Here is a 55,589-nt window from a genome sequence, read left to right as displayed (position 1 = left end):
TGTCCGTGTCCTTTCTGTTTTTACGCAGGAGATCCGGCTTAGCCAGAAATCGGATCTGCGCAGCGGGAATCCGTCAAATGATATGATAATCAAACAAATCGCATAAAATAATACTGAATATGATATTAATCATTAATCATAAAATCATATCTGATATGATGTTTACTGAATCAATAGAAAATCATTCTAAGTGTGATTTTTTACCTGACCGGACATTATCAGACGGAGCGTGCAGGATGGATAACGAAGTGACGTTTTCACTCAGCTATGAGCTGCTGGCGCAAAAGACAGAAGAAGAAATCAGGAAATGCGACCTTCGCCAGGACGGTCCGTACTACGTCCAGGAGCTGAACAGGGCCTCAGACATTCTCCGGTTCTGGTTTATCCTCGCGATGAGCGGGTACCCGGACGTGCCGGACATGGACCGCATTGACGCTGACAGACTGCGCCTTGAGGGGCTGATACATGGTCTCAGGGAGACCAGGTCGTGACGGAGAAAACAAGCCGCCGCCCGTCCCCCCTGCAGCGGCGGGTGCTGATTGTGCTGGCCGCCCTCGGGGCGAAACGTCCGGGGCCGGTGGCGACAAAGGATATCGAGCGGGTGCTGGAGCAGGGCGGGGACGCCCCGGTGTACGGGCCGAACCTCCGCGCCTCCTGCCGCCGGATGGAGGCTGCGGGCTGGCTGCGCCGCCTTCGCGCGCCGAACCTGCGGCTGGCCGTCGAGCTGACGGACGCCGGCCGGGCGCTGGCCGCCCCGCTTCTCGCTGACGAACAGGCGCGGGTCCTGGCGGAGCAGCGTGCCAGCGAGGTGAAGGTGCTTCCCCTGGTTTCGGCCATTCCGGCAGGCAGTCCGGGGCCGACTGGTGATGATGTTCTGCTCATGATTGATGGCGTCGCACGTACCGCATACCGTGGGGATTTTGTGATACGCCTCGACGGGACCACTTGCCTGCAGTTGTGGGACACTGGTGGCAGGTTAACTCGCCTGGAAGGCGATCCCCTGCAGGTTGCCAGCTGGCTGGAGGCATGCCATGACGCTGGTATTGCCGTCGGGGTGCAGGTCAATGAGAGCACGGTACCGCGCGACACTGAGCACGCTGATGCTGTGCACAAACCTACCGGGGAGATACATCCGTGAAATTCAGCCGGACAGACCGTGTGCTTCACGCCTTTGCAGTGGTGGCCTTTGCCGCCCTGATCCTTATTATTCTTTTTGGCCAGACAGTCAAAGACAGTGGTCCGGCCGAGTGGCTCTCCGCCGTACTAAATCTGGTGATGGCCGGGGCTGCCGTCGCTGCCTATCTTACCGCGCGCAGCTGGTTGCCTCAGCTGACCACTCAGGAAGGCTACAAGGAGGCGATCGCCCTGGTTAACGAGCAGTACATCCATCTGGGTCCGTTTAATACTCTGACATCGGCCGCTGAAAAGGTCATGAAAGCCTTCCAGAAATATAACGAAACCTTGCAAGGTGACGATCTGGAAGCCTACACGGAAGCGGTAAATGAACTAACCCTGCTTCTGTACACAGCAGATTCAGTTCAGCAGTCAATCAGGGAAATACGGTTCCGGCTGAACACCTATGGTCTCAAGCCTGCGGAACCTTACGCTGCCAAGATTGAAGCCATGACAACCGCCTTTGAGCAGGTGCAAGGGGTGGGCGGTTGGTTGGTAACAAAGCTTGGAGAAAATGTAACCCGTCACTATCGGGCAAGGCAACCGCCGCTGCATTACTACGGCCTTAACTATGAAGCATTAATTCTTGGTATGAGGAAGGCAGAAACACAAGAGACCATAGAATCCCTGCATCAGCTTTTTACCGCTGTCCTGAAGGAAATGGTCGACTGCCATGATGCAATATTTGCGGGGAAGCCCCCGATCGGTGAACTGTTCACCGTCCGGAAATAACGACTGAACGCCCCCTGCAGGCCGAGCAGCTGATCCTGATCCGGGCACAGCCGAAAAGCGGGAAGGTGACGAAATGAAAACAGAAGTCAGCGACCACAGCCAGCGTAATCTCCGGCTGACCATCACTGAGGAGAAAAAGATGGGACTGTTTAGCTTTCTGCGGGGCAGAAAAAGTACATTCACCGGTACAGTTCAACGAACTGCGCATGTGATGACCGCCAGCGCGAACGGGAATGCCTTTTTTGGTGTCCTGCTTGGGGAAGAATGGCTGCGGGTGTATACAAACACTCTCTCACTGGCGGAATCCATCGCGTTTCTGCGGTCGGGTGATGTGGTGAGTATCGTGGTACAAGGGAGCTTTAAAGAAGACGGGCGGACCTGGTACCGACTTATCAGCGTCAAACCGGCCTGAACTGGGCTTCTCAGCAGCGATTAGCCGGTAGCCGATGAATGATGAACAGGCAGCCGGAAGCCTTAAGAAAAATGCTACTGATGAGAAAACAGAATGACGCGAGATCTAAAACGACGTATCCATGCCTTCCGTAATGCCCTGATGCTCGCGGCCGACACACGTTCAAATTAATGTTTTCATATGAACCGCTGGAATGAGCTGAACGAATTTCCCCACGGTTGCTGCGACCTGGCCAGCAACTTTCTGGCGCAGTACCTGAAAGACAGCAACCCTGCCCTAAAGCCGGTTGTCCTGCTGATGAAAACGACTAAAGACTTCCGTGATAACGAAAATTCAACTATCGAGGCACATGTAATTCTGGAACTGGATGGCTGGTATATCGATCTCACTCTGAACCAGTTTGCGGAGTACCAGCATCGGGTAGTGATTCAGAAGAAAAACGAAACACTGGGTAGTCTGCTGAGAAAAATCAAGGAATACGGAGGCTCCGTTACAAAGAAGAAAATTCATCTCGACAGCGGCCTAGATGAAGACGGCAGCGAACTTTATGAATGGCTGCACGATACTGCAGAAAGCCTCCTTAATGGAAAAACAGTATGACAGGGCAAGGTAACGTCCATCTCATCGTTACCTGCACGCGTCGAAAAACCGTGGCTGCAGGTGATGCGGTTTTTCCGGATGAGCGCGATGCCGGCAGGGCTTACGGGGTCTGGCTGGAAAGACTGGCGCAGGCCCGTCGCGGATCGCCCCCCATGACCGCCGGCGAGCTGTATACAGGCCAGCACTGGAGCAGGGCAGCTGCAGCTGCGGCGCGTAGTGGTGCTGAGATATGGATTTTATCCGCAGGCCTGGGGCTACTTCATATCTCTGATCCCGTGGTCCCGTATGAAGCGACTTTCTCCACGATGCCGTTCTGCCATCGCACTCACTGGGAACGGCTGACAAGGCGTCCACCTTCGGAACGACGGTGTACCTCCCTGAAGACGCTGATGCAGGCAAGGTCTGACGATCGGTTTGTGGTGGCGGCCTCCCCGCTTTATCTGCGTGCCGTTGAGTCAGACCTGCTCGCAGGCATGAAAGCCCTCTGCAATCCGGAACAACTGGCAGTGGTCACGTCAAAAGGCTATCAGGGAAGCCTGAAGGGCAATGTCAAGTATACGAGTGCAGACATGATGAAGGCCCTCAATACCAATATGACAGGCCTCAATATCAGTTATGCCCTGCAGCTGATTGGCTGAGTGGATCTGCACACCAGAAAAGCAGTTCAGGTAAGTATCTTTAAAAGCCGCTTTCGCGGCTCTGCCTGCAACTGAATAGTTCTACGGCGCGTCAATTGCCAGGCGGTACATTTCTTCCAGTGCAAGCGGACACCTGAGCGTCAGCGTCTGTTGGTCGAAAGCCTCCGTTCCCAGCAGTACATACCAGAATTCATAGAACATTCTGGATATCTCGGTACCATGACGGCGGTAGTCCGCTCTGGCCTGTTCTGTGGTGGTAACGAGTTCGTTCAGCGTCATCTGATAATTCATCATAGATACCTCTTGTGGCCCAGGGGTATCCTGAGCCTTGTGTATCCTAAGCTCATGTCACGACGGCAGGCAGGCAACAAAAAAATATGAAATCACTCAGTACAGGCATAGCCGGCCCTGACACTCTGGTATGTCTCTTCAAATGAATTAAAGTCCCATGACGGGACAAAAAATTTGAGATAGTCCTAAAATGGGACTATCATCATGACATGAAGATAATCGCTATCAAGACACTGAGGGATTTCTGGACGGCGAATCCCGATGCAGAGCAGCCGCTAAAAGCCTGGGTAGATGAGGCCAGTAAAGCTGAATGGAAAACCCCGGCAGAAATCAAAGAACAATATCGCAGTGCCAGTATTCTTAAAAACAGGCGAGTGGTTTTTAATATTAAGGGAAATGACTACCGGTTAATTGTTGCGATTGCATACCAGCGAGGATGGATGTTTATAAAATTCATCGGTACGCATAAAGAATATGACAAAATAGATGCTGAAACTGTCAGCCTGGAGTAAACCCTATGCAGATTAAACCAATTAAAACTGAACAGGACTATGAAGCCGCGTTACGCGCTGTGGAGCCTATGTTTGATAACGAACCTCCTGCCGATACCCCGGAGGGAGACTTTTTTGAAATCATGTGTGTGCTGATTAATGAATACGAAAACAAACACTTTCCTGTCGAAGCCCCAGACCCGATTGAAGCTATTAAATTCAGGATGGAACAGCAGGGGCTGACGGTAAAAGATCTTGAGCCGGCAATTGGAAAATCTAACCGGGTCTATGAAGTGCTTAACCGCAAACGTAATCTGACGCTGCCCATGATCAGGAAATTACATTCAATGTTTGGCATTCCTTTAAAAAGCCTCGTTGGAGGATAAGCCGGGTTGAAATTTACGAGCTTAATACCCGCAGGGTATGCAACCGGGGATAATAAATAATGAAACGGAAGTTCTGCACACTGGTCCTGTTCGTTGTGGCGTTTTCGGCCAGTGCAGATATCAGCGGCCGGATTGTGCGCGTGCTGGACGGGGATACCGTTGAGATACTTGATCCAGGAAACCGACTGACGCGCGTTCGCCTGGCTGGCATCGATGCGCCGGAAAAGAGCCAGCCCTTTGGCCAGCGTTCACGTCAGGAACTCTCATCGATGGTGGCTCAGCGGCCCGTAACCGTCACGGGAAGTGAAACGGATCGCTATGGACGCCTGCTGGGTACCATATGGCTTGGTATGACGGATGTAAATGCCGAACAGGTACGCAAAGGCCTGGCCTGGGCATACCGGTACCACGGAAACCCCGTCCGGCCAGACTACGCTGTTCTGGAGGCCGAAGCCCGCCGTCAGTCAGTTGGACTCTGGTCAGAACCGGGTCAGACAGAGCCGTGGCGCTGGCGTAGTCTGCATCAGGATGAGCAACAAACGAATAAAAATTAAGGTGATTATTGTATGACTTTCAAATTAACCGAAAGCAAACTGGAAATTCTTATCGATACGTTAAATGCCATTATATGCGGTGAAGTCAATATTACGCGTGAGCAGCGCGAAAATATGGTCAGGACGGTTGCAACTCTGGGTGGGTTAACAGAACGGCAGCGCCTCATCACAGCTGAAAAAGAAGCCAGAAAGCAGGTAAAAGAAGAAAAGGAAAAAAAACCACGCCTTCCGGATGAAGTTTTTCCGCGTTCCGGAAAACCGTGGGCACCGGAGGACCTGGACCTTATTCATTCGATTATTTCTGATATTCCGGATGACAGAATCGATGATCATATACTCTGGCTGTCGAAGAAACTGCAGCGCACCCCTTATGCCATCACCCTGAAAATTGTCAGTGAAGGCCGTATGAACGAGGAATGGGCTAAAGGGTGGAAGCCTGCCGCAAAATCTATTCGTGAAGATTTCGCTCTGGTCAAGGCAAAGGCATCTGCAAGCAATGCAAATAATTAATAAACCATTGTCAACCATTAAGTATGGTCAGTAATATGACTAAAATTGGGGGGGGTGGTAATATAAAACTTTTATTAGGAATTATCCTACTGCACTAAATATAATATTCACACGGCCGATAATAAGAGAGTAAGAAAGGGGGCGGTGTGAACGATTTTCATAATTTAAGTATTTGTATTCAGAATAAGGATGTGGCAGGCGCAATGCGCGTGCTGCGTGATAAATCAGAATTTGCAGTACGCAAGATTCTGGAGAAACTAAAGATCAGGGTCACAACGCAAACCGGCAGGGCATTCTGGCATTATGTTCAGTGCTGGCTGTTAACCGCGTGTCGCAAGGGGAATCTACAGCATGAATCATTCAGTACCCGACGTTCTTCCCGGTATCCGGAACGCCAGCCAGCTCAGTCCCGCAGCTCTCGATATGGTCAAACTTCTCGCACTTCTGGCCATGATTATCGACCACATCAATACGGTGTTTCTGTCGCCAGCCTTGCCGGTGATGTATGCGCTTGGCCGGATGGCCTTCCCCCTGTTCACGCTTATATGGGCGATGAACGTACAGCGCACCCCGGAACGACTTCAGAAGAGAGCCAATCGTCTGTGGATCTGGGCAGTCATCACGCAGCCGGTGTTCAGCCTGGCCTTCTGGCATCACCAGCCCTGGTGGGCCCTGAACATTCTGTTCGTGTTTGCCGGCGTCACGCAGCTGATTGCCCTGCAGTACCAGCACGGCCGGAAAGGAATGTTTGTGGGATATCTGCTCCTTGCCCTCATGATTTGGCCACTGCAGCCGGCAAGCTACGGGCTCGCAGGAATAACGCTGGCCATCAGTATGGCAACCGTTTCTGGCAACGATACACCCGAAGTGCAGCGGCTGGCGGCCATCACTGCCGTGCTGTCACTGATTTGTTTAAACGGGTTATCGCATCTCCCGGATCTGCCTACAGAAACATTATTACTGGCCACGCTGCCTACTCTGGCATTCCCCCTGGCAGTGGTTTCCTTCTGCAGTAAAATCTGTCCGGAGGGCCGCAAGCGTTTCATGCCGCGTAATTTCTTTTATTATGCTTACGCCGGTCACCTGGGGATTATTGGTCTGATACAGTATACTTTCGCCTGATTAGGGAGGACGAGATGGCTATCAGTGAGAAAGAGCTGCTTGAGGCAGGTTTCAGCAAGAGCGAAGTGGACAAATTACAGGGCCGGCTTGCAGCAGGCGGAGGTACCATGCAGCATCTCATCGATGCGCTCTCACGGCGGTTCCGTGTGTCGGTATGGATCACGGTCGCGCTGGTTCTGGTAATGCTGGTCACGCTTATTGCCGGCAGCCGGACACACATTCTTTCCGGGGGCATGAGCTCCCTTGTTGTCCTGATCATCGCCTGGGTGACCTTCCCACCTGCGCTGGGCTGGAAAGCATTCCGCCTGCAGAAGACTATTTCCCGGAAGGCTCAATAGTCAGTAAATCAAGCGCCACTTTGGCTTTAACCCCCCATCCCGCAATTTTAAGCGCCATTGCGGGACGTGGCGTACCGGATACTTTCCTGAAGAAATCTGGCCTGGTCCAGTACCACAGCCGTTGGGCTTCGGGTTTCAGCCGCAGACCATACGCGCCGTAGACCTCACTGAAGAGTGTGACTGCCTTATAGGTCCCCAGCCCCTGCTGCCGGCTGAAGCCCAGAAATTCAGCGATCTCCATCGAGCCGTCAGCGAAAATTCCCTCCGTCTGCTTATCGCCGAGGAAGTTGTGCGCGGCTTCCCGTGAAATCGTGTTGAATCCATTTACGACAATCACCGCGCCAGCCACCACGCCCACCGGCGTCATCGAAGACATCATGACGATCCCACCGAAGATGGCCGCACCGGCCACCACTACGTCGACCGCTGAAATGATGTAGCCCACAATTTTGTTCTCGTCCCGGACAACCTTCACCTCGGCATAGAGTTTTGCATAGCCAGTTTTGAGCGAACGAGACTGTTCAAGCAGACTGGTGTTCTCTGCGCGCAATGCCTGCAGGCAGGCCATACAGTCATCATCCGTTTTTGCCCGGCGTGCGGCCTCAAACTGGGCCATGATGAATGCCCTGATCTCATCAACAAACTGAATCCGGATAAAACCATCCTGGAGATGCATAGCCGCCACCGTGTTGGCCGTGTTAACCAGTTTCCTGGCCTCCAGGTTGATCATGGTTTCCGCCCAGGCACGGGGGTTCTGGCCGGGTAAAAGCAACGTGTCCATTTTATCGCCTCGCTTATCTGTTTCTGAAAGCATATTCCCGAAACGATTTTTGACAACAAAAAAAAGGTATGCCGTCGGTGATACAGCTGGACTCACTGATGCCGCATCGCGGCATGGAGGCGCCAGCTGAGGCCAGACAGGGAGATAATGCCGACGGGCGCCGTGACCGGCGTAAGCCGCTGCTGTTTGAAAGGTTCTGCCTGTCCCATCCCTTACCCTGCAAAGCCATATCCGTTAACCGCCACGCCGAATGATGATGTGCGCGGTCGGAGTGAGTCCGTCAAGGCCTTTGGCCGCTGACGGGCTGTATCTCCGCGTTAGCGCCGTCAGGCGCTTACGAGCGTGTACAGTGGGCTTGCCGCGACGCTAACTGCAGCTGCTTTGATTTCTAGTTACAACATCCATCTTAAAGCGAGGGTGTTCCGGCCCTTCGGGCCGGGGCGGCGTCGGTTTAGCAGGGGTCAGGTAAGTATGCAGTGTTGGGTTCTGGCCAGAATAGGGCCCGGCGCTTGCGACGGGAGGAACTTTTGATTTTGTTCTGAGCGCGCGGCCTTGAGGCCGCTGCATGCGAAGGCAATTTACGTTATCCACAAAGTGGCCGAAGACAAAGATCTGCTCTGGAATGTAATGAACAGAGGGATAAAAAAGGTGAAGTAAGACTGTTTTGCGGAATTTTTTTTATTCATTTCCGGGTTACTTCACTTATTCGTTTGCGGATTCCTGTGTAAAAAAAAGAGACACTGGCCATTGCGGGCCATAACGACCGCCAGAACGTCATGGTGACCGGAAGGAGAAAGGAATGAAGGATGAAAAATGAGCAGAATGGCCGAAAAAAACCAGCACGAAAAGCCCCGGTGAGGGGCCTGTAAACAGAAAAAACTGTTGTGTCGTCTGTAACTAGTCCGGTGGAGAAAGCGCCAGATCCAGCTGGTAAAGATGCTGGATGGCCAGATCCTTCAGGCGCTCAGATGTGCACCAGTACGCTTCGTCAGGCGGCAGGTTGCGGTAAATCCATTCAGACATTGCATGGAGTCGTTCATCTGCCGGCAGCTTAATAAGATTGTTGGCACGCTTACGTTCCGCGCCTTTTTTGCGGCGGTAAACGAGTGCCTCCCGACGCTTACGGCCAGACCAGCATTTCCGCGCGGAGTGGGGCTGAACATCATCATGTTCGCTCATCACCCCTTGCCGGATCAGCTGCTCACGCTCGGCGCTCTGGCGGAGCTTCTTTTCCTGCTCTTTAAACAGCTTGTCCATATCGACGCCCAGCATCTGGAATCCCACGGGGGTGATATAGACATACGTTGGCAGCCAGGAGCGGGATTCACGATCCCAGGTGCGTTCTTCCGCAAGGCCAAGAACGCCAAACCGTACCTGTTCCTCAATTAGCCGTGAAAGGCGTGATACAGTCACCTCCGTTTCAGGAATGACATTGCCTTTGGCGTCCTTTACACTGAGCTCTTTTGCCAGACGGGAGATACACATGCCGACAGTATGCTTGCCGGCATCACAGAAGCTGATGAGCACTGGCCAGAGCGCATCGAGCAGGCGCTGACGTTCCGGACGGAAGCCATATTTACGTCCCGCTTTTCGGCGGCCGGCGACATAGAGAGGGTGACGAGAAACATGCATGCGCAGGCTGACCTGCCCGGTTTCTTTGTCTTTTTTTACCAGGCGATTGTAGGCATGACCGAGCTGTCCGGAGAGCTTTTTATAATGCTCCGGGCGATACCAGGCCGGGTTCTCACATTTGGCTTTTGTGGAATGCTCACCGCGTTTGCGGCGGGTCAGTTTTTTGACCGGTGCAATGAGGAAATTACCCTGAGTGCCGGCATCGACATCCTGCCAGAAACGGGCTAGCTCATCTTTCGGTAGATCTGACCAGTGAACAGAAACCTGGTTGTCATTCACGGCGGCCTGTTCTTATGGCGGCCGGGTGTTGTGTTATGTGGTGCATGCGTTATAATCCTTCACAGGCAACGCGCCTGCTTTTGGACCCCCTGATACCTGTGTCTTCCGCCAAGTTGATGACAGATATCGGGGGGTTTGTGCATTCAGGCTCCGGGAAATCCCGTCACCTGCTCCTGAACGTTTTACTGGACACGTCCTGTCCCTGTTTGTTTCCGGAAGTCCGCATTTCTTCCGTAAAACCTTCTTCTGCCACCTGGCTGCCTCACCACAAAGCAGTCAAACCGTCAGTTTGAGTTTGGTCACAAAAGTAATCTGAATCAACAATCTGTCCCACCACAAGACGATCGCTGACGATCGGGATACTACCTTTTCGCAACAAAATTTTCCAGATGTATGACCAGATTACCGTCGATTGTATGCGTGCTAATTCTCCAGTTGTGACTTTTAATCGGCAGTGCTCGCCGCAATGTCAGGAAGTTGGGTTTGTTAAGTAAGCCAGGCAGTGAAGAAAAATTTAGAGGCAGGGCTTTGAATTCAGTAGTTATAAGCTGGATCTTTAGTATCCTAACGGCATTTAGATAAATTTGTGTAGCATTTGCTATACAGCTTCCTTATGATATGCTTGTAAAGCAATTGCTATACAAGGAGCGCACTCATGAAATCAGATGTTCAGCTCAACCTCAGAGCCAAGGAGTCTCAAAGAGCACTTATCGATGCTGCTGCAGAGATCCTCCATAAATCGCGTACGGATTTTATTCTTGAAATGGCCTGTCAGGCTGCGGAGAATGTGATCCTCGATCGTCGCGTATTCAATTTTAACGATGAGCAGTATGCTGAGTTTATCGATATGCTCGATGCGCCGGTTGAGGATGATGCATCCATCAAGAAACTCCTGGCAAGGAAACCTCAGTGGGACGTGTAACAGCACCGGTACCATTATCCAGCTCTCATCAGCTGGCTGAGTTCGTCAGCGGAGAGGTGGTGCTCGATGACTGGCTTAAGCAGAGAGGGTTAAAAAACCAGTCCCTTGGTGCCGCCAGAACGTTCGTTGTTTGTAAAACAAACACTGAGCAGGTAGTCGGTTTTTACTCTCTGGCCACCGGCAGCGTTAACCATGTGGAAGCTACGGGAAGTCTCAGGCGCAATATGCCTGATCCGATCCCCGTAATCATACTTGCACGCCTGGCTGTCGATGTGTCATTCAGAGGAAAAGGGCTTGGTGCTGATTTACTGCACGATGCAGTATTGCGCTGTTATCGGGTCGCAGAAAATATTGGTGTCCGTGCGATCATGGTTCATGCTCTGACTGAAGAGGCTAAAAGCTTTTATCTTCACCATGGCTTTAAAGCGTCGCAAACCCAGGAGCGGACTTTGTTCCTCAAACTCCCGCAATAGAATATTAGATTCTTGAGGAGTACTTAACATGCAAATAACTCATTGATTTAAAATAGTTAAATTATTATATTTAACATAATCTTTGTTATGCGAAGTCGTTGTGTAGTAGCTAAATTTAGATAAATAGACAGTGCGTAACTGATGACACAAACTGGATTATGGATCTCCCTCAAGTTACTGTCGACGCGTGAACGTCAGCTGTGTCAGCGTCGGATCTGTGCCTGATAGCTCATCCTGATTGATGGCTGTGAGCATCGCTGGAGTTTTCTATCAAATTTCTCATGATAAGATCAAATATGTGATGAATATTTGTATTGACGAGGTTTAAAACCAAGAAAATACTACGAATCCTTGATTACTTTGATTATGCTTAAAATTATTACGACTTGCGTGCTGTTCCGGCGTGGCTCAAGTCAGAGGGAAAACGCATGGCAACCGCGAATATAAACCATACAATGATAACGTGGGCGCGACAGCGCGCGGGTTATTCTTTGTCCGTATTTGCAGCCAAATGTTCCGTGACCGAGGAGCGCCTGAGCCTGTGGGAATCCGGTGAACAGCAGGTAACGTTTAACCAGGCAATGGTTATTGCTGAAAAATCTCATATTCCCTTCGGGTACCTGTTTTTACCGGATCCCCCTGTTGAGTCCCTACCTATTCCCGATTTACGGACTCAGGACAGCCGGCCAGTAGAACAGCCGAGTGCTGAACTTCTGGACCTGATTAAACTGATGCAGCAGCGACAGGAATGGTACAGTGATTACCTCCGGCAACAGCTGGAAAGCCCTAATCCTTATGTTGGCCGCTTATCTGTACGACACAGTGCTGATGCTATCGTAAAGGATATGCGGCAGGCACTCGACGTCAGGTTGTTTCCTGAACGCGGGCACAGCGATGAATATTACCGTGATTTAGTTAACCGTATTGAATCTCTCGGCATTTTAGTTATGCGCCAGGCCAGCCTGGGACATTTTACCCGCCCCTTAAGGGTTGAAGAATTTCGCGGCTTTGCTCTTACTGATGATTATGCCCCAGTCATATTCATCAATCATGCGGATGCTCCTGGAGCAAGACTGTTTACTCTCATCCACGAATTGAGTCATATATGGATCGGCCAGCCCGGTATTTCGGACGGGGATGCACGGACATCACGTAAGGAAGAAATCCTGTGCAATGCCGTGGCTGCTGAATTTCTTGTACCGGCAGATGAATTCGTCCGGTCCTGGCGAACAGACATAGATTACTGGGAAGAAAACCTGGGTCAACTTGAACAACAATTCAGAGTCAGCCGCTGGGTCATTTCCCGCCGGGCGCTGACAATGGGCTTTATAACCCATGAGGAATATGCCCGTTATATTGCGCGCCTTAAAGCAGAATGGCTGGAGAGAGAAAAAAAAGGCGGAGGTCCTGGATATTACCGGACCAAAAAGGCACAAATCAGCCAGCCGTTTTCTCGTGCTGTTGTCGGACAGGCCCTGAGTGGCCAGCTTCTTCTGCGGGAAGCCAGCGCTCTGCTTGATGGGATAAAACCCGCTAAAATCCCTGTATTTGCTAAGGAACTTGGTGTATGAGATATCTGCTGGATGCCAATACATATATTCAGGCAAAAAATCAGTATTATGGGATGGATATCTGCCCTGCTTACTGGCACTGGCTTGATCTTCAGTTTGAACTGGGAAACATCTGCAGTGTTGATATGATTGGACGCGAATTAAGAGATGGCAATGACGAACTGGCAGAGTGGGTCAAGTCGCGTCCTGAACATTTCATTAAAAATGATGACGATGAAACCCAGTCTGTTTATATTGAACTCGTCCAGTCAGTGATGGATGGAAATTATAATGCAGGCAACAGAGATAATTTTCTCGCAAAAGCGGATCCGTGGATAATTGCCAAAGCTAAAACTACAGGCGCAGTCGTCGTCACTCATGAAGCATTCCTGAGTGACGGAACGAAAAAAGTTAAAGTCCCTAATATATGCCGTCAGTTTGGCGTTCCCTGTATAAATACATTTCAGTTTTTGCGTCAACTGAATGCCCGCTTTGTTCTGGAAACTCCGGCCAATTAGAAACTAAATTATTATATTGACAGATGATCTGATAAAAGTAAATTGATATGCGACCGGTTTCGTTCAATAACCAGCCGCAGTTTTAATGAGCTTACTCTTATAAAGGAACATCCCATCTTTTTAAAGATGATGCTGCTACCGGTACACAGTAAGAAGCTTTTTTCTGAAGCTTCCGCCTTACATCGTTATCGAACTCCGCATTCCAGGGATTAAATTTCCAGCTCTCACGGTAGGCCTCCATGATTTCTTCAGGACAAAGGAGATTAAACTGATTGGTTGTAAACATGGACACAGCCCGGACTGAGTAATACTTATCCGGCTTAATTGAATTTTTTTTCCAGAGCGAGTTTCTGAAAAACTCCTCCGGATATTCATCAGATTTAATGATATAACTGTGAGCAGTGAAGTCACTTATTCCAGAAAGTTTGATGACTGCATGTGTAAAAATTACCGGAACCACAGTGATTTTTGTAGATATCAGTAATAAAACCATCAATGAAGCGATAAGGGAAGTGGTTATTTTCTTCTGGAGATTACTTTTTGCATCCATTCGAAGATATACGAGACCCGGTAACAGTGACACGAAATACAACATGTAGCAAATGAAGGCCACCCCTGTTAGTGTCCAGAAGTTAACTTTCTCATCAGGTGCACTGATATTTCTGAACACTATCTCAAGCGGGAAAACCTGTAAATGAGCAAGAAAGGCAATGCACACTGGGATTAACAGATAAATCTGCCCCCGACGAACCCACTTTATCGTGCTGTTTTTAAATGATAAATCCTGCTCAAGATGTTTTCTGGTCATCAGAGCGGAAATAATTATAGCCATCAGAACGATACTTATCATGGATATCCAGCCGGAATAAGCTTTAAAGGTCTGACTGACATCTAAAACGTAGTAAAAAATATAAATAAAAATTACAGGAAGGAAACCGGCAATCATCAGTACTGTTAAAAAATTATTTTGTATTTTTTCATAACCAGGCAAATTATTTATATCCTGTGGAATTACAAGAGGAATAAACAGCGAGATCACAAAAAAAATGAATAACAGAAACGCTAACGAGAGTGTGGCAGCGACGAAAACCAGAACAAAAATACTTTTTATACTCATGACCTCAAAGAAAACATCCAACCTGTCCAGGCGACTGAAATACCCCCAGAGAACTGTCAGTGCGATCCCTGATATGATGCCAGACGGTGTTAATACTGATATTAACATTGTCTTCCATTTTTGATTCATTATTAGCCTTCCTCTTTATTATAGCGGTTCTGATAAATTAGCAGCGTTACAGCGTACAGGCACCTACCCGAATCTGACCGATAACAGCTGTTCGCGCGGCAATGTCCGAAGAATGGTTCAGTTTCTTCTACTTGTTAAAATGTACCTTTGAAAAAGTAGACTATCTGCGGTACGCTCAGACCATATCCTTTACCTCGATTTTTCACGCAGCGCGCCGGTCCCTTTCCGGCCCGGACGGAGCCCGACATGATCCTGATGCCCGACGATGAACCGGAGCTGAGTCTGCCCTCAGCCGTCATGTCACCCGGTATGGAATTCCTGCCGGCGCTGTCCGGTGAGAATGCTCCGGTCAGCCCCGCCCGGGCCTACCTGCTTTCGCTGAACTCGCCCCGCAGCCGGCAGACCATGGCCTCGTTTCTCAATATTGTTGCCGGACTGCTCGGCGCCGGCTCCCTGGATGCCTGCAGCTGGGGCAGCCTGCGGCGCCATCACGTGATGGCCGTGACCGAACTGCTTCGCGACACCGGCCGGGCCACGGCCACCGTCAACACCTACCTTTCGGCGCTGAAAGGGGTGGCAAAGGAAGCTTGGATGCTCAGGCTGATGGACGTGGAAAGCTTCCAGCACATCCGGGCGGTGCGTAATCTGCGCGGCAGCCGTCTCCCGCGCGGCCGCGCCCTGCCGCCGGAAGAGATCCGGGCGCTGTTTGGTGCATGTGAGGCAGATAATTCCAGTATCGGCATTCGCGATGCGGCGATGCTGGCTGTTATCCTCGGCTGCGGCCTGCGTCGCTCTGAGGCCGTGGGGCTGGATTTGAGTGACGTTGTAACAGATGAGCAGGCACTACGTGTGCTGGGTAAGGGCAACAAGGAACGTCTGGCCTACATGCCGGCCGGCACCTGGCAGCGCCTGCAGATGTGGATCGATGAGGTTCGGGGGGAAAAAGTTGGGCCGCTGTTCACCCGCATTCGCCGATTTGACACCCTGACGAACGACCGCCTGACCGACCAGACGGTGTACCATGTCCTGCAGGTACGCCAGCGCCAGGCCGGGATAGCCAAATGCGCGCCGCACGATTTAAGGAGAACCTTTGCCACAGCCATGCTGGATAATGGTGAGGATTTAATTACGGTCAAAGACGCCATGGGCCACGCCAGCGTCACCACTACACAGCAGTATGATCTCCGTGCCCACGAGCGGTTGCGTGCTGCATGCGAAAAATTAAATTTAATTGATATGTTGCGTTAAAATCAATTTCCCTCACATTATATAATGTAACCACTTGAATTATAAGCTTATTAAGCAAAATGCAATGGGGCACATTTACCCTCAGTTACCGTATGTAAAAACCTTTCAATATCCGGGTTATCCACAAAGACATGAGTTTTCTGTAATAAAAAGCCGTTCATAGATTTTAGGTTAAAAAAGTTAGTGGTAATATATATGCGCTTATAGAATGGATTAGATAGAGATTTTCTGTCACCCTTTTTAATCACTGAATACGAAATTCGAAGGTTAAAAAAATCCTCTCTGCTAATAATCCCTTTGCTGCATACTGCATAGTTATAAATACCAAGCAGTGCCTCATGAATTTTCATTCTTATTTCTAACTTATTAGTTTGACCTTCTTTGAATTCAATAAAGTATAAAGTTTCATTTCTATAATGAAGACCATCTGGAGTTTTTTCTTTCTCCTTACCTTTAGGCTGTGGATTAACACCATACTCCATAGCGTTAAAACAATCAAAATTAAACATTTCAAAATCGCTAATGACAAAATCTTTATTATTATCCTCATTTCGACTCATTTCCGTCAGCGGTAGAAAACTTCTTACGTCACCTTTGAATTCTTCTACAAGCGAGTCATAAATGATTTTCTCATTAATAGTCATAATTACCAGAATCCAGCATGATTTGATCAAATGGTTTGGAAAGGCATTCCAAAATTTCGTGTATATCTCCATGACAGTCTTTATACTTGACATTACCGTCATTTTTATTCGAGTAATAAAATTTCACTCTTTTGCTTTCTGAAGAGTATACTTTGAAAGCCTCAATCATGTATGGGCTATGAGTTGTAATTAGGAATTTACAACCCTTATTAACCAAATTGCAAATGCATTTAGCATATTCAATTTGCCATTTTGGATGCAAGTTTGTCTCTGGTTCATCAATAATAATTATTGATTTATCATTAATATTCCCGCCTTCAAATAACATTTCAATAATAGAAATGGCTTTAACACCAGAGGCTACGTTATTTGATGGTATCAACTCATTGTTTTTTCTAAAGAAAAACTGAGTCAAATCATCATTTATTATCATTCCTCCATCGTATGAGTCAATGATTTTAAGGTTATAACCAGAGTCTGATTTAATTTTAGAGGTTTTGAGTTTAGACAAAACATCGATCGTATGATGTGGTATATTCATACTTGAAAGTTTGTCGTTTGGGAACGCGCTCATCAACTGATAATATTGCAATATTGCTGGTGAATCTATAAATGTCACGTCTTTAAAGTTAAAGTTATCGACACCTACCAAATTATGTTTTTCAACTTTAATGTCATTGAATGACATTTGGAAAGAACTTTTTCTTTCAGAACTTGAAATGAAATCTATAGTTATAGATGCCGTTTGTTCTTTGTTAGAAACGATCTTATTTACGAATTCACTTCTAAGAATATCATGAGATGATTTGCAGTAACGGTCTTCATCAAAATCACTATTCCTAGTTCTAGTATAATTGTGATAGAACTTATAAACCACATCTTTAAGAGTGTTTTTCTCTTCGTTCATTTTTTCGCTTTGAAAAATCTCCTGCCCTCCTTTCATAGGTAGGTCGATAATGTCATGCAGGTTTTTTATTTCAAGATCGATATCTTTATTAAATACAATAGACTGCTGAAGATTTAGTAGCGCTGAATGAACTTTATTCAGATGATGCTGTTCCAAATTAATAGAGAGGTATCTTGTTGCCTCAACTATCTCTTTAAAGTTCGACATCAATATTCTATTGTTGAGCCTATTTCTCTCAATATAATAAGTGTTATAAGATTTAATGATTGCATAAAGCACTTTCCCGAATGTGCTTTTACCAGTATCATTTTCTCCGGCAATAACCGTCAGGTCACCAATTTCTATTGAAGACCCTTTTATAGATCCTACATTGCTTAGTGAAATTTTCATAATAATCCACATTTAGTGAAATCCTAGTTAATGATAACTCAATGTAAGCTATTGAACATCTAAAAATGCCATACTTTTCAGAATTTTGATGTGCTGTGCATTGCTGAGTGTTACATGCGTCTAGATGTCCTTCTGGTACACCTAGGCAAGATTCACCGTCTTTCGTTGGTAGCCATGTTAGGGATTTCAAGGCTAAACAGACTACAGTAGCCAGCGTTCTACACCATCTCATTCTCAAATCCGTGGTACCGTGGTATCGAAATGCGCCCCTCACGACTCCTGTAGAACTTATTCTACTGTTGTTATGAAAATTCATGATAATCAATATGTTAAAATCGTTAATTTAACGAATTCTATAACTATTCATTAACCTAGCTGAAGACGCTTTATTGATGGCGGCTCGTAGTTTCTCCGCAGAAACGGCTTCCGGGAAAACCGTGATGGTGTCCGGCGTGGCTCCGCTAACGGGCATGACGATGATCCCCGGTGTTCCGGTGAGTCCCAGTGCCTCTGCCAAGTTACTGTTTTTCTCAAGGGATGCGGTATGGTCGCCAGGAGCTGGGGTGGTCAGTCCCGCCTTTGACGCTGCTCCGTGAATATCCTCCGCCGTCAGTTTGCCTTCATTATGACCGGTGGCGTAGATGGCATTGTGATAGGTGACATAGGCCTGCGGCCCTTTCTTTTGCCAGACCGTAAGCCCCTGCTGCGCTGCCTGAAGTGAAGCTTCCCAGCGACCTCCAAAAATTGGCCACTCCTTAAAGAGGTAGCGGACGTCCGGCTGCGCTTTCATGACCTTCTCCAGCTCCGGCGCGAAGCGGCTGCAGAACACGCACTGGTAATCAAAGAATTCAATCACCGCGACCTTTGCATTATCAGGTCCGTAAGCCGGTGTGTCCGGATCATGCAGAAGGTTCGCCTGATTCTCCATCACGCTGAGTGCAAACATCTTCTGCTTACGTGTCTCCTGCTGTTCCTGCAGCTTACGACTGACCGTCACCAGTATCTCCGGGTGCGACACCAGGTAGTCAGCAGCGATTTCGCCGATACGTGCCTCCTGCTCTGGGCTGAATAAGGGCTGAGGGGCCGAAGCGTGTGCCATTGAAATAAAGCCAATGTATGTTGTAACTATTAATGCTGCTAATTTTTTTGCTTTCATAGCCTGATTCTCATGATTAAAAGGGGGATTAACGTTCTTTCTGAATGGTTCGGGTGAGGGTCTGTTCTTCACGCTCCAGCGTGCGGCCGCGTTCAGTATTTTCTGCCGCCCTGAGCATGTCTCGTTCAGCGTTTGCCAGATCTGCAATCACACGCGATGCCCGCGACTGTTCACCAGCGGTCTTGTCAGCACCTTCCAGCTCGCTTCTGACGCCTGCAGCGGCTTTTATTTCCTGTCCATCGGTGTTTTCCTCACCTCTGACCCTGGCGATCACATCCGCATCCGGGTTGAGTGGTTCCGGTTTACGCGGGTTAATGTCTTCCGGTTTCAGTCTGATCACCTCTTCCTGTGGAACTTCCGCCAGCAACGACTCCGGCTGCCTGCTCCGTCCGGCTTCTTCATTGCGAACCTGGTCTGCCAGCATTTGCTCGCGCAGCTGCTGTACGTTCTGTTCGTCCGTCAGCGTGGAGACAATACCCGGCGACACATCCTGCTTTGTCCCACCGCTTACCTTAAGCAGCCATGCTGAAGGCGGTTCATCACCGGTCTGCCAGACCACGCCGTCCTTTGGATGATTTCGTACTGCATCGAGTGCAGCCGTTAGGTCGCTGGCCACAATCGTGTTTCCGGACTGACTCCGCTGCAGCACGGCGCCACGGGCACGCTCTGTCATGACCATTCGGGTCGCCCCCTGAGTCATCCGTCCTTCCGGGCTGGAAACCAGGGAAACCAGGGCCAGGCCCGCACTCCTGCCATTGTTGTCATAAACCGGCAGCGCCAGCGCCGGTTCAGGAAAGCGCCGGGTGGCCGGGATGATTTTTGCCGTCAGTGACGCATCCTGCATGCCCTGATGGCGCACCCAGGCGCGACCGATGGCCGTTTTATTCACCGGCTGCCCCATTGCCCAGATGGCTTTCGCCTGTTTGCGCTGCGTTTCCGGTGCCAGCGCATCGTGCGCAGTTTTGATATCACGCTCCGGTGTTTTTACCGCCTTAACCCAGTCCGCTTTCCCGTCGGTGTATATCTGGACGTGCTCTTTCACGCGTGAGGCTGAAATGTAGAAGGCACGACGGGAAGCCAGTGCCTTACGTCCGTCTTTCGTGCCCTCAAGCGCAATGACATAATCACTGCTGGCCCCCTGTGCGCCGTAGCCGGTGACGGCCCAGCCGTAGTCGATATGCTGCTGCGCCCGGACCTTCTCCGGATTGATGGTGACGCGACCGTTCTCCCCTTTCAGACGGATATTCCCCTCCTCGCTGACCGACTCCACCGTATAGCGCTGGTTGGCCATCTGCCCCTGTTCGCGATCGGTCGCCGTGAACTTAAGCAGATCGCCGGAACGGACTTCCATCTCGCTGCGGCGAAACAGCTGCACGTCACCGGTGATCAACTCCTTCGGTGAAATCAGAGCAATCTTCCCTTCCTCATCACGTACCGTCACCGTTCTGCCGTTACGGTCAACAGCCACCACATCCTGGTAGCGGTCACCGCGTTTAACCACCATCCCTGCTTCCCAGGCCTCTGTTTTGTTGAACTCATGGCGCGTATGGGTGATTTTATCGAGCACAGGCACCTTAATGGCCTTCTCCGCCAGTTCTCCCCGCGCTGCAAGCGCGGCATGAATGCCGGCATTTATCGCTTTACGGTCGGCGTTCAGTTGCGCAATGATGAGCGTACGGGACCGCGCCTCCGGCGTCCGGCCCGTCCAGTCCGCCACGATGTCGTTAACAGGCGTCTCCGTTTCCTGAATCGCACTTTCCGGGAGCGCGGCTGAAGCGCTACGCGCCACACGGTCAGCCGGCTGGGTTTCAATGCGCTGCAGGGCCGCATCGATCCGGTTATCGATGATGTCGTGAACGGCGCCGCGCAACTGCAGGTCTTTCTGACGGACGATTTCCTTCATGATGGCCACATCCATCGGGCTTCGCTCCTGCATCAGCTTAAACGGCGCGCCCACGTCGACCGCTTCAAACTGGTCGATATCCCCCATCGAGACTGCACGTCCGCCGCCGCTGGCAATGGCCTGGAACAATGCCGCCGTATCCTGGTTGCCTGCCATTGATGATTCATCGATAAGAAACACCTGTCCTTTATAGTCAGGTTTCCCGCCTGCGGCCGTCGCCTGGTCATGCTCAACGACAAAGGATTTGATGGTCTGCGCCCGGACACCGACGTCGCTCATTTCTTTCACCGCCTGGTGCGTAGGAGCAAGCCCCGTCATCACCGGACGAACGTCCGTCGGTAGGGTCTCCAGTGCAGATATCACCGCCTTCAGCTGCGTGGTTTTCCCCACGCCGGCATAGCCCTGAATCCCGATAAACTGATCCGTGGTACCCAGCACCAGGGTGGTCGACTTTTTCTGGCCATCGGTGAGTCCGTTCAGCACGGCCTCCGGTACCTGTTCCAGCAACGGCTGCTGCGTACCTTTCCCTTCCTCCACCACGCGCAGAATGGCTTTCTCCATCTCCCAGGTGGACCGGGACACCAGTACCGGCTCTCCCCCTGCGGATACGGACAACAGCTCGCCATTTTTAATCATCGCGCCAATTTCATTCCCGATGGCTTCGAGGTCGGGATGATATTTCTGCGCTTCCGTCGCCAGCTTAAGCTCGCTGATCACCACGGTGCGCTGGTCGTTAATGGCACGCCAGACGGCCAGGCCCGCGTCAGTCCTGACGCTGTCATGCAGTGAATCAACCGCCTGACTGACGTCCTGGTGACCGCTCAGATTTCTGACCAGCTGCACGGGAGAGGCATTGGTCTTCATACGCTGCAGCCGGGCTTCAGCCCGGTCCTGCACTTCGGCGGTGAACACTTCCGCCCGGTGGCCACTCTGTGCCAGCGAGTTCATGGTCTGGGTCGATATGTCGCGGCTGTTCAGCGCGGCCAGCACCACACCGGTGTCGTTATCCCGTCCGCCCGGCGCGGTCACGTAAGCATGTGACAGATAGAGCGGCTGGTCTTTTGGCAGAGTCAGGGTGTCTTCCCCCCGTTTAACCTCAATCCCCTTTTCACTTATCCCGGTCACCTCAAGACGATCTTTGGCCTTCAGGCTGTGCTCGCGGTCACCCGCCACGGACAGCAGTTTTTCGCCGGTGGCCACGCTGAGGGTTTCACGGCTGAAGAGACGCCAGTCAGCGCTGATATCCCCGATTTTCATCCGGGTCAGCACGCCGTCACCGTCGATTAGCGAGAGGACTCGCGTGTCCTCATGCACCCGGTCAATCACATAGGACTTACGCTCTTTTGCGTCCGTGCGATCTTCAAGCACCATGCCGGGACGGTACGAACCTGGCATGCGGCGCGTTTTGCTGTCGAGCCACACCGGCTGCCGGGCCTCTATCTCCACGCCGTCACGCCCCAGCTGCCCTGCGTTCTGCAGCGCCTCACGTACCAGACCCGTCAGCTGCGCCTGTTCACGTTTGCCGACCACGACGGCGGTGACGTTATCAGTTCCTCCGCTCAGCTCTGCAAACCGGTTGGCCAGCGCCTCGTAACGGTCGCGTTTGTTCGGAATACTGACCACTTCGGCCTCAAGCCCGGGCGCAGGCTCCGTGCGGCGGGAGCGAGCAACTCCCGCGGACTCCAGAACGGACATGGCGTTACCGTTCGCCTGCCGTCCGGCACTGTCGAGAAAGACGAGCTGTGCGTCCTGCGCGCGCGCTTCGCCCAGCAGAACCAACGTCTCCTTTAGCCCCAGACGCTCTGCCCCTTCGATAATCAGCGTGCTCTGGGGTTTAAGGTGGAAATCACCGCTCAGAACATGCTGCCGGCTGATAATCCGTTCACGCAAATCGTCGGATTTTGCCAGCGAAATGGCGCGCTCGGCAGAGCTGGCCAGCACCTGCACGTCACGACCGTTCGCGCCGGCAATACCAGCCAGCTGCGCGGTCAGGTCACGGATGCCCGCCACGCCTGACGGGGCATTCATCAGAACCAGGGCGTCCTTCTCCACAACTTCAAGCGCCGCCGGCGCGTACTGCGCCGGGCGGGTGAAACTGACGACTTTTGTGGATTTGAGATGCTCCTGACTCAGCGCCTGGATCGAGAGTTCATCCAGCAGGTGAATACGGGAGGTGAAAACCCCTTTTTCACTGTCCAGCGGCACAATCATGCCGTCCTTCAGCGCTGCATCGATGGCCACACGAATATCCTTAATCTCCGGCAGCCGTTCACTCAGCTCAGCGGTGGTCATCATCAGCTCGCCCAAGGTGAAGCGCGTTTTACTGTCGCTGAGCTGCGAGATGGCCAGCCGGACAGCCTCAGTCAGTTCCGGGCGGGGTATTTCAGTGTCCAGCTGCGCTGCAGGAAAGCTCCTGGTTACCGGCGTCTTTTCGGGACCGGTCTGTGCCGGCTGACTCAGCGTGTCAGTCTGTTGTGGTACTGGCTGACGGGAGAGACTCTCCCGTTCTGCGGGTTGAGCTGGTGTATCGACGCTCTTTTCTGCCCTGGACGACGTCTGCAAAGAAGCCTGTTCAGGCACGGCGGGAACCGCTTTAGCCTGGTGATCTCGCTCCGGCTGAGGCGCGGTCTCACGAAGACCTGCATCACGCGGCACCACGCTTTCCTGATACGCCTTCAGGTCAAATCCTTTCTCCTTCATCTGGCCCAGCCAGCGTTCCATCAGGCGCATCCTCGAAGGGTCGACTTTCGCCCTGCGGGTGTCTTTGGCGGCCACATCCCGGCTGCGCAGCGTGGCTTCAGCCCCCACGGCCCCCTGAATTTCCCGGCCCCGTGAGGAATACTCGTCCCTGACTTCTTCCGGAACGCCCTTGATTTCCCACATGCCATGCTTACCTACTTCTTCCACTTCATGACCGAGCGCTTCAACCCGCTCGCGCAGCGCGCTGCGATAGATTTTGCCGAGCGTGACCTGGTGCTTCATGACGGTTTCGATAAAGCCGGCGTTATGGATATAGTCCGTGGCCAGGGCTTTCCATTTGCCCGCATACTCCGTCATGTTGGCAATCAGGAGATGGGTGTGCAGCTGAGGATCAAGATTGCGCGAGGTATCATGCGTATAGGCGGCCGCCACCATCTTGCCGGTGTGTACAATGGACGTAACGCCGTCTTTCGTGTCGCGGGCCGAGATGAGCTTCTCCACATAGCCAGCCGCCACGCGGACGGCATGGTTATGTGCTTCCACCATTTCTTTATCATTCCCAATGAGCGCCAGAATGGACACGCTCTTGGGAGCGGAAAAGGTCAGGTCATGGCCCGGGCGGTGGACGTGCTGTCCGTTAACCTCCTTGCCCAGCCGTGAGCCGTCCGGCAGACGGCCCTCGAGCACGGCCGTCAGGTCATCGCCACGGACGTTGCCCTCAAGGCCCAGCTCTTTTGCACCTTCCCCCATCCAGAGGCTCTGCAGGCTGCCCAGAAAATAGTAGTTATCGGAATTGCTGTAGTAGCCTGCAGCCTCGCCGGCTGACGCTACTGGGGCGACTGACATCATAGGTCATGCTCTCTGTCGTAATAGTGATGGTCGTTTTCGTCGTAACCCGGATCGTCCGCGTGACGGTGAATTAAAATGTTCTCTTCTTCCTTCGCCAGTTGCCGGCTCGTCCGGTGTGCTTCATCCGGGGTCTGCGGTGTCACTGACTTCCCAGCCGTCGTCAGACTCAGGCCGCCGTCTGGCAGTGCTGTCACCTTCATATCCAGGTTCATTGATTCGCCCGCATTCTCGTTGGCCTGATCTTCTTCTTCGCCTGAGGTGGCTCCGGTATTGAGCCGCCGTTTCAGCATCCCCAGCGCGCCGACTGCAGCTGGCTCGGAGGGAGCATCCAGCTGGGTTCTGCTGCGGATTTTTTGCAGTGCTGCAGGTATTTCCGGTTTGAGGGGCGCAGTCTCTTTTTGACGAGTTACTGAAGGAGGAGAAGACCGAAGTGAAACGACGTTGTCTTTTTTGTCTTCGGTGACAGGGTCTGTCACCGTGCTGTGATTTTCAGTTACGACTTCCGGTACCACTGGCGCTGCTCGCGATGTGACGGGCTCCCTGGCAGGTACCGACTTCTGTTCAGGTGCAACGCTGCGTGATGGTTTCGGCTCCTCCATTCGGGCATGAGCCACTTTTTCGACGGGCGATGTCGCCGGAGAGCCGGATGCGCCTGCAGACGAAACCGGAGCAGGAGCGCCAGCTACAGATGATGTGTCGCTACCCTTCTCCAGCACTTCGTCACCGGTCGGGAACGTCAGACCTGCCGCTGTCGCTGCGCGCTCATTCTCCTTAATAACGTTCTCCAGCTCCGGACTCAGTGCATCGCGGATATTGCGCTCGAGAAGGCCAGCGTGACGTTTTTTGAATGGACGGTATTTCAGCTTCAGGCGAACGACCGGATACTCGCCTGGAAGACGCACATAAAAGTTAAGGTTTGGCAGCCGCATGATCTGCTCGTAGTCGACAATCGGGTTATTGACCTCGTCCTTGCCGAGGGACACACCGTCACGCACCTGATCCATACCGTAGCTGTTTGATTCACGGATTTTGCGCGTACGCTGCTTACCGAGTTCTTCTTCGACCACTTTGGCCATCTCCGCACTCGGCGAACGACCGTACATACGGGTATTCATCAGGTCGAAAATGCTTTTAGCCAGCTCGCGGCCGTAGACGTGAACCAGCTGCGCCATGTTCTGCATCCCCAGCACGAAACAGCCGCCAAACTTACGCGCTTCCGCCAGCGTTTCAGCCAGTTCCGGGATGCGCTGAAGGCTCGGGGCTTCATCAAGAATGAACCATACGCGCCGCTCGCTGTTTTCCCCCATGCTCTGCAGTAACAATGTGGCCAGTGACACCCAGAGTGAAATCAGTGGTCGCACACTCTTACGGTGTCGGGCCTGAGTGGAAATAAACAGCCAGCTGTTGTCATAACGCTCCTGCGTCATCCATTCCCGAATGGTGAAAGGTGGTTTGGTGCCGTCATCCAGCCCCTGAAGAAACCGCAGCGCTTTGGCGTAGTTGGTCACCACCGAGCGAATGGAGATTGCTGTTTTCTCGATCTTCTCCTCAACCAGGTTGGCTGAAGGCGTATTGACAAGATATTCACGTAAACTTTTCATGCTGAGTGACAGCAGGGTTTTGAGAAACTTCTCTATACTCCTGTCCGGGTCAACCGACATACGTATCGCGAGGTCAGCGCAGATGGTCCGTGAACTTGAAACCCAGAATGGATCGGACTCCCCTTCCACCGGAATGAGGCTGGCAGCCAGGTTGTCATAATCGACTGCATCAATACACTCACCCCACATCTGCCAGTTGGCACAGCGTTCGTCGTGGGCATTCAGGATGAAATCGGTGGACGGGTTGTAATGGGTTTCGGTAAAGGTACAGCCGGAGTCGTAGATGATGGCCCGATCACCACGTTTGCGTATGTAGTCCAGGAGCCAGCGGATGATGGTTGATTTACCCACGTTAATGGTGCCATGCATGAGGAAGTTCATTACCTCAGCCCGTTTAACCATGTGTAAATCAGCCACCCGCAGATCGGACAATTCACCGTTTTTACGCAGCAGCTTATTCACTTCAGCAGGTTTGTCGGTCAGCTGCATACCGGAAATGTATTCGTCTTCACTTTCCTTACGACCGATATTGGCGATAAACCATGTCACGGCGATAAACACCACCATACTGAACAACCCACTGGCGCCGGCCGCCCATTGCAGCTCAGTCAGGCACTGGTCACCCATAGCCTGCATGTATGGGTCCGCATAGATCTGCGGCAGGGTCATTTTGAGCACCATCATCGTCGCCGTTGGCGCATACCAGTAGTGGACGTCGTAAATTTTTGGCGTCCCCGTTGCCGGCATCAGATCGATAAAACTGCTGTTGATACTGGCGAACCACCACAGGGAGCCGTTATCAAGGGCTTCCTGTGGAATTCGCCAGAGAAAAATGGCGGTAGTCAGCACGGCGAACAGGATGAAGATCCAGAATCCTATCCAGTTGTTCACCTGAATGAACATGCGCCAGCGGTAGGCGGTCATCTGCCCGCCCTGGGTGAGGTTTTTTCCTGCGAAGCTCATAGAGTGTTGTCCGGCCGTTATCGCATCACCTGCGCGGTGATGTGTGTTATCAGAGAAGAAAAGTTGAAAAGGTTGCTGTAAAACGTGGTATCGCGAGGGTAAAGCGCCGGTTTATTACATCAGGCTCAGCTCATATCTGGCCTGCTGGCACCCGTCCTCCCAGTCCTGTTCATTAATACATGCGGCCAGAGAACGGACTGAAGAGGCCACATCCTTATAAACCGCTGAATGCCATTCCTGAGGTTTCAGATCATAAAGGGTGAATTCATAGCCAGCCCAGCCAGCAATGATGGTCATACCCTGCCCCTCCGGAAGTGAAGCAAATACATTCAGATAGGCTTTCGCCACCATCAGCTCGCTTTCCAGATGGATAAGCGACCAGAATTCAGCTGAGTAATCTGCACGTTCATATATCTGATGCATCATGATGGACGAACTCCTTTGAAATTAAGGACGCAACGCTCGCCGCAGACAGGGCTGCGCCAGGCGCAGTCATGCGAGGAAGCGTAATTACTGGTAACTGACAGAAAGCACTGACGCACCCTGCCCGGAATGAGCACGGTTAAAAATCAGCTGTGCGGGAGAACGGCTGCGACGATCGCCGCAGCCGCAGGTATTACATGATGCCGGCGATGGACTTGGCCAGCTGCGCTTCCAGGACAGGTTTCGCCTCTTCAAACTTGAGATTCACCTTGTTGGCGTTGGATACCACGCGAGTCTGGTATTTAGCACGGTTGCCCTGCTCCGTGCTGGTCTGCAGCTTAATACCTGACGTGCCCTGTTTCAGGGCGGCGATATTGTCGGTAGTGACGGCCGCTTTGCTGCGCTCGGAGATTTGCAGATCGGTCACCATCGTGTAGTTCACGTCTTCAACCATTGCATCTGCAGCCATACCAATCAGCCCGGTGGCCAGCCCTACACCCAGCGTTGCGCCAGCTGACGACGAGTTATACGCCGTAATACCCGCGCCCAGTGCCGCACCCATTGCCGCACCTTCATACCCGGTCTTAAGGAACCCCTGTGCATCGCGCAGATCCATTTTTTCAGCTTTCAGTACGTTTGCCTGAATCCAGTAGTAGGCCGTGTCCGGAGAGCTGGAGACGCGGTAGCCTTTCGCGGCCAGTTCATTTGTAATTTGTGCCTGCAGACCAGACATGTCCTTGTCAGAGGTATTACGGATCTGCAAATAAACAGTCTTCTCTGATGATGGTTCCAGCCAGATGGTTTCACTCATCTGGGTTTTGACATCAAGATTACGTTTCTTCACCGCAGTGGACATGGCGCCACAGCCTGACAGAGCGAGAGTAGAAGCGATCAGACCTACAACGGCTAATTGTTTTAATTTCATGAATTCATCCTGTGCATAGAAAAACGTCCCCGTTAGCGAGATATAGCTAACAGAGACGTTATCGGCTGATTTGAAAGGGAATTTAGGTTAAATAGATGATTGGCTTAGATTACTACAAAAATTAAGGGGGCCATTGCCCCCTTACTCTCAGTATCCCCGGTTAGGGTCATACGTATTTGAAGGTTCGTTAAAGTTTGTTCCCCAACTGTTTCCGTGTATATCCAGGCCAGAGATGCCACCAACCATTGGCATTCCTGATGCTGGGTTCACCGTTATTCCATTACTGAACGAATCGTTGAAGGAAGTATTTAAAGGAACAGGGGTTATACCGGCATCCTGGATACTCATTTGGCTGCTTGAAAAGCTGATAATTTTGTTGTCACTAGCGTTAAGACGTTGAGCCTCATTATCTGGTAACACATGAGCTATCCCGTTCCGGATAAGGTATATCCGCCCATTATCTTCATCCTTAAGAAGGGTATTATCCTTGTAAGTAATAGGCCGCAATACTGCTCCCACTAGGATAAAAGCTATTAACGAGTGAACAGCTATGCCTGCTATTAAAGCACTTTCTGTATCATTACCTACAAATGCCATCAGGAAGGTTAGCAAGACTGCAAGCACTCCGTTACTCAGGATAGTTGCTTTTAAACCCATCCCTCTTTTGCTGCTTCGTAACTTCCAAAAGCAGAGCAGATAGATAGCGCTGGGGATAATTGATAAGAGCATGCTCTTAGCCATAAATGGCACGTCAAAAAGTACCTGCATGCTTAAAGAATAAGCTGCATAAATGCCGATTGGAATGAAACAACAATAAGCACTTACTTTTTTGTTCATTTTACCCTCCAGTTTTCTTCCTTAATTCTGCCACTCTCTGTTGCAGTTCATCTGGTTGGAGATCATTAAACGGATTGAGTTTACTTGATTGATCCAGTTCAGCTTCGGCACGACCAAGCTTGAATCGCCCTTGACCGATTAAGTTTTCTCCTTTCAGGATATCACTGGATGCCTGAACAGTGGATTGTTTTTTATCAATTTCTCCAGCAGATTCGTTGATTTTATGCTCATTTTCAGATCTTTGTTCCGCCACTCGGCGCTGTAATTCATTCTTGTGACCAAAACCCTGCGTGGAATGTTCATGCAACTTAGCCTGATTTTCTTTGAAGGACTCCTGCATAGCATCACCACGTATTTTTTCGCCGCCAACATTAATTCCTGAACGGCTATGAGTAACTTCACTCTCCTGGCCATACGTGTTTCCTTTCTCCCTAATGGCTCCTGAATGATGGAACTCCGGGTGCGATTCTGCAATGTGGCCGGTTCTTTCATCCGCAGTGGTGCGTCCACCGGCAACAACCATGCCTGCCGAAGAGGTGATATTACCCGAGCTGCTTCTCTGTCCGGCTGCTTGTCCCTGATGAACAGTTGACTGCTCCATACCCGGCGAAACAGAATCGTCTGTTCTGGCAGAATAATTCCCACCCTGCGGGCCTCCATATTCAGCGCCCTGAGTCGTTCCGTAAGCCTGGGCACTGCCAACACCTCCCGATCTATGAGCACCGCCATCCTGAGAGCTGTAACTGACTCCAGCATCATGACCAGATGAACCTGATACCTCTTGACTGCCACGCGCTGGCTGAACGATATGCTCCCCACTGAATGCTGCATGTTCCTGACCGCTGGTAAGATCTGAACGCCCCTGCTGATAATCCCCCATGATTTCTGGTTTGAGCCGTTCATTTACGAACTCCATCGCCGCTTCGCGCGCCGACGGCGCACTTGTCAGCATGGACTGTGCCTTATCGCCGTATTTATTGGCCGCCCAGTCCACAAACTCCTGTGTATAGTTCGTATCGAGGCTTGCACTCTGGTTCTGAGCAACGGTGGCCATCCTGCTGAACTCGCTACTCTGCGTCGAACTGGTGGTGTACTGATGGTACTGGCTTTCAGCATCATTAAGCGTTGCAGCCAGCTGCTGAACATTACTGCTTGCAGCATTCTCTGAATGATTCGCGCCATCGGTGATACGGCTACTTTTAACCATATCCATACCCTGGCGGAAGTCATTAACTGCCTGGCTGTTCTGATCATGCCGCATATCTTGCGAATGGGAATCTGAATTCTGGATTCCTCTTGAGCTGCCCGTCGAATGCCGCAAATCTCCTGATATACTTCCTTCAGCACCTAACTTAACAACGCCCAGATTAAGCCCCCCTCCGGCCGTTCCTTTAATGCCTGCAGATATAGACCCCTGATTACTGATATCCATCAGTTTGTTATAGGCTTCCTGCGTCGAGATGTTATTCGCTTTCGCATAACTTTCAGCGGCAGACAACATCATGCCAGCACCGCGTGTTGCATTAGTGGCCTGGCTGTTTTCGCTGCCTTTGATCAGGCTGTCGCTGGTACCGGTCTGGTTAGAAAGCTGGGACAGCTGTGACCAGCCACTGGTGACGCTGTGGTTGTAGCCATCGAGCGCCGTCTGCGCCTGAACCTGCGACTGGCGGGCTGACTCCTGGAAACCACTGCTGGCCAGCTGGCTGAGCTTCATGTTCACCGGCAGATTCGACATTGCACCCGAGCCGTCGATAACCGTATGGCCACCGGCCGTCTGAGTCTGCGTGGAGCCGTTATCCGCCTGCCAGGTTTGCTGACCCTGACGCTGCATCAGGTTGGTATCCATCTTGTTCTGGCTGACATTGTCCATCGACATGTTGTTAAACGACCAGTTTCCGTCCGCTGTGGTTGCTGCCACACCAGCTGACGTGAAGGCGCCCGAGCTGAGTACACTCCCTGCCACCTGAGAACCCATCGCCGCAGCACCTTTGATTAGATAGAACGACAGCACCGGAATGGAAAGGGACAGATACCCTGCCAGATTCGCCACGTCCGAATGCTGCAGCGCAACCACATCCTTGTTGGCCAGCACCAGGGGCGTGCCCCCGGACTGGCTCTGCAGCCAGTAGTTGGCGGCATAGTTAAGAATGGCGAACATCACCGGCCACATCTGGAAATAGATAAACCCGGAAACGTATATTTTCAGGGTGTTCAGGCCAAACATCGTGTGATTCGACGCGGCCAGCGCAATCATCAGCGGGAACAGGCACACCAGGATAAGCATCAGCAGGGACTGTGCAAACGGCAGCGTGCGGGTCGCCAGTTCGTTACCTGCAGCCCAGGCGAGACGCTGTTTTGTAGCCGCGTTCTCGGTGGCCAGATTAAGCAGGTTAGCCGTGTCTGATGAGCGAGCGGCAAATCCCTTGATCCCCTGCCGTACTGCACTGTTCGTGATGTTGTTCTTCATGATCTGCGCAGCAGTCATACCACCGGAATAAAAATATCCGTAGCTTTCCCCCATAGCGTTGGCCAGAAGCGTCGCGCCATTCAGCTTGTTGCCGAAGACCTTTCTCGTCAGCCAGGTAAACGTCGCACTGCCCGGGTTGACGTCGGTATTGGCCAGCTTCTGTATCTCCGTTGCGGCCTGCTGACAGGTCAGGAACTGGCGTGAAGTGGAGGTCATCTTAAAGATGCCCCGCAGCGGGCTTGGGTTACTGGTTATCAGCGTCAGCGGGTCAGTGGAATTGAGCAGCTGATTGATGGTGTATTTACCATTCAGAAGAATGTCGCCGATCACACAGTTTTCCACATAATCCGGCAGCATCTGAGCCAGCTCCGGATTTTGCGTAGCGAAATCGCTTGTTTCCGCCACAATCTGCGAGCCAAACAGCATCCCGGTTTTGCTGTAGGTCACCGAGTCGGGTCTGGCCATCAGCATGTCGTAAACAGACGCCATCTTATACCCGATACTGGTCGTCAGCGACGCGATGGCTGCCAGGCCAACCGGTACGTTATCAGTAACCCAGACTGCACCTGGATCGGACAGGTCAATGACCTGCACTGAGCGTTTCGGTACCAGCAGGATGGATGTCAGGATCATGAAGACCGCCAGCCACTGGACGAAAACCATCGGGTTACGTTGTTTGATGAAAGTGAGCAGTACGGCCAGCACCCCGAAGGTGCCGGCAATACGCATTAATGTGTGGAAAGTATTCTGACCGACAAGGGTGACTACGGCGTCCAGCGCCGTTTTCCACATTCCCCCGCCATAAATAGTGTATATCTCAAGCATCAGCGATCACCCCAGTGATAGTTGCTTTGATAGGAGCCTGAAACAATGGTGGATACCTGCTGCTGCAGGTACTGCATGTTGCGGTCGATACCGTCCAGCGCGTTCTGATCAGCTGCGGACTGCAGCTTCATGTCGGCGAGAAGTCCCTGCGCATGAATAATGTTGTCGCGTAGTTTTGCGGCAGCTTCTTCAGGGAAGTTCTTGCCAGCCAGAGACAGGCTTGCCTGTTTCACCAGCTCCTGGAGGTACTGAATCATCAGGTCCTGGGCAATGAAGTCGGAAACCTGCAGAAGGTACGTGGCGCTCATCCCCATACTCTGGGCGTTAGTCAGATACTTCAGCACCGGTACAGAGGTGGTGTTCACAAAGCCTTTTTCCTGATCGGTCAGCGCAGTATCGTCGACCAGCTTGTTCTGCATTGAGAGCATCAGGTTTTTAACCAGAGTGACCAGAGCGTTGGACTCAGAAATCGTCAGATTGGTGACAACAGGTCCCAGACACAGAGTGGATTCATCACATCCGTAGACCTTCGCCGTTCCCCCGCGCATCAGAACCTTAATCAAATCGCGGTTATCAACCAGTGGCGTCAGAATTGTCACATCGCCATTCTTGTTGAAAATGATGGAGCCGACGGTACTCATTACCAGCTCCTTCAGCGCGCGGTCGTTGCCGAGAAGACCATTCTTACTGAGGGTGTCCCAGATAAGGTTTTTGTTCTTCAGCACCTGATCCTTCTCAGCATCCCCTGCCTTAGCTGTGACTTTGTCGCCCTGTCCTCCAACGGTGCAGCCCTGTCGGGAAGCCGCCCAGTCGGAAAACATGTTGGTTTCACCTGCAATGTCCTGACAGATTTTCTGCTGGGAAACCTGCGTCACTGGCCACAGCCCACCGATAATGCCCTGAGCTGCCTGGCACGAACTCATGTTCATGGAGTTAACATCACTGGCCAGCTTCTGCAGGAAGTCTTTAGCCTGCTTCAGCTCCGGTACCATCGTCTGCAGTGCCAGATCGAAAGCATAGCCGGCAGCGTTGCTCATGATTTGCTTCACGAATCGCTGGATTTCCTCGCCGCTAATCATACTGAAGGACCCGAGATAGGCGTCGATACCGCCGCAGCCGGCGTTCAGGGAAGGCAGCTGCATCGAGATCAGCTGGACGTTTTTGACGGGGTTCCGGAGGTAAACTGAGCCGCCGGAGAAGTACCCGGCCGCCTGCCCCTGCCAGGCCTGCGCCTGAGTCACGTTGCCGCTGTAGCCCAGATTATTGAAGAAGCCGTTCAGATCGCCGTTGACGTCCGCCTGAGCCGTCAGTGCAGTCAGTCCTCCAACGAAAACGGCACCGGCTGTTATCAAAGCCTTAATCATGCAATCTCCTCCCGGGGTTTCCTGGCCAGGGTCTGCCGGCAGACGTACAGCCCGGTGACGGTGAATAAAAAACCGATGCTCAGCGAGATAAGCAGGAGCACCGGAAAGTCCTGCAGACAGGTTGTCAGTTCAGGACGGTCCAGGACGCTGACCACCCGGTGGGCCAGTACCCCATAGAATGCTGCGGACACAAGCAGCGTCACGCTGAATAACAGCCACACGCGCTCGGTACGCGATAACGCATACATATTTGTCGTCATTTTGTAGTCCGTTTGTATTACTGAGGGGTGACCTGCGCGCTTGCCGGCATGGGCGGCAGCGTTTTCGGATCGACGTTGTCCATGTCAGCCTGAATCAGACTGGCCATCCGACTCTCCAGTGCGGGGATGTCCATCACGCCCTGGGTGAGTGGATAGGCTTTCAGGGTATTGACGTTGACCATAAAGGCTGTCGGTGTCGCGATCGGCAAACCGTTTCCGAAGAAGGTGACAATCTCGTCTGCGATGGGTGAGTTAGGGTCCGTCTTACGTGGGACCATCGGGGTCGGATAAGATACGTCCCCGCCGCCGTCAAGGGTGTACGGGTATACCCTGATGGCATGCTCATCGGCCCAGCCCTTCAGCAGCGGGTCAAACTTCGCGCTGTACTGGCAGTGCGCCTGCATAAAAAGCACCACAGCATAATCTTTCATGTTAGCCCGACGGCCGTCCGGCAGCGCCATCAGGCTGGCTGGCGCGGGTACCGGAATGGTGGAGGCGGTGATGGTTGCGGCGTCAGCGGATGAAGCCGTTTTTGTCGCTTCAAGCGCCATTAACTCCTCACGCACACCGGCGTACGTCAGCAGGGGCAGGGATAACAGGAGTGCAGTGAGCGCAGTTTTAGTGTTCATGATCGGCTTCCTTATGCGCTTGCCCTCTTTCGTAACGGAACCAGCGATACACGGCATAAACCACCATCCCTGCCGCACCTGCCCACATACCATTACACAGCCATAAGAGCCCTTGCTGTGTATGTTCTACGGACCAGGTCATTAGCTCGCTCAGTACGCGCGCCATCGTGCCCCAGAAAATCAGTCCTGCGAGAATAGCGGGTTTCATTCGTGTGTCTCCTTGTTCTGCCGTGCCAAAACCGAATGCGTGTCTGGTGAAATTTTCTTTCGGGCGGCCAGGTTCAGGCCCCGGAATACAAACCACACTCCAAAGCCAAATATCACCGCCATCAGCCAAAAGTTGCGTAGCGTTGCATCAACCGAACGCGCCCAGGAATCGCTGTCCACCCAACCGCGCTGACATAACACTTCAGGCGGTGCTTTCTCTAAAGCGGGGGGCACGGGCTTTAATGACTCTCCGGGTTGAGGCGGCGAGAAGCTTCCTGGCATCACATTTTCATTAACACAAGCCATCACCTTGCCGGCAGGTACGCCATCAGTCAGGTCATGAAAAGTCGTCAGGAATTGCTGGGAAAGGGAGCCTTGTGACGTCGCCAGCATCACAAAAACATACATCGCCAGAGCCGGGCCGAAAATCAAGGAATACATGGCAACCCGCACGGCTTCACCGATAAGGGTAAAAAGTCTATATGGCATAAGCATCTCTCAGGAATTGGGTTTAAAGCCGGTGGCCACGTTCAGGAATCGCTTCGACAGGTCATCCTGCGTCATGAAGCCGTAAGACAGCGCGCGGTAATTCTTGCTTCGTGGGTCAACAAGGTAGAGCGCCGGGAAATGCGTAATATTCATCGACCGGGACTGCCCAGTATCCGGACGGCTCTGCGGCAGGGAGGCAGCCACCTGACCGTCAACCGATACCGGGATAAGCGAAATACCGTTGGCTTTCGCAAAGTCCGCCACCACGCCCGCCATCTGCACGTCAATCGGGTCACTGCCCCGGTAGAAGTAGAACAGACCGTACTGCTGCGCCAGCTGCTCCACGGCGCTCTGCCGCGTCTGCTGGTCACGGGTCTGCATAAACGGCGCCATGCTGTTGTAGTGCGGATACTCCAGGTTGTAGTCGAGGTCCGGATGGCTCAGCTGCGCCGCCGCAAAGGACTGGCTGAACATCGATGCACGATCGGTCCAGAACTTTTGCCAGCGCAGGAACGTCGCCGTGTTTTCCCGAGAGGGGAACAGGATGGCGCGATTAAGCGCCTCCTGGGTGTATTCTTTCAGTACCCGGGCCTGCTCCATCGGGGACATTTTGCTGAGATCCGGAATGGCCTGCGGCGCAGGCTGTTGCGGCTTTCTGGACTGCTCCGGCGGCTTTTTGGGTTCGTTGTACCAGGACCAGCCGGTGAACGGTTCTGCCGGCGTTACAATTTCCTCGGCCAGCGCCGTATGGCTCGTTAGCGCCATAAGCAGGCCACAGAGGACGCGCTTCATTTCCCACCTCCCTGCTGGTTCACCTGCGCTGCGATACGATCCTTTATAAGCTGAATCTGGGTACTTGTGTCCGGCACTTTCTGGTTTTTTATTAAATCCTCATAAAAGTCAGAGAAGTTGATTTTGTCGAAGTTGATTCGCTCCAATTCCTTTTCTGTCATACCCCGGCAGTTCGGACTGTCTCCGCTGCCGAACTTCACACCCAGTTGGTCGCGACGCCCCTGCTCCTGAATGATGCGGGCAAGCTTGCCGTCAAAGACGCAGTAGACCTGACTTTTCTGGATGCAGGCACCCAGCACCTGGCGGTCACACCGCTCGCCGACGCTGACGGTGATTTTCTTCGCCTTCGCCTTCCCTATAGCCTTTTCTTCATCATCACATGAGGCCAGACCGGCGCTTTGTCCCCAGCCTGAGTCTTTACAGCAGTTAGAGAACCCTGCAAAGGCCTTACGGCACCGCATGGCTTTACCCGTGAAAACTTTTACATCAATGGCGCTGCTGGCACCTTTTGCATCTTCAGCCGCCGAGGCAAGACCTGCCAGTTTGGCCACCGCCGTATCAAAACCACTGCTTCCGGCACCATTGGTCTCATCACATTCGCCTGACTTACAGATGTAGTCGCCACCGCAGACCAGGCCACCCGACTGATGCGTGGTCTGACACTGGTAGGTGTAACTCATGTGGGTACACTGCCCGTCGGTTGATTCGGTGCAGGTCGTTCCGGCCACTGTACATGACGGGTTTGTCATCAGCGTTCCGCAGGTTCCCGTGGAGTCGGACGGCACGACATAGTTATCGGTGTACTCCCAGCAGTCGCTATAGACGTCATAGCTCTGACCGTTGTTCACTATGGTTTTGTTTCCGCCCGGAGAGGTGCAGGTTGATGTGGTTTTTTGCGCCTTCGACATATCCAGGCCACAGGATGAGGACCAGTTCACTTCCGGGACAAAAGTGGTCTCAACCGCGTTCATGACGAGTACCAGCGTGAAGCCTGACGCGCCTGACTGAAAGTCAGCTATCTGCTCCTGGATATGTTTTCTACAGACCCCCTGATTTCCGCTGGTACATCCGGTGCTTTGATAGGAACCGGCAGGTAACGAGCCCCCCTGCGACAACGGTGTCCCCGGAGCGCCCGGCATCTCCCAGTCAAACGCCTTCCCGACCATAGTTTTGCTGATGCCCCACCAGGAGATTTTCCCGGCATTGACATCGCGATCCGCCCAGTAAAAATGCGCGCTGATCACCGGTCCTGATGCCGGCGCTTTAAAACTAAAACTGAAGGAAGTACCGTTATTCGTAAAAACAACATCGCCATTGGCCGCCGTCAGTGTGAAAGTTTTCTGCACTGTCGTGGTGGAAGTATGTCCGCCAGGTGTTGCCGTTCTTGAGCAGGCTTCCACTGAGGCAACATCCTTATCACAGGTGTAATTTTCAAAGGTGGTTTTCGATACCGTCACCTCCTTACACTGGTTCGCGGTCCCGTTCAGCACACCGTCAGCGCCAGCTTCCGCATTTTTACCGATAGTGATGAAAGGTGCGTTCGGGTCTATGGCGGGCGTCGGGTTCGTTTTTCCGGAGTTGATAACCGACTGCGCTGCGTCATTGCCCTGCAGAGCGGCCTGCCCTTTGTTGGCGAGCCCACCATCACCACCATCCACGCCGCCGTAATACCCTTTCTCCGGTGGGTTAGCGGTATAGCCTGGTATTGCCCCCGTGACGGTATCCGGATTCTTCAGGGCTCCCGTGCCGGCGGAAGCATTGCCCTTGCCAAAGCTCGCTCCCGCCTCAAAGGCAGGATCAGCTGCGCCAGCCAGAAGCGGAAAAAGCATCAGTATTGCTGAAAGTAGATTTTTCATTTTGCGGCCTCCAGAAGATGGCGTGCCGTTGCCGCACAATCACCATTTTCTGCCACTTTTTCGAGAGCCTGCTGCAGGGGCAGACTTCCCCTGATTACGTCATAGTGGCCAGGGCAGGTCACCACTAGGGCGGGTACCGTGGTGATGTTGTACTGAGTGAACAACGTTGGATCGATTTGCACGCCAGCGTCCTTGTCCTCCTTACTCAGCTCAAACATTGCCGCCGCGGTCTGTCGCATGTCGTTATTAACCAGGCCGCGCAGCGTTGGCGGAATGTTGTAACGGCGGGCATCCTTCAGCATCGGCAGCAGACCTTCACGTGGAATACCGAGGCTCACAAAGTAAATAGCCGGGAACGTGTCTTTTTCCCCCATCTTGTTGGTCTGGGCTGCGATATCGCCCTGCAGGCGGCTAATCAGGTCCAGTTGCTGCTGCGGTAAGACGGGTGCGGCCGCCGGATGCCCCTGCAGGTCTTCCTTCATCGCTGTCAGCGCATCCTGCTGACCTTTGATCCAGCTATGGTCGGAGACGGAGATATCGGTCTGGGCGCTCGCCAGGGCCAGCGGCGCGAAAGCAATCATGACGCTGATCGTCAGCGCCCGGAGATAAGCGTTTTTCATTGTCATGTCCTTAAAGGAATACGCAGTTACGTTTGCGCCAGAAGAGGTAGCCGAAGTTCTTTTTGGAGGATGGAGAGTTATGCGTTGTGCCCCAGAGCTGCGTGCTGGCCCCGAAGGGATGGCAGTTGCCCGGTTCGGGGTACATGTTCACCATCTGGTATCGCCATCGCTCTTTCGGGATGATCGGGGATGGATACTGGTTACATACGGCGACGTCCGCGCCCACAGAGTTCCATACCAGCCCCTCACGATGCATCTTGAAGGCCATTCGCTCTCCGACCAGCAGAGAGGCCTCGAGCGGAGAAAACTCACCGCTGGTATAGCCGGTTAGCGGATAGATAGACCCCTGACTTCCCGCGCACCAGAACAGCGGCGACAGAGGAAGACCCGCAGATGATGCAGCTGCGTCAGCTGCACAGGCACCCTGAGCTATCAGGTTGCCGAACAGCGCAGCCTCGGGGTTAATCAGCATCGAAAGCGTACTGTCATTCCAGAGAGGATCAACTTCGGAGAGATAGGCGATATCCATGTCGCCGGTCTGCAGACACCCCAGACTGGTGATGATGTTCAGCCAGAAAATCAGCGGGTATTTGTACCAGTGAACATGGTAGAACGTGCCGGCAGCGGGCCGGTCACTCTGCCCTGCTGTTCCCGTTCCCGTACGCCCGAGATCGATTTTAAAGCCCCCCATGTTGACCATGACGCCCGGCTCACGGGTTACGTCCACCATCGCCATGGGCTCCCAGAACCCAATGGCCAGACCGATGCGGTAGAGGATACCTACCGGACAAATCTGGATCGGCGAAGACGGATTGTTGGTGTCCTTTTGCGGCCCGGACGCCAGCTGAATATTGCCCAGCGTCATTGGGAACAGGCACTTCCAGCAGACGTCACTTATCGGGTTAACCCAGCGTCCATCACCGGCATTGCTGGCAGCATTAGCCTGAACCGGTGTCCATGACAGAAAAATTAGCAACACACCGGCAAGCCATGAAAAGTGCTTCATTTCACCTCCCGCAGCCATACACAGACCGGGCCGTCCTCAGTATCATGAATGGAGCCAATGAACCAGCCCTCCCCCTCTGGTGCGGAAGGGAGCCAGTCACTGATGTTTTGTTTTCCCTTTTCCCAGTCGGCGATCACCTGCCGAGGCGCGTCGTTTTCCATCCAGCGGGTGGCACAGGTCAGATTATGCTGGCGCATCCAGTCGCCGAATTCAGTCTGTGTGGCCTCATCACTGGCAGGTACAAAATAATGAGGGTGCGTCCAGAAGCCATTGCGGTCACGGGTAACCGTCACCGGCCTGACAGATTCAGGGTGAGTCATGGGGTATCTCCGGGAGTGCCGCTGCCACCGGACGGCGGGAGGGCTTGAAAGTAGGACTAGTGGTTTTGGGTTTTGTCGGCCGCTTTCATGATGAATGCCAGCCGCTGGTCTTTGGACATATCCTCAAGAGCCAGTAAACCAGCTCTTAACACTATTGAGGGATAATAAAGGGGATTTTCTGCAAGAATGGCCTTAAGCCGTAAAGCCGATTTTTCATCATGACGAACGGCTGTAACATTCTGGCCCTTTTCAGTATCAGGGTCTTTTTTCATGGCGTTACCTGGTCGGGGTTAATCGGAAACCGGGATGACATTCAGGCTGAGGCGGAGCGCAACGCAGTGAGCACCGAACATCCTGAAGGGCAGCGCGGTTGTATCAGGGCGTGTTTTTTGCAGGCGTCACGGCGAAAGCGTAGCCGCTGTCATCTTCGTAGCTTGCTCCGCTGGATTCCCCCTGTTCTATCCTGCGACCAGCTTCCTCAATATAGAAGGCAAGTGCAGCCGGGGTATAAAACCTTCCTGCCTGCGCCCGGACAATGAAATGCCGGTATTCTGACCTCCCCGCCGGCGGGAATTGTCCTTCAGCGATATCGTCAGGAACATCATTTCCAGACGGAGAATTAAACCAGCCTGGCGCCACCTTAACCTGCCGCTGATCAGCTCCATATAACAGTTCAGTGCTAATTACACCACCTGCAATACGTTCCGGTGTTTCAGGAAATGAAGGCTGTTTTTTCACTTTTTCAGCCACATCGTTGATGATTCTCACCACATCCCGCGTCAGGACAGACTGTTTTGCACTGACAGTTATGGTGACCTGTTTTAACGGAAAGTTCGTCGGAACGAATTCCGGTACCGGTTTTGTGATGTACCACCCTTCCCGCTCACTGCCCCGGATAAGTAAATTCAGCCATGAGCCGGCGTAACCATCGTTCACTGCCGCATCTTCGCTGTCCTGCATCGCCTGCTCAGTTACTCTCGGCGCTGTATAACACTGGCGCGCCCGGAAAATCCGGCGGCTGATTTTTTGCCGGTCTGCCTCTGGCATCGTCACGCGCAGTGATTCTTCACGCGTCAGTTCGTAGCCTGCGTCAGTCAAAGCTTTTTCCAGTTCGGCCAGCATCACCTGGTAGTATTCCCGGTTAGCAAAGGCGTGAACCGCGTCAGCATGTCGGGCACCGCCAAATTGTGGGAGAGGGACGGGTATTCCCGGTCTGCTCACCCACACCCGTCGTTCACGCCGGGCACATGCCACGTACTGAACAACAATCCAGCCAGCGAGCAGCGCAACGACGACCATAATACCGGTCATGCCCTCAGTATCGCGCAAACAGGTGAGCACCCCCTGCAGCCCCTGAGGGCCGGTGAAGCAGCCGATTAACGCCATGCGTTCATCTCCTCCATTCTGTTGCGGATAAGCCTGACGAGGTACATGGGAAACGCCTCATCACGTTCGTCCTGCGCTATCGGTTGCCGCTGGTTCTGCGCGCACCACTGATGCCAGGCACCGGCGATCAGCGCCGGTTGCCATGACGCGATTTCAGGGTACAGCTGACAGAGTTGATTCACGGTTTCGTCGCAGCCTTTGTTATCAGCATTGTGACCTGTCATATGCTGAGACACAGACGGCACAGCGCTATTGTGTATCAGTGACATTCGGCGTTCTCCTGCTCTTCGCCTGCAAACAACCTGTCGAGACGCTCGGAAAGTGACAGCGTCGGGCCCTTTTTACGTTTCGCACTGTCCTCGGCCCGCATGTTCTCCAGTAAGAGGTGAATGATGTAGTCCGGAAACCGTTCATCACGTTTTGACGGCTCCCGGCTGTCCTGCTGGTTCTGTTCACACCAGTGGAGCCAGGCTTTGGTCACCAGGACCGGATGCCAGGAGTCAATTTCGGGATACAGCGTCTTCAGTCGTTCTGCTGTTCCCTTGCGCGGAGTTGTCTCAGCGGGTTTACGCGGTTTTCTGGCGTAACGCCGCTGGGATGTAACCGCCTGACGCATTTCGGGAAACAGGTCACCTAACGTTGTTGCACTCATTTTTTCGCTCCTGATACCGGAATTTCTTCCACTTTCATCACGCGGCCGTCGCGGGATATCCGCGCAGGAATGTGTTCAAAACCGAATTTACGGGTCAGTACGCCGGACTGGTCGAAGTAGATACGTTCATCCAGTGCATCACTGGCTTCTTTGATGTTGCCGTTCACCAGGATGACCTTCACGCTGGTCTGACCGGCGAGTTGCTGTCGGGCCCAGTTCACCTGCTCCTTATCATCGCCGTCGATAAAAAAGAGCACCTGGCTGAAGGGCACCTTATCCAGAGGATTGACCGTATCGCCCTTGCGGGCGATCACGTTGCCCTGCATGTCAGTGATCGTTTCCTTCACGGTAAATGTCGGGTCCCAGGCAAAGCTGCGGTATTCCTTCGCTTTCGTGAGCCCTTCCACCGGCGTCGGACGTACCGCATGCTCCTTCACTCTGTCGGTTGCCTCTTTGCGCAGGCGGTCAAGTTCACCCGTTTGCTCCATTCCCTTCAGGCGATTCTGGATAAACGCCAGCATGTCCTGCTCTGCAGGCTCGAAGACGTTGCCCCATGTACCGAGATCCTTCGCCCCGCTGCCGGCGGAGAGCATCAGCAGCATCATGACCGTCAGCTGCAGTCGTTTTTTCACTGGCCCCCCTGGATGCGTCGGGCAATATCAGCACGAATTTCATTCGTGATATCGCGCTGCGGGCTCATCACCGCCGGCTTCACCAGAATGATGGCGTTGTGTGAGGACTGCCATGCATCCAGGCTGCCGGTCAGCGCCGCGTTGAACTGCTGGGTCATCGCTTTAGCCCGGTTTTCATCGAGCTGCAGCTGAGCGGACTGCTGCATGAAGAGGTCCACCGTCCCCTTCATGTCGAAGACCACCACCTCAGGAGTGACGACTTTCGCCGTCACGTATGCCACGCCTGTCATAACCAGAAGTCCCGCCAGCCCCAGCATGCCGGCCTTAACCCAGCGGGATGTTTTGCTGGCGATCGTTACACCGTCGCGGACGGTGTCGCTGTTATACGGCTTGTTTTGTTGTTCACTCATGCTGCTTTCACCCACTCTTCAAGTTCACGAAGTTCACTGCCGTATTTTTTCTCCGCCAGCAGATACGCCGCTTCTTCCGCAGTCGCTCCCGCTTCTTTCTGCGCTTTCTGCATGAAAGCAAAGTCCTCACCGCGCGAGCTGAACATGGCACGTGTCACGGGGTCGACGAACAGGCGATGGAAGGAGCTGTATTCACCGGCATTTATCAGCAGGGAGCTGTAGCCGGTCTGCAGGGCGGGCTGGAAGCCACGGATAACTTCTTTTTCCATGTCCGAGAACTGATCCGGGTTATCGGCAAGGTACTGTTTAAATGCCTTCGCATCCTGCAAGAGGGTGATTTTGGTGGAGCTGTTGTTCCACGCGGCTTCTGCTTCCTTACTGGCGCTGAAGTCCTTGATGCCCTGGGTGATAGTGATAAACGCCCCACGGTGACGACGCACGGTGCGGTAGCCGGTTTCGATAAACCTTGCCGCGTGTGGGTTGGAGCCACCCAGCAGACGCCAGGCCTCGTCGATGATGCAGACTTTTTTGAGGTCGCGCGGGCTGTGGTACATCTTTTCCTGAATCGCAAGAATGAGCGAGAACAGGATGGACGAGAGCAGCTTCGGCTTGTCTTCCAGGCTCAACAGCTCCAGCACCGCGAAGCGGGTTTCCCCATCGAGCGTCGGGGCATCGGCGTTGAAGTATTCTCCGTCAGGCCCCCAGGTGCAGTAGGTATCGAGCAGCATGGCCAGCTCAGCGAGACGCGCGATGATGGTCGGCTTGTCTGCGAACGCCTGATTCACATCCTCATTGGTCAGGTAATTATGAACGTCGTCGATACGGGCTTTGTTTGCCTTCTTCTCCCACGCATCCATTACCGCTTTCTGCAGGATCGCTTCACAGACGCCATCCAGCGGCTGCGTCGGACTGGCGAGTACCGTCAGCAGGCGCACAATCCCTTCCGCTGAATGATTAATGTCCTTAACGTTGGCGAACGGGTTAAAGCGCAGTTTAGAGCCATCGAGATAAACCCCGCCGGCCTGGTGACAGTAGTTCTTGTAGCTGTCCCCCATGTCGATAACCCAGGCGTATCCCCCGGCATTCAGTACATCGCGAAGAATGCCCTGCGTCAGGAAGGATTTACCTGCCCCGGACGTGCCGGTGACGGCGATATTAAAGTTGGTACTGCCGTTCTCCTCACCAAACATGTCATAGAACGCCACCTGGTTGCGGTAAGTCGGCAGCGGCATCCCCACGTTGGACAGCTGACGTTCGGCGACGACCGGCATCAGGCTCACCGCATTCCATGACTTGGAGCGTAGCGTTGCCCCCGTCATCTTCAGGTCTTCCCACATCCCTTCCTGCATGACGAACGGGAAGCTGGCCAGCCAGTTACGCATCTGCTGGTACTGTATCGTCACCATTTCCAGCTCGTTCTTACGGAACACGTTGACGGCGGCCAGTTCACACTTCTGTGCCTCGGTATTGTTATCCGGGGCGAACAGGGTCAGGTTGAAGTAGGTATTGCAGAGCGCGATTTCATTGCTGTGAAGCTGCTCTCGGGTACGCCGCCATTCCTCTGCAGCTTTTTTGGTGTTGGGGAACAGTGCAGCGTAGGCTGAGTTGGCCTTTTTAGACAGGTCCTGGTCTTTACGGAAAGCCTCGCTCTGGCTTTTGGTCTGTTCTTCCAGCGCCGTCGTCCAGGTCAGCATAAAGGGACAGGGTATCCCGAGGTCGGGAAAACGCAGGTTCTGCAGATTGTCAGCCCCCTGCCAGAGCGCAAATCGACGCGGGTTTTTAGCAAGCTGCATGTTAATGATGCGACATGCTGATGCCGGCAGGCGTGTCCCGCGCGCGTCAATGGTTTCCGGCAGCTCCATCCGGATATGCGATGGATGCACCTTCAGGTCAATCCCAGGATCAACCACCTGGCGGTTGAGCTTCTCATCCTCGTTGTAGTCCCCGGAGGACGTCAGCACCTGTTCCTGACGGTAGTTCATCTGCTCGCGTACCGCAGACAGGAAAGCGTGCACATCGGTGTTCATGCTGTCGATGCGCGCGGCGCCCAGTGAGACGCGGATAGTGTTACGTATCTGAATCAGGTCATCCATCACCCGCTGAACCTGGGAAGCGCGCTTAATGGGCTGACCGTAGACAATAAAGATACGGTAGTTACGCAGGTAGAGCGGGTATTCTCGTTCGTTGGCCAGCCCGTGCAGCGCGGAACGCTGCCAGAACGCGCGGGTAATTTTATTGAGGTGTTCGGCCATCCCCCCTTTCCACATGTCGTTACTCACGCCGCGATCGATGCGTTCCCCGACACACTTGCTGGCAAGCATAATGACGGTCACAGGGGTCTGGCGGGGAAGCTTCTTACGCAGCATGTCATCGAGCGCGGCCATCACCTGCTCGTTCGCGCCAGGAAGCGGGGCGGCCTCCATAATGAAGCCCGCAGAGCCGGCATTGACGAAAATTTCATTCTTGTCGTCGTAATACCGGTAAGGCAGCGCAGCGACCAGGGACGGATAGTCCCAGGTCTGGGAAAGGTTGTTGCGGGCCGTTGCTGCCCCGTCTTCCTCTTTCCCGTTTTTCAGCATATCCATCAGGCTGTCGACAAAACTCATTTTCGGCCCTCCGCAGCGGCCCGGATTAACTCCAGGCGACGCAGCTTCTCTTCGTTCATTTGCCCGGTTAGCGGTGCATCACCGGCTGTTTTAATCTGCCAGTCACAGCTCACACTCAGAACGGCCAGCGTTTCATCGTCGGTATCGACTGACTGTGTGGCGGTGATTTGCGTCGTTCCTTTCCGTGAATGGATTAAGGATTTCGCCAGATGATCGATGCCGTTCTTGCCGGTAACGTAATGGCTGCTCATTCCCCGCCCTCCCCGATAACGCGATAGCTCTCATCCCAGTGGGATTTGTTTTTCACGAACTCGACCACAGCCGGCTGATGAAAGTTGTCGTCTGTGTCCACCCAGGGGGCAATCCACAGGCGCTGCGTGGCGTCAGGAATACGCTGAACCGGAACGCGGCCCGCAGAGTTAACCGGCACAGGGGTCGCATGGCTGGATGTGGCCAGCGGTGTGACCAGCGAGCCAGACGATTTCGCCGGCGCTGTGGTCAGAGGGGGCGGTGCAGAAGGCTTAGTGGCGGTGGTTCCGGTTGCTGCGGCGGAGACAGGACGGAAGGGATTCACGACCGGTGCTGAATTGCGCAGTGCCGGCAGGGTTTCACCCGCAGGCTTTTTTGCGGTTTTCTCTGCCGTCAGGTCATCCAGACTTTTACCCTGAGCGGCCAGCTTGTTGGCCTCACCGGTAGTCAGGCACTGGTCGGTCGCGGTCTTGTTGCAGTCAAAATCAGAATTGAGACCGGCGCAGCCGGTCAGTGCGCTGCACAGCAGTGCAGCACCCAGTATTTTTTTCATGGGGTAACTCCGGTTGGTAATTCAGGGTTATGTGTGAAGGGGGTGGATTTAGGGCTTAAAAGGAAAAGCGGTTAAGGAAAATGACCAAAAATTGCAGGCTAAAACTGAGCAGTACGCAGGTAAAGAACCATTCCATAGACAGAAACTGGAGGTTCATTTGAATGAAGCCATATACGATGACGACAAAAGGCGCGATGAGCCAGGGCGTGAGGGCTCCTGCATACACCATCCATCCGTCATCGGGATCATCTAAGATTCCCGCACTGCCGGCGATAACACCCACGCTCACGAGAAGGAAGATTCGCCAGGTGGAAAAGTCTTCGTCACCGAGTCCCTTCAGATTCAGAACTGCCCATACCGTCATTTCTGCGGCATAAATAAGCACCAAAAAAGCGACGTGTCGGTACTCATACAGGATTTTGAGAAATGGGTTGCGTGCCATGTTGGCAGACATAAACACTCCAGTGAAATGAATTACAGGAAGACGTTGATGACATGAGCTAGTGCGCCTATGGTCACCAGGGTGAGTAACACAGTGAGCCCTCCAGTATGGTTGTAAACAGAAACACAGGTCGCTCCGGCAGTTATTACCAGTAATGAAATGGCTCTGGTACGCTTCATTTCTCTCCGATTTTCTCGTTACCGTCAGTGATTTTATGGAGGAACTTCAGGTCGGGTTTCTTTTCTGGCCAGACAGACCTGGCTTCCTCACGATACCAGTTGCTGACAATTCTGGCCGTCAGCCCTTCTGTTTCAGCCTGGTGCTTCAGGTGTTCCCAGGCAGAAAGGTTCAGGGGTTCATAATCAGAAAGTAACCTGTCGAATACCTCCTCCCAGCTTTCGTTGTAACGCGGGATAATTCGCATAAATATCTTCTGACTCAGAAAAAACCAGGCAATCAGGAAACACAGCGCAAACAATGACGGGCGGAGCACTGAAACCGTAGCTACCAGTACAACGATGAAGGTTGCAAGCCAAAAGAAAATGTACTTATTTTCTTGCGGAGTGGGCCGGCGAGCCTCCCATGCAGCAATGTGAATCCGCATCTTCGCGAGCAGTGTGTTATTACGCTCTTCATCACGCATTCCAACCTCCTTATTTAGCGGCTCTGCAGGCTGAGACTAACGATGAACGGAGTACACGAAACTCAATCACATCGTTACGCTCAAGGAGCTTGAGGGCTTCTGGAGAACAGGTCATTGCGGCCTTAATTGCTAGTGAGACAGCGAGGCTGCGGTAGCGATTTTGCAGTTCGGTAGGTGCGTCCCCAGGTACTGAGTCAGACACCTGGTGATACGTTTTCCATGCATCTGGCTGAGTCAGGGCTTCATGTTCGAGGGCTTCAAATCGGGCAATTTGATTGCTTCGATTTTGGGCTGCCATTGAGTTGAGAACCGATACTGTGTTCGCCGCATTCACTGCTACCATCGTATTGAGAACCGATACTGTATCCGCCGCATTCACCGCACCAGGGATTGCCAGTGTGAGCGCCAAAAACAAAACTGCGGCAGTGCGTTTCATTTGCCCTCCTCATTACATTCGGCCTTCTGGTCAGACTCCCGTTTATCCAGCCATTTAGTGAAGCTGTAGCGTTGCTGCTCATCTCGCTGACGTTCGAAAAGCGCACGCGCTTCTTTTTCGTCTTTGAGCCACACAGCAATATCATCAGGCTCTATTGCCCTCTTCTCATTCACTGTGCGGCACAATTTTTCGAACGCGTCTTTATCTATCGGGCTAAAGGACTGTAATGCCTGATTAATTCGGCCTTCCCAGCTATTGGGGGCATCCATTCTGCCAGGCGATGCCGCGAACAAGATGAGGGCGACAACCATGCCCATAAAAATAAAACCAGGCTGCTGATAAAAAACACCGTAGAGAACAAAGCTGGCCGGTATAACTGCTGCGCACCAGAATAGCCGGTACTTATGTAGCTTTTTCCCGGCGCGCCATTTCTTCAGGTCCTCTTCGATAACATCCAGCTGGGTTTTAAACAACATATGCAGCTTCTCCTTAGTTGATGGTGTCACCGAGTCGCAACTGGCTGGCCTGGCGGAGAACATCATCAGGATTGATGTTGCCGACTGAGGTGGTGCTGGATACCGTGGTCTGGCTCGCAGGTTGCGGGGTCACGGCATTCTGCGCGGCGTTGCCGGCTTTCTGTAGTTCCTCTTTCGCTTTCGCGTCCTCGGCGTCCTCGATGGTTTCAAGGCGGAAACCCTTCTGGAACACGACTGTGACCTGGTTGCCGGCACCGATATCAATCACCGGGTGGTACTGTTCAGCGCGTTTAATCCAGTACTGGCTCAGCGTATCGGCCGCCTTACTGGCCCCGCCGCCTATACCCTGCTTAAACACATCACCCGCACCGACATCCGCTGTGGCGCCGAGGCCGACGGATGGTGTGGCGGCAGATTTGATACCCTCGCCAAAGCCTGACAGGAGGCCTGCTGCGCCGGCGTAGCCGACAATCATGCCGTTTCGCATAACGGGCTTGCCGCGAATGCCGCCTTTACCCTGGAAGCTGACATGCCCCTGAAACTCCATGTCCACGTGCTTGCCGTTTTTCAGGATGCAGCTGATGGACTGGGTGCGGACGTTTCCGCGCTCGCTTGAGATATCGCCCCACATCTCCCCCACAATAAAGCAGCCGTCAGCGTTGAACTCCTTGTTGTTGGGCATCTGAATGTTGCCCTGCAGGCGGATGGTAACAGGGCTGGTATTCTGCTGACCGGTGACGCTGGCGTTCGCGTCGGCCCCCTCAATCAGGACGGCATCAGAGAATGAGCCAGAAGGAATCCAGGGCAATTTAGTTGGCTTTTTCTGCAGGCTTTCGTATTTGAACTTTGTTGTCGACAGGCCACCTGTCATTCTCTGGCCAGAGCCGCCCGGGTAGAACGCTGCGCCCTGTCCCATATTCACACCAGTGGCGGCCGGTGTGCCTGTGGGGGTCACATTGTATTCGGGTGGTCGGGCCTGGCCGGCAGCAACGGGACCGGGGAGTGGTGTTCCGTTAGGACCTGCAGGTGGTGTCTGCTGGCCAGTGGTCACGTTGCTGCCGGGGGCTTTCGTAAGCTGGTCGTTCAGGCGCTGAATTTCAGCGTCCTTTTCGGCCAGCTTTTGCTCGGTGGTGAGCTTGTTCTGTGCGAACTGCTGGGCAAGCGTGGCAAGGTTTTGCTCAAGAGCGGAGGTCTTTGCCTGCTGCTGCGTCAGAGCGGCATCGTTGACCTGCTCGTTAAACGTCGCGGTCACAACGCCGGTCAGGTTTGGTGTTGCAACCGGTGCGGGTTGCTTTTGTTTTTGCTGGTATTGCCCGTACCACATTACGCCGCCTGCTGCAGCTGCGCCGCCAATAATGACGGCGGCCAGGATGGCAATCTGCTTACGGCGGGTTTTCAGGTTTTCATTCAGGCTGATGGTCATGGGCGGGCACCTCCGTCATCTGAAAACACAATCCAGGCATACCCCTCACCGCCAGCGTAGAGCTGATTCTGCGACAGCATTACGGCCCGGACGCCCTTGCGCCAGAAATCGCGCTCGCGGAGGCTGCGGGTGATGCTGCCCGGGTTGCTCATCCGGAAGCGCACCACGCGAAGGTGGTTGCCCACAAACTGGCGTTCAGGTGTCAGGCGTACATCACTGGCGGGTGAGTAAGCCGGCATCCGGCTGACCGGGTATTCCTGGTAGTCGTCCGGTACCTGGCCATTGACTACGGCACGGGACAGCGCAACCAGCGTTTTTTCATAGGTCTGCCCTTCTTCCCATGTCTTCGCATCGTCGTTCTTGCGAAGTGGTGGTGACATCGGGGTGAAGCGCAGTGTTTTGCCGTTACCCGGCTGCGGCCTGACGTTCAGGCTCAGCGATGAGCCGCGGTCAGTCTGGATAAACAGGGTGAAGTTCTGGCCGACAAGCGGAGACAGAATGAGCGCTCCGTCCTCGGTCTGGCTCTGGTCATACGCACCGGTTGGTCCGCTGATGCTGGTAATGAGTTCTCCGTCGACAACAACCTTGCTCGGGTTGGTGTTGCTGAGGGTGACGTTAAAGGCGGCGTCGTTCTCAAACGGAATGGCTGCGGGTGCGGAAGCGGCCCGGAGGCCGCTGGTAAATAATCCCGCTGCCAGAAACACAGCAGCAGCTGCCGGTGAAATGCGAAATTTCATGGGCAGTCCTGTCAGTTGGTGGAAGATACCGGCCTGAGTTCTTCAAATCTGTGGAGGTTAATCACACCGTTGTCATAGCTCAGTTTCAGTCGGTAGGTTTTTTCCTGGTCTTTCAGTGGCGTGATGATTGCGCCGTTTGTGGTGGAGGATTTCAGTACCCCGCTGTACTGCACGGAGCCATCATCCATGACGCGAATTTCTTTCGTGTCGAACTGGGTGGTGATGCCCGCTTTCTGGATGCGCTCAGTTTCTATGTCCAGGGCTTTCTTGAGTACGTCCCGTTCGGCGGAAGGGACAAATCCAAGAATCATTTTCTGGTTATGTTCGATGTTTTCCGGGGTAACGTTGAGTCGCCAGTAAATAAAGGAAGCAGCGAACTGTGTCAAACCGGTGGCATCGACACTTTTAGAATCTGATGCAAATGGGCGGTTAAACGTTAATGGTGTGGTGATGGTTTTCTGGGTTGTGGCGAAATACCAGGCCAGTGACCCTGTCAGTACATTCCCGGCGCCCATGAGTAAAGTTAAAGCTGAAAGACCAATAAACGCATAGCGGAGTTGTTTATCGCGCTCTCCTTTAATATTCAGTTTCATGAAAAACTATGCCCTCCAGTGCCGGAAACTTGAATCAGGTATCTGGCGAAAGGTTACTTTGAATAAAAGTGATGGCAAGTGCCAGTAACAGAAATTAAGTAACCAGTATGACCCCTGCCCTTTTTTCAGATATCTGACGATAAACCAGAGGAATCCCGCGATTACACCAAGTTCGAGTGACAGATTGTTAAGCACCCCCAAAACTAAAAGGGGTGCAGTAACAATCAATTCGTCAATCGGTAAGCCTAAATAGCGGTCCTGCTGGTTCATTGTTTCCGGGAAGTTATATTTATCTCCTTCCCCATTCATCATTTAGCTCGCGATGCCGAAGGCGACACGGGTAAAGATGATTGCCATAACGATACCGACGAACACCAGTGGTGAGCGGGCCTTAATGTAAATAAACAGGCCCATGATGATTTCGGCGATGTAGAACCATTTAACCAGTGAGGAGCCAGAACCGAAGGTGGAATTAACCGTGGTGTTCTGTGAAGAAAGAAGGTCAGTACCGGATGCGAATGCCGGGTGAGTGACCATAAGTGCAATTAAAAAAGCGCCTGCTGACTTTAAGTAAAATTTAGCTTTGCGATTTTCGCGTGCTTTGCGGAATAAAGACGCTACCGCCCATCCCTTACCGACGTTAAGGGCACTGCCTTTGGTTAACATGTTTGTTTTCTCCGAAGTAAACAAAAGTGAATCGCGTAAGTGCTTGTTTACGCGGGCGCAATTGTCCCATGACCCTAAAAAAAAAAAACTGTGACGTATGTCACACTTTTTGGAATCATTCAGATTTATCCGAATATGTAAGTGAGTAGGCTTTGTTGACCAGAAAGTTCGGAAATGGCCTCCGGGATCTATAGCTATGAAAGTTAAAGAGAAAATGTGGGATGGTCGCGGCCGTCCGCGTAAGTTCCAGCCAGGTGAAGCGGTGGAGTGGCGATTGCGTGCTCCGGATAATTTGCTTATGGAGCTGAGAATATGTGCCAGAGCTGGCAACAGGAGTGTGAATGAGGAAATTATTGCCAGGCTTTTATTGTCGCTAAATTATCAGCCGGGTAAGCCAGTCATTAAAACTGCGGAGGGTGAGCGGCTCATAGCGCTAGCGGTAAGATTCGAGGAGTGGCTTGGGAAATTACTTGATAGTGAATCAGCTGAAGTTGTGGATGAAGTTAAAACCCCACTCAAGCAGGAACAGTTGTGGATGTGGCGTGAGGGTGAGCGGATTTTGCTTCCGGGGAAAACAACCGGATATAGCATGCGTATTCCCGAGAATCTTGCTGATGAAATCAGGGCAATGGCGAAGGTGCATAACCGTAGTCTGAATGACGAAATGCTCACCCGCCTGATGAATACGCTGGGCTATTTTACGGAAAGGTTGCTTGACCAGAACGAGGATGCTCAGGCACTTAAAGTTCTCTGTATGGAGTTTGAAGTTTTCCTGAAGGAAAAAATAAGAGAGGTGGAAAAAAGTGACCTCCCCTGGGATGAAAAATCGTCTCAGTGATCGATGCGAGCCGGAGTGTCCGGCTCGCAGATTTATTCTTTTTCGTTGATGAAGTGCCTTGCTTCCGCTTCGTTCTCGGCTGTGTTTATGCCGCTAATAATCATATCGAGCGTATCTTCCAGGCTGCCCTCGCCGTCTTTTCCTGTCATTTTTAAATACATTTCAGCGAGTAGTGTTGCAATGAGAACTGTGCCTTCACGTGAGCCGGCTGCTTTTCTTATGAGGTCTCTGCGATATCCTTCAATATCAAAATGGTTGCCATCCTCGCCATCGCGCTTATAAACAAGCAGTCCAAGCCTGATTAATTCGTTGCAGGTGGCTGATATGTTTGCTTCTCCAGCATTGGCGCCGTTTTGCAGGTCTTGTTGAACAATATCACGAACTTCGCGTTCAATTTTATCTTTAAGGTAGATGCCGACTCTTCCCATATTTTTTACCTGTTTTAAGTTAGTGTCGGAACCGACACTACATATAGCCTGTTGGTGGATTATCAGATTGCTGCGCAAAGGTGTAATGGATTGATACTGCTGTGAATTTACGCTCTATACAGTAGTACAATCCAGCACTAGGATGTGCGACAGTGTGACACTGTGCGATATATAATTCAATGGAATTAAAGCATATCTACAATTGTACGATACATGTGTGACATACCGACACTAACAGGTATCAGGATTATACGATAGTGTAGTGTCGGTATGTACGACATTAAATGGTCACATTCCAAAAGCGCGCAAATTTCTTACAAACATCCCACTGAAATAAAAGGAAAAATCTGCAAGACGAAGTCTTGCGTGGGGTGTGATGTTTTAAAGGGTTAGTAAAGAGCGGCATGTTAATACCGTCTACCGCTCTGGCATGTTTATTTCGGACAGGTGTTAAATCCCTTCAGGAGAGCGCTCACGCGCGTTTGTAGTGAATTTACTTGATTACGACGATCCGCCGGGGTATTTTTTAAAGCGCCTCTCCAGAGCCCGTTTGTTTCGCTAAAAGGCCAAACCATGAAAATATCGTTACTGCCTGCTGTTTTACTGACTCTTTCACTATCTGCTGGCGCAGCTCCGCAGATGTGCTTTGATCAGGCCGGAAAAGATTACCAAATTGATCCGCTGCTGCTTATGTCAATTTCGATTAAAGAGAGTCATCTGGTACCGGATGCGATAAATGGATCAAACAGGAATGGAACGGAAGATGTCTGCGGTATGCAGGTGAACAGTTCCCATTACGGTAAACTTAAAAACTCCAATATTACCCGTGAGCGCCTGTTAAATGATCCATGTATCTGTGTTTATACTGGAGCATGGGTACTGGCGCACAACTTTCGGTCATACGGAAAAAACTGGGACAGCGTGGGGATGTATAATACGGGGCCGAGCAAAAAGCTCATTGTACAGCGCAAGGCCTATGCACAGGACATCAAAAATATATATCGTGTATTACTGGCCCGAAAAAAGTTACTTTCTGAACGTCTCGCGCCAGCTGCGGGAAAGGATCATGATATTAAAATTGCAGAAACAGCATCATCACATAGCGGGCAGTAAAAAGCCGCTCTGTTGAGCGGCTTAATTTTCAGGCCTTCAGTTTTGCAAACTCCTCCGCCATTTTCCAGAGCACCTGATTTAATTTGATGTCACCATCTATTCCGGTGACTTCCCGCGTTCTGGTCATCTTCCCTTTTTCCGTTCTGCCACGAATTCCCCCACGGATCACATTTTCCTGCACCACGTTAAACGTGGTCCATAAATCCTGGCCTCTGTCGAGCACACGGCGAGGGTTAATAATTTGCTCCGGTGTAATCGGCGCTGGTTTTCCATCGTATTTAAGTTCCAGGGCGGTCGCACCAAAAAGGCGCTGCTCAGGCAAAGTGAGCTGAATGCTTTTCATGAGGTCAATGTTTTCATCAACCGCGTCAAATGTTTTCAGCACCGTGTAAGCGCCTTCAATAACCTGCCCGACAATATCCCCTTTATGGGGTACGCGGATTTCACCAAAATCCTTCCATGCAACCAGACCATTACTGCAAACCTGACGGAACATACCGGGGATCATTTTATAGCTGCTTGAACCATCATGGCTATTCAGCAGAATAATTTCCGGTACTTCTTTTCCGTTAATCTGGTCATGACGACGCAGGCGAAGCATATGCTTCGTAAAGTCGCGTTTATCCTGGTCACGTGTACGTGACTGAGTTGCATAATACGGCTGAAAACCTTCATCACGTAGACGATCAAGAATGTTTATGGTCGGGATATATGTATAACGTTCAGAGCGTGAATCGTGTTTATCCGATGAGAACGCGCTCGGAACGATGAGCTGTAATTCCTCATTCGTCAGCGGACGGTCTTTACGGATCGAGGTAGGTATACGATAGCGGCTTGCGAAACTGACCATTTTTATTTACTCCTGATTATTTTGTTAGTGATGAAGGAATAACGCGGTGAAAATTATCCAGCGGCATTGCAGCTGCCACCGGACGACCATCGACAAACCAGACAGAGATATAATCCGGGCATTCGTCATTAATTAACGTCAGCTCAGTGGCATTCTCAGGCGGCGTAAAAATTGCCGGTTGTGGTTCCCCTTCAGATGCTGCCAGGACCCAGCAAAACAGATCCATGAACTGGGACGTGGTGAGGTTTGAATCACATCTTCCGGTAGATTCTTGAGCGGCGGTTTTGACGTTGACGTTTTGTGTGTGCATCCTGGTTTTCTCCTGTGGTGATGGTTGTCCATCTCCCTGGTGAGTTCTCTCGCGGCAAAGGGCAAAGGAGCAACGGCGAAGGGCGGAAGGAAAGGGGCGGAGACTAAAGTTTTTGCG

The 55,589-nt window shown here is 52.4% G+C and carries 63 protein-coding genes; 19 read left to right on the top strand and 44 right to left on the bottom strand.

The window, feature by feature from the left end:
- The first annotated feature begins 236 nt into the window (after positions 1–236).
- From F3J31_RS21410 to F3J31_RS21385, 6 genes are all read left to right on the top strand, one after another.
- Positions 237–491: a hypothetical protein gene (locus tag F3J31_RS21410; protein WP_167215281.1), complete on the top strand. Its 255-nt coding sequence runs from the start codon at positions 237–239 to the stop codon at positions 489–491.
- Positions 488–1,138: a hypothetical protein gene (locus F3J31_RS21405; RefSeq protein WP_167215278.1), complete on the top strand. Its 651-nt coding sequence runs from the start codon at positions 488–490 to the stop codon at positions 1,136–1,138. Before F3J31_RS21410 ends, F3J31_RS21405 begins: the two co-directional genes overlap by 4 nt.
- On the top strand, positions 1,135–1,905 hold the full coding sequence (locus F3J31_RS23305; RefSeq protein ID WP_205246307.1) for a hypothetical protein: 771 nt from the start codon (positions 1,135–1,137) through the stop codon (positions 1,903–1,905). The genes F3J31_RS21405 and F3J31_RS23305 overlap by 4 nt, the downstream gene beginning before the upstream one ends.
- A gap of 73 nt (positions 1,906–1,978) precedes the next feature.
- Complete coding sequence (locus tag F3J31_RS21395) at positions 1,979–2,317, top strand: hypothetical protein (RefSeq protein WP_167215275.1); 339 nt, start codon at positions 1,979–1,981, stop codon at positions 2,315–2,317.
- 180 nt (positions 2,318–2,497) lie between these two features.
- Complete coding sequence (locus tag F3J31_RS21390; protein WP_167215272.1) at positions 2,498–2,917, top strand: hypothetical protein; 420 nt, start codon at positions 2,498–2,500, stop codon at positions 2,915–2,917.
- The gene (locus F3J31_RS21385) at positions 2,914–3,555 is read left to right on the top strand and encodes a DUF6884 domain-containing protein (RefSeq protein ID WP_167215269.1); all 642 of its coding nucleotides are present in this window, start codon (positions 2,914–2,916) and stop codon (positions 3,553–3,555) included. Before F3J31_RS21390 ends, F3J31_RS21385 begins: the two co-directional genes overlap by 4 nt.
- Positions 3,556–3,636: 81 nt before the next feature.
- Here F3J31_RS21385 and F3J31_RS21380 read toward each other — a convergent pair whose 3' ends face one another.
- The gene (locus F3J31_RS21380; protein ID WP_167215266.1) at positions 3,637–3,849 is read right to left on the bottom strand and encodes a hypothetical protein; all 213 of its coding nucleotides are present in this window, start codon (positions 3,847–3,849) and stop codon (positions 3,637–3,639) included.
- Positions 3,850–4,055: 206 nt separating this feature from the next.
- On the opposite strand from F3J31_RS21380, the gene F3J31_RS21375 reads away from it, so the two are divergent.
- The 6 genes from F3J31_RS21375 to F3J31_RS21350 all read left to right on the top strand — a co-directional run bounded on the left by F3J31_RS21375 (position 4,056) and on the right by F3J31_RS21350 (position 7,247).
- Entirely contained in the window at positions 4,056–4,358 is a 303-nt protein-coding gene (locus F3J31_RS21375) for a type II toxin-antitoxin system HigB family toxin (RefSeq protein WP_029403837.1), read from the top strand.
- 5 nt (positions 4,359–4,363) lie between these two features.
- Positions 4,364–4,723, top strand: a complete 360-nt coding sequence (locus tag F3J31_RS21370; protein ID WP_032663667.1) for a transcriptional regulator — start codon at positions 4,364–4,366, stop codon at positions 4,721–4,723.
- Positions 4,724–4,782: 59 nt separating this feature from the next.
- Positions 4,783–5,277: a thermonuclease family protein gene (locus tag F3J31_RS21365; protein WP_167215263.1), complete on the top strand. Its 495-nt coding sequence runs from the start codon at positions 4,783–4,785 to the stop codon at positions 5,275–5,277.
- A 12-nt stretch (positions 5,278–5,289) separates the two neighbouring features.
- On the top strand, positions 5,290–5,787 hold the full coding sequence (locus tag F3J31_RS21360) for a hypothetical protein (RefSeq protein WP_167215260.1): 498 nt from the start codon (positions 5,290–5,292) through the stop codon (positions 5,785–5,787).
- Between the two features lie 351 nt (positions 5,788–6,138).
- Positions 6,139–6,909: a TraX family protein gene (locus tag F3J31_RS21355; RefSeq protein ID WP_167215257.1), complete on the top strand. Its 771-nt coding sequence runs from the start codon at positions 6,139–6,141 to the stop codon at positions 6,907–6,909.
- Between the two features lie 14 nt (positions 6,910–6,923).
- Entirely contained in the window at positions 6,924–7,247 is a 324-nt protein-coding gene (locus F3J31_RS21350; RefSeq protein ID WP_167215254.1) for a hypothetical protein, read from the top strand.
- On the opposite strand, the gene F3J31_RS21345 is transcribed toward F3J31_RS21350, so the two are convergent.
- Together F3J31_RS21345 and repA are read right to left on the bottom strand one after the other, a co-directional pair.
- On the bottom strand, positions 7,225–8,028 hold the full coding sequence (locus tag F3J31_RS21345) for a DUF4225 domain-containing protein (RefSeq protein ID WP_167215251.1): 804 nt from the start codon (positions 8,026–8,028) through the stop codon (positions 7,225–7,227). The genes F3J31_RS21350 and F3J31_RS21345 overlap by 23 nt on opposite strands.
- A gap of 897 nt (positions 8,029–8,925) precedes the next feature.
- A complete protein-coding gene (repA, locus tag F3J31_RS21340) occupies positions 8,926–9,939 on the bottom strand; it encodes a plasmid replication initiator RepA (protein WP_167215248.1) in 1,014 nt (337 codons plus the stop codon).
- 655 nt (positions 9,940–10,594) lie between these two features.
- Between repA and F3J31_RS21335 the strand changes: the two genes are divergently transcribed.
- From F3J31_RS21335 to F3J31_RS21320, 4 genes are all read left to right on the top strand, one after another.
- Positions 10,595–10,861, top strand: a complete 267-nt coding sequence (locus tag F3J31_RS21335; RefSeq protein WP_167215245.1) for a DUF1778 domain-containing protein — start codon at positions 10,595–10,597, stop codon at positions 10,859–10,861.
- The gene (locus F3J31_RS21330) at positions 10,849–11,334 is read left to right on the top strand and encodes a GNAT family N-acetyltransferase (RefSeq protein WP_167215242.1); all 486 of its coding nucleotides are present in this window, start codon (positions 10,849–10,851) and stop codon (positions 11,332–11,334) included. The genes F3J31_RS21335 and F3J31_RS21330 overlap by 13 nt, the downstream gene beginning before the upstream one ends.
- Positions 11,335–11,762: 428 nt before the next feature.
- On the top strand, positions 11,763–12,905 hold the full coding sequence (locus F3J31_RS21325) for an XRE family transcriptional regulator (RefSeq protein ID WP_167215239.1): 1,143 nt from the start codon (positions 11,763–11,765) through the stop codon (positions 12,903–12,905).
- Positions 12,902–13,402: a DUF4411 family protein gene (locus F3J31_RS21320; RefSeq protein WP_167215236.1), complete on the top strand. Its 501-nt coding sequence runs from the start codon at positions 12,902–12,904 to the stop codon at positions 13,400–13,402. Before F3J31_RS21325 ends, F3J31_RS21320 begins: the two co-directional genes overlap by 4 nt.
- A gap of 97 nt (positions 13,403–13,499) precedes the next feature.
- Here the strand turns inward: F3J31_RS21320 and F3J31_RS21315 are convergent, their stop codons facing one another.
- Positions 13,500–14,648 (bottom strand): hypothetical protein, encoded by a 1,149-nt coding sequence (locus F3J31_RS21315; protein WP_167215233.1) that lies wholly within the window; start codon positions 14,646–14,648, stop codon positions 13,500–13,502.
- Between the two features lie 246 nt (positions 14,649–14,894).
- On the opposite strand from F3J31_RS21315, the gene F3J31_RS21310 reads away from it, so the two are divergent.
- Positions 14,895–15,896, top strand: a complete 1,002-nt coding sequence (locus F3J31_RS21310) for a tyrosine-type recombinase/integrase (RefSeq protein WP_086527891.1) — start codon at positions 14,895–14,897, stop codon at positions 15,894–15,896.
- 50 nt (positions 15,897–15,946) lie between these two features.
- On the opposite strand, the gene F3J31_RS21305 is transcribed toward F3J31_RS21310, so the two are convergent.
- The 37 genes from F3J31_RS21305 to F3J31_RS21125 form a co-directional block, all read right to left on the bottom strand.
- A complete protein-coding gene (locus F3J31_RS21305) occupies positions 15,947–16,540 on the bottom strand; it encodes a hypothetical protein (RefSeq protein ID WP_086527890.1) in 594 nt (197 codons plus the stop codon).
- Positions 16,530–17,837: an AAA family ATPase gene (locus F3J31_RS21300; protein ID WP_086527908.1), complete on the bottom strand. Its 1,308-nt coding sequence runs from the start codon at positions 17,835–17,837 to the stop codon at positions 16,530–16,532. Before F3J31_RS21300 ends, F3J31_RS21305 begins: the two co-directional genes overlap by 11 nt.
- Positions 17,838–18,180: 343 nt before the next feature.
- Positions 18,181–18,993 (bottom strand): DsbA family protein, encoded by an 813-nt coding sequence (locus tag F3J31_RS21295; protein ID WP_167215230.1) that lies wholly within the window; start codon positions 18,991–18,993, stop codon positions 18,181–18,183.
- Positions 18,994–19,021: 28 nt separating this feature from the next.
- Positions 19,022–24,445 (bottom strand): conjugative transfer relaxase/helicase TraI, encoded by a 5,424-nt coding sequence (gene traI, locus F3J31_RS21290; protein ID WP_167215227.1) that lies wholly within the window; start codon positions 24,443–24,445, stop codon positions 19,022–19,024.
- Positions 24,442–27,009 carry a type IV conjugative transfer system coupling protein TraD gene (gene traD, locus F3J31_RS21285; protein WP_167215224.1) on the bottom strand — a complete coding sequence of 856 codons (2,568 nt, stop codon included), beginning with the start codon at positions 27,007–27,009 and terminating at the stop codon, positions 24,442–24,444. Before traD ends, traI begins: the two co-directional genes overlap by 4 nt.
- A 114-nt stretch (positions 27,010–27,123) precedes the next feature.
- A complete protein-coding gene (locus F3J31_RS21280) occupies positions 27,124–27,435 on the bottom strand; it encodes a hypothetical protein (RefSeq protein WP_167215220.1) in 312 nt (103 codons plus the stop codon).
- Between the two features lie 190 nt (positions 27,436–27,625).
- Complete coding sequence (gene traT / locus F3J31_RS21275; protein WP_032641144.1) at positions 27,626–28,357, bottom strand: conjugal transfer complement resistance protein TraT; 732 nt, start codon at positions 28,355–28,357, stop codon at positions 27,626–27,628.
- Positions 28,358–28,504: 147 nt separating this feature from the next.
- Positions 28,505–29,194, bottom strand: coding sequence for a hypothetical protein (locus F3J31_RS21270; protein WP_167215217.1), 690 nt, complete (start codon positions 29,192–29,194; stop codon positions 28,505–28,507).
- 1 nt (position 29,195) lies between these two features.
- A complete protein-coding gene (gene traG, locus F3J31_RS21265) occupies positions 29,196–32,486 on the bottom strand; it encodes a conjugal transfer mating-pair stabilization protein TraG (RefSeq protein WP_167215214.1) in 3,291 nt (1,096 codons plus the stop codon).
- Positions 32,486–33,850: a conjugal transfer pilus assembly protein TraH gene (traH, locus tag F3J31_RS21260; protein ID WP_167215211.1), complete on the bottom strand. Its 1,365-nt coding sequence runs from the start codon at positions 33,848–33,850 to the stop codon at positions 32,486–32,488. The genes traG and traH overlap by 1 nt, the downstream gene beginning before the upstream one ends.
- Positions 33,847–34,110 carry a hypothetical protein gene (locus F3J31_RS21255; protein WP_167215208.1) on the bottom strand — a complete coding sequence of 88 codons (264 nt, stop codon included), beginning with the start codon at positions 34,108–34,110 and terminating at the stop codon, positions 33,847–33,849. The genes traH and F3J31_RS21255 overlap by 4 nt, the downstream gene beginning before the upstream one ends.
- Before the next feature lie 17 nt (positions 34,111–34,127).
- A complete protein-coding gene (gene trbB / locus F3J31_RS21250) occupies positions 34,128–34,739 on the bottom strand; it encodes an F-type conjugal transfer protein TrbB (protein ID WP_167215205.1) in 612 nt (203 codons plus the stop codon).
- Positions 34,729–34,947: a hypothetical protein gene (locus F3J31_RS21245; protein ID WP_063154486.1), complete on the bottom strand. Its 219-nt coding sequence runs from the start codon at positions 34,945–34,947 to the stop codon at positions 34,729–34,731. Before F3J31_RS21245 ends, trbB begins: the two co-directional genes overlap by 11 nt.
- Positions 34,944–35,435 carry a hypothetical protein gene (locus tag F3J31_RS21240; protein WP_167215202.1) on the bottom strand — a complete coding sequence of 164 codons (492 nt, stop codon included), beginning with the start codon at positions 35,433–35,435 and terminating at the stop codon, positions 34,944–34,946. The genes F3J31_RS21245 and F3J31_RS21240 overlap by 4 nt, the downstream gene beginning before the upstream one ends.
- 9 nt (positions 35,436–35,444) lie before the next feature.
- The gene (traF, locus tag F3J31_RS21235; protein WP_167215199.1) at positions 35,445–36,227 is read right to left on the bottom strand and encodes a type-F conjugative transfer system pilin assembly protein TraF; all 783 of its coding nucleotides are present in this window, start codon (positions 36,225–36,227) and stop codon (positions 35,445–35,447) included.
- Positions 36,224–38,083, bottom strand: coding sequence for a type-F conjugative transfer system mating-pair stabilization protein TraN (traN, locus tag F3J31_RS21230; protein ID WP_167215196.1), 1,860 nt, complete (start codon positions 38,081–38,083; stop codon positions 36,224–36,226). The genes traF and traN overlap by 4 nt, the downstream gene beginning before the upstream one ends.
- The gene (gene trbC, locus F3J31_RS21225) at positions 38,080–38,703 is read right to left on the bottom strand and encodes a type-F conjugative transfer system pilin assembly protein TrbC (RefSeq protein WP_167215193.1); all 624 of its coding nucleotides are present in this window, start codon (positions 38,701–38,703) and stop codon (positions 38,080–38,082) included. Before trbC ends, traN begins: the two co-directional genes overlap by 4 nt.
- 10 nt (positions 38,704–38,713) lie before the next feature.
- The gene (traU, locus tag F3J31_RS21220) at positions 38,714–39,709 is read right to left on the bottom strand and encodes a conjugal transfer pilus assembly protein TraU (protein ID WP_167215190.1); all 996 of its coding nucleotides are present in this window, start codon (positions 39,707–39,709) and stop codon (positions 38,714–38,716) included.
- Complete coding sequence (locus tag F3J31_RS21215) at positions 39,706–40,029, bottom strand: hypothetical protein (RefSeq protein WP_167215187.1); 324 nt, start codon at positions 40,027–40,029, stop codon at positions 39,706–39,708. Before F3J31_RS21215 ends, traU begins: the two co-directional genes overlap by 4 nt.
- Before the next feature lie 56 nt (positions 40,030–40,085).
- Positions 40,086–40,301, bottom strand: a complete 216-nt coding sequence (locus F3J31_RS21210; RefSeq protein ID WP_167215184.1) for a hypothetical protein — start codon at positions 40,299–40,301, stop codon at positions 40,086–40,088.
- Between the two features lie 103 nt (positions 40,302–40,404).
- Positions 40,405–41,415: a hypothetical protein gene (locus F3J31_RS21205; protein ID WP_167215181.1), complete on the bottom strand. Its 1,011-nt coding sequence runs from the start codon at positions 41,413–41,415 to the stop codon at positions 40,405–40,407.
- A complete protein-coding gene (locus tag F3J31_RS21200) occupies positions 41,406–41,684 on the bottom strand; it encodes a hypothetical protein (protein WP_167215179.1) in 279 nt (92 codons plus the stop codon). The genes F3J31_RS21205 and F3J31_RS21200 overlap by 10 nt, the downstream gene beginning before the upstream one ends.
- A complete protein-coding gene (locus tag F3J31_RS21195) occupies positions 41,675–42,067 on the bottom strand; it encodes a hypothetical protein (protein ID WP_167215176.1) in 393 nt (130 codons plus the stop codon). Before F3J31_RS21195 ends, F3J31_RS21200 begins: the two co-directional genes overlap by 10 nt.
- Positions 42,064–42,699, bottom strand: a complete 636-nt coding sequence (gene traW, locus F3J31_RS21190; RefSeq protein WP_167215173.1) for a type-F conjugative transfer system protein TraW — start codon at positions 42,697–42,699, stop codon at positions 42,064–42,066. The genes F3J31_RS21195 and traW overlap by 4 nt, the downstream gene beginning before the upstream one ends.
- Positions 42,696–43,109, bottom strand: a complete 414-nt coding sequence (gene trbI / locus F3J31_RS21185; protein WP_167215170.1) for a type-F conjugative transfer system protein TrbI — start codon at positions 43,107–43,109, stop codon at positions 42,696–42,698. Before trbI ends, traW begins: the two co-directional genes overlap by 4 nt.
- Positions 43,106–45,715: a type IV secretion system protein TraC gene (traC, locus tag F3J31_RS21180; RefSeq protein WP_110915526.1), complete on the bottom strand. Its 2,610-nt coding sequence runs from the start codon at positions 45,713–45,715 to the stop codon at positions 43,106–43,108. Before traC ends, trbI begins: the two co-directional genes overlap by 4 nt.
- Positions 45,712–45,966 carry a hypothetical protein gene (locus F3J31_RS21175; protein WP_143346234.1) on the bottom strand — a complete coding sequence of 85 codons (255 nt, stop codon included), beginning with the start codon at positions 45,964–45,966 and terminating at the stop codon, positions 45,712–45,714. The genes traC and F3J31_RS21175 overlap by 4 nt, the downstream gene beginning before the upstream one ends.
- The gene (gene traV, locus F3J31_RS21170; protein ID WP_167215167.1) at positions 45,963–46,517 is read right to left on the bottom strand and encodes a type IV conjugative transfer system lipoprotein TraV; all 555 of its coding nucleotides are present in this window, start codon (positions 46,515–46,517) and stop codon (positions 45,963–45,965) included. Before traV ends, F3J31_RS21175 begins: the two co-directional genes overlap by 4 nt.
- A 55-nt stretch (positions 46,518–46,572) precedes the next feature.
- Positions 46,573–46,971: a hypothetical protein gene (locus tag F3J31_RS21165; protein ID WP_167215164.1), complete on the bottom strand. Its 399-nt coding sequence runs from the start codon at positions 46,969–46,971 to the stop codon at positions 46,573–46,575.
- Between the two features lie 163 nt (positions 46,972–47,134).
- Positions 47,135–47,602 carry a hypothetical protein gene (locus F3J31_RS21160; protein ID WP_167215161.1) on the bottom strand — a complete coding sequence of 156 codons (468 nt, stop codon included), beginning with the start codon at positions 47,600–47,602 and terminating at the stop codon, positions 47,135–47,137.
- Between the two features lie 10 nt (positions 47,603–47,612).
- Positions 47,613–48,038: a hypothetical protein gene (locus F3J31_RS21155; RefSeq protein WP_167215158.1), complete on the bottom strand. Its 426-nt coding sequence runs from the start codon at positions 48,036–48,038 to the stop codon at positions 47,613–47,615.
- Positions 48,035–48,514 carry a hypothetical protein gene (locus F3J31_RS21150; RefSeq protein ID WP_167215155.1) on the bottom strand — a complete coding sequence of 160 codons (480 nt, stop codon included), beginning with the start codon at positions 48,512–48,514 and terminating at the stop codon, positions 48,035–48,037. The genes F3J31_RS21155 and F3J31_RS21150 overlap by 4 nt, the downstream gene beginning before the upstream one ends.
- A 13-nt stretch (positions 48,515–48,527) precedes the next feature.
- Positions 48,528–49,931, bottom strand: coding sequence for an F-type conjugal transfer pilus assembly protein TraB (traB, locus tag F3J31_RS21145; protein WP_167215506.1), 1,404 nt, complete (start codon positions 49,929–49,931; stop codon positions 48,528–48,530).
- Positions 49,932–49,933: 2 nt separating this feature from the next.
- Positions 49,934–50,674 (bottom strand): type-F conjugative transfer system secretin TraK, encoded by a 741-nt coding sequence (gene traK / locus F3J31_RS21140; RefSeq protein ID WP_167215153.1) that lies wholly within the window; start codon positions 50,672–50,674, stop codon positions 49,934–49,936.
- Between the two features lie 11 nt (positions 50,675–50,685).
- On the bottom strand, positions 50,686–51,267 hold the full coding sequence (locus tag F3J31_RS21135; RefSeq protein WP_167215150.1) for a TraE/TraK family type IV conjugative transfer system protein: 582 nt from the start codon (positions 51,265–51,267) through the stop codon (positions 50,686–50,688).
- A 6-nt stretch (positions 51,268–51,273) separates the two neighbouring features.
- Positions 51,274–51,576, bottom strand: a complete 303-nt coding sequence (gene traL / locus F3J31_RS21130; RefSeq protein WP_167215503.1) for a type IV conjugative transfer system protein TraL — start codon at positions 51,574–51,576, stop codon at positions 51,274–51,276.
- Between the two features lie 3 nt (positions 51,577–51,579).
- The gene (locus tag F3J31_RS21125; protein WP_032645467.1) at positions 51,580–51,933 is read right to left on the bottom strand and encodes a type IV conjugative transfer system pilin TraA; all 354 of its coding nucleotides are present in this window, start codon (positions 51,931–51,933) and stop codon (positions 51,580–51,582) included.
- A 196-nt stretch (positions 51,934–52,129) separates the two neighbouring features.
- Here F3J31_RS21125 and F3J31_RS21120 point away from each other — a divergent pair, with 196 nt between their 5' ends.
- The gene (locus tag F3J31_RS21120; protein ID WP_167215148.1) at positions 52,130–52,771 is read left to right on the top strand and encodes an Arc family DNA-binding protein; all 642 of its coding nucleotides are present in this window, start codon (positions 52,130–52,132) and stop codon (positions 52,769–52,771) included.
- A gap of 32 nt (positions 52,772–52,803) precedes the next feature.
- Here the strand turns inward: F3J31_RS21120 and F3J31_RS21115 are convergent, their stop codons facing one another.
- Positions 52,804–53,199, bottom strand: a complete 396-nt coding sequence (locus F3J31_RS21115) for a conjugal transfer protein (protein ID WP_059310835.1) — start codon at positions 53,197–53,199, stop codon at positions 52,804–52,806.
- Between the two features lie 573 nt (positions 53,200–53,772).
- Between F3J31_RS21115 and F3J31_RS21110 the strand changes: the two genes are divergently transcribed.
- Positions 53,773–54,312 carry a lytic transglycosylase domain-containing protein gene (locus tag F3J31_RS21110; RefSeq protein ID WP_167215145.1) on the top strand — a complete coding sequence of 180 codons (540 nt, stop codon included), beginning with the start codon at positions 53,773–53,775 and terminating at the stop codon, positions 54,310–54,312.
- Between the two features lie 28 nt (positions 54,313–54,340).
- On the opposite strand, the gene F3J31_RS21105 is transcribed toward F3J31_RS21110, so the two are convergent.
- On the bottom strand, positions 54,341–55,162 hold the full coding sequence (locus tag F3J31_RS21105) for a DUF932 domain-containing protein (protein WP_167215142.1): 822 nt from the start codon (positions 55,160–55,162) through the stop codon (positions 54,341–54,343).
- Between the two features lie 16 nt (positions 55,163–55,178).
- Positions 55,179–55,589, bottom strand: a 411-nt coding sequence (locus F3J31_RS21100) for a hypothetical protein (protein WP_240152784.1), incomplete at its 5' end; no start/stop codon positions are given.

The sequence above is a fragment of the Enterobacter sp. Acro-832 genome (genome assembly GCF_011752745.1).
GTDB classification, from domain to species: Bacteria; Pseudomonadota; Gammaproteobacteria; order Enterobacterales; family Enterobacteriaceae; genus Enterobacter; species Enterobacter quasiroggenkampii.
The sequence above is the reverse complement of the archived record's forward strand: the minus strand, read 5'-3'. Positions and strand labels throughout refer to the sequence as shown.

What these genes read in the sequence shown, in the direction of transcription:
- F3J31_RS21350 (WP_167215254.1), top strand. Translation starts at nt 6,924, where the DNA reads ATGGCTATCAGTGAGAAAGAGCTGCTTGAGGCAGGTTTCAGCAAGAGC.
- F3J31_RS21300 (WP_086527908.1), bottom strand. Translation starts at nt 17,837, where the DNA reads ATGAAAATTTCACTAAGCAATGTAGGATCTATAAAAGGGTCTTCAATA.
- F3J31_RS21105 (WP_167215142.1), bottom strand. Translation starts at nt 55,162, where the DNA reads ATGGTCAGTTTCGCAAGCCGCTATCGTATACCTACCTCGATCCGTAAA.
- F3J31_RS21310 (WP_086527891.1), top strand. Translation starts at nt 14,895, where the DNA reads ATGATCCTGATGCCCGACGATGAACCGGAGCTGAGTCTGCCCTCAGCC.
- traU (WP_167215190.1), bottom strand. Translation starts at nt 39,709, where the DNA reads ATGAAGCACTTTTCATGGCTTGCCGGTGTGTTGCTAATTTTTCTGTCA.
- traD (WP_167215224.1), bottom strand. Translation starts at nt 27,009, where the DNA reads ATGAGCTTCGCAGGAAAAAACCTCACCCAGGGCGGGCAGATGACCGCC.
- F3J31_RS21270 (WP_167215217.1), bottom strand. Translation starts at nt 29,194, where the DNA reads ATGAACAAAAAAGTAAGTGCTTATTGTTGTTTCATTCCAATCGGCATT.
- F3J31_RS21110 (WP_167215145.1), top strand. Translation starts at nt 53,773, where the DNA reads ATGAAAATATCGTTACTGCCTGCTGTTTTACTGACTCTTTCACTATCT.
- F3J31_RS21200 (WP_167215179.1), bottom strand. Translation starts at nt 41,684, where the DNA reads ATGTCACTGATACACAATAGCGCTGTGCCGTCTGTGTCTCAGCATATG.
- F3J31_RS21370 (WP_032663667.1), top strand. Translation starts at nt 4,364, where the DNA reads ATGCAGATTAAACCAATTAAAACTGAACAGGACTATGAAGCCGCGTTA.
- F3J31_RS21410 (WP_167215281.1), top strand. Translation starts at nt 237, where the DNA reads ATGGATAACGAAGTGACGTTTTCACTCAGCTATGAGCTGCTGGCGCAA.
- F3J31_RS21345 (WP_167215251.1), bottom strand. Translation starts at nt 8,028, where the DNA reads ATGGACACGTTGCTTTTACCCGGCCAGAACCCCCGTGCCTGGGCGGAA.
- F3J31_RS21125 (WP_032645467.1), bottom strand. Translation starts at nt 51,933, where the DNA reads ATGTTAACCAAAGGCAGTGCCCTTAACGTCGGTAAGGGATGGGCGGTA.
- F3J31_RS21355 (WP_167215257.1), top strand. Translation starts at nt 6,139, where the DNA reads ATGAATCATTCAGTACCCGACGTTCTTCCCGGTATCCGGAACGCCAGC.
- F3J31_RS21120 (WP_167215148.1), top strand. Translation starts at nt 52,130, where the DNA reads ATGAAAGTTAAAGAGAAAATGTGGGATGGTCGCGGCCGTCCGCGTAAG.
- F3J31_RS21255 (WP_167215208.1), bottom strand. Translation starts at nt 34,110, where the DNA reads ATGACGACAAATATGTATGCGTTATCGCGTACCGAGCGCGTGTGGCTG.
- traI (WP_167215227.1), bottom strand. Translation starts at nt 24,445, where the DNA reads ATGATGTCAGTCGCCCCAGTAGCGTCAGCCGGCGAGGCTGCAGGCTAC.
- trbC (WP_167215193.1), bottom strand. Translation starts at nt 38,703, where the DNA reads ATGAAAAACGCTTATCTCCGGGCGCTGACGATCAGCGTCATGATTGCT.
- traH (WP_167215211.1), bottom strand. Translation starts at nt 33,850, where the DNA reads ATGATTAAGGCTTTGATAACAGCCGGTGCCGTTTTCGTTGGAGGACTG.
- F3J31_RS21135 (WP_167215150.1), bottom strand. Translation starts at nt 51,267, where the DNA reads ATGAAACTGAATATTAAAGGAGAGCGCGATAAACAACTCCGCTATGCG.
- F3J31_RS21365 (WP_167215263.1), top strand. Translation starts at nt 4,783, where the DNA reads ATGAAACGGAAGTTCTGCACACTGGTCCTGTTCGTTGTGGCGTTTTCG.
- F3J31_RS21280 (WP_167215220.1), bottom strand. Translation starts at nt 27,435, where the DNA reads ATGATGCATCAGATATATGAACGTGCAGATTACTCAGCTGAATTCTGG.
- F3J31_RS21215 (WP_167215187.1), bottom strand. Translation starts at nt 40,029, where the DNA reads ATGACTCACCCTGAATCTGTCAGGCCGGTGACGGTTACCCGTGACCGC.
- F3J31_RS21395 (WP_167215275.1), top strand. Translation starts at nt 1,979, where the DNA reads ATGAAAACAGAAGTCAGCGACCACAGCCAGCGTAATCTCCGGCTGACC.
- traF (WP_167215199.1), bottom strand. Translation starts at nt 36,227, where the DNA reads ATGAAGCGCGTCCTCTGTGGCCTGCTTATGGCGCTAACGAGCCATACG.
- F3J31_RS21320 (WP_167215236.1), top strand. Translation starts at nt 12,902, where the DNA reads ATGAGATATCTGCTGGATGCCAATACATATATTCAGGCAAAAAATCAG.
- F3J31_RS21305 (WP_086527890.1), bottom strand. Translation starts at nt 16,540, where the DNA reads ATGACTATTAATGAGAAAATCATTTATGACTCGCTTGTAGAAGAATTC.
- trbI (WP_167215170.1), bottom strand. Translation starts at nt 43,109, where the DNA reads ATGAGTGAACAACAAAACAAGCCGTATAACAGCGACACCGTCCGCGAC.
- F3J31_RS21195 (WP_167215176.1), bottom strand. Translation starts at nt 42,067, where the DNA reads ATGAGTGCAACAACGTTAGGTGACCTGTTTCCCGAAATGCGTCAGGCG.
- traV (WP_167215167.1), bottom strand. Translation starts at nt 46,517, where the DNA reads ATGAAAAAAATACTGGGTGCTGCACTGCTGTGCAGCGCACTGACCGGC.
- F3J31_RS21175 (WP_143346234.1), bottom strand. Translation starts at nt 45,966, where the DNA reads ATGAGCAGCCATTACGTTACCGGCAAGAACGGCATCGATCATCTGGCG.
- F3J31_RS21380 (WP_167215266.1), bottom strand. Translation starts at nt 3,849, where the DNA reads ATGATGAATTATCAGATGACGCTGAACGAACTCGTTACCACCACAGAA.
- F3J31_RS21245 (WP_063154486.1), bottom strand. Translation starts at nt 34,947, where the DNA reads ATGAAACCCGCTATTCTCGCAGGACTGATTTTCTGGGGCACGATGGCG.
- F3J31_RS21385 (WP_167215269.1), top strand. Translation starts at nt 2,914, where the DNA reads ATGACAGGGCAAGGTAACGTCCATCTCATCGTTACCTGCACGCGTCGA.
- F3J31_RS21150 (WP_167215155.1), bottom strand. Translation starts at nt 48,514, where the DNA reads ATGTTGTTTAAAACCCAGCTGGATGTTATCGAAGAGGACCTGAAGAAA.
- F3J31_RS21375 (WP_029403837.1), top strand. Translation starts at nt 4,056, where the DNA reads ATGAAGATAATCGCTATCAAGACACTGAGGGATTTCTGGACGGCGAAT.
- F3J31_RS21360 (WP_167215260.1), top strand. Translation starts at nt 5,290, where the DNA reads ATGACTTTCAAATTAACCGAAAGCAAACTGGAAATTCTTATCGATACG.
- traT (WP_032641144.1), bottom strand. Translation starts at nt 28,357, where the DNA reads ATGAAATTAAAACAATTAGCCGTTGTAGGTCTGATCGCTTCTACTCTC.
- F3J31_RS21240 (WP_167215202.1), bottom strand. Translation starts at nt 35,435, where the DNA reads ATGCCATATAGACTTTTTACCCTTATCGGTGAAGCCGTGCGGGTTGCC.
- F3J31_RS21210 (WP_167215184.1), bottom strand. Translation starts at nt 40,301, where the DNA reads ATGAAAAAAGACCCTGATACTGAAAAGGGCCAGAATGTTACAGCCGTT.
- F3J31_RS21295 (WP_167215230.1), bottom strand. Translation starts at nt 18,993, where the DNA reads ATGAAAGCAAAAAAATTAGCAGCATTAATAGTTACAACATACATTGGC.
- traL (WP_167215503.1), bottom strand. Translation starts at nt 51,576, where the DNA reads ATGAATGGGGAAGGAGATAAATATAACTTCCCGGAAACAATGAACCAG.
- F3J31_RS21390 (WP_167215272.1), top strand. Translation starts at nt 2,498, where the DNA reads ATGAACCGCTGGAATGAGCTGAACGAATTTCCCCACGGTTGCTGCGAC.
- F3J31_RS21160 (WP_167215161.1), bottom strand. Translation starts at nt 47,602, where the DNA reads ATGCGTGATGAAGAGCGTAATAACACACTGCTCGCGAAGATGCGGATT.
- F3J31_RS21335 (WP_167215245.1), top strand. Translation starts at nt 10,595, where the DNA reads ATGAAATCAGATGTTCAGCTCAACCTCAGAGCCAAGGAGTCTCAAAGA.
- F3J31_RS21155 (WP_167215158.1), bottom strand. Translation starts at nt 48,038, where the DNA reads ATGAAACGCACTGCCGCAGTTTTGTTTTTGGCGCTCACACTGGCAATC.
- traG (WP_167215214.1), bottom strand. Translation starts at nt 32,486, where the DNA reads ATGCTTGAGATATACACTATTTATGGCGGGGGAATGTGGAAAACGGCG.
- F3J31_RS21165 (WP_167215164.1), bottom strand. Translation starts at nt 46,971, where the DNA reads ATGTCTGCCAACATGGCACGCAACCCATTTCTCAAAATCCTGTATGAG.
- traC (WP_110915526.1), bottom strand. Translation starts at nt 45,715, where the DNA reads ATGAGTTTTGTCGACAGCCTGATGGATATGCTGAAAAACGGGAAAGAG.
- F3J31_RS21325 (WP_167215239.1), top strand. Translation starts at nt 11,763, where the DNA reads ATGGCAACCGCGAATATAAACCATACAATGATAACGTGGGCGCGACAG.
- trbB (WP_167215205.1), bottom strand. Translation starts at nt 34,739, where the DNA reads ATGAACACTAAAACTGCGCTCACTGCACTCCTGTTATCCCTGCCCCTG.
- F3J31_RS21205 (WP_167215181.1), bottom strand. Translation starts at nt 41,415, where the DNA reads ATGGCGTTAATCGGCTGCTTCACCGGCCCTCAGGGGCTGCAGGGGGTG.
- traK (WP_167215153.1), bottom strand. Translation starts at nt 50,674, where the DNA reads ATGAAATTTCGCATTTCACCGGCAGCTGCTGCTGTGTTTCTGGCAGCG.
- traN (WP_167215196.1), bottom strand. Translation starts at nt 38,083, where the DNA reads ATGAAAAATCTACTTTCAGCAATACTGATGCTTTTTCCGCTTCTGGCT.
- F3J31_RS21115 (WP_059310835.1), bottom strand. Translation starts at nt 53,199, where the DNA reads ATGGGAAGAGTCGGCATCTACCTTAAAGATAAAATTGAACGCGAAGTT.
- F3J31_RS21315 (WP_167215233.1), bottom strand. Translation starts at nt 14,648, where the DNA reads ATGAATCAAAAATGGAAGACAATGTTAATATCAGTATTAACACCGTCT.